This is a genomic window from Luteimonas sp. MC1782 (genome assembly GCF_014164605.1).
GTDB lineage: Bacteria > Pseudomonadota > Gammaproteobacteria > Xanthomonadales > Xanthomonadaceae > Luteimonas.
In genome coordinates this window covers 1081468-1137128 of record NZ_JACJFT010000001.1, presented here as the reverse complement: position 1 = coordinate 1137128, position 55661 = coordinate 1081468, and the positions used below count along the sequence as shown (strand labels likewise).

At 71.2% G+C, this 55661-nt stretch carries 53 protein-coding genes and 2 pseudogenes (2 of these 55 only partly in view); 24 read left to right on the top strand and 31 right to left on the bottom strand.

Features of this window, described 5'->3' with window-relative positions:
- Nucleotides 1-367, bottom strand: partial view of a septum site-determining protein MinC gene (gene minC, locus H5368_RS05370; protein ID WP_223878025.1) — the beginning only. The gene continues 440 nt to the left of window position 1, outside the view; only the first 367 of its 807 coding nucleotides appear in the window; it begins with the start codon at nucleotides 365-367; its stop codon lies off the left edge, out of view.
- Entirely contained in the window at nucleotides 367-960 is a 594-nt protein-coding gene (locus H5368_RS05365; protein ID WP_182822079.1) for a GNAT family N-acetyltransferase, read from the bottom strand. The genes minC and H5368_RS05365 overlap by 1 nt, the downstream gene beginning before the upstream one ends.
- 187 nt (nucleotides 961-1147) lie before the next feature.
- Between H5368_RS05365 and H5368_RS05360 the strand changes: the two genes are divergently transcribed.
- The 6 genes from H5368_RS05360 (at nucleotide 1148) to H5368_RS05335 (ending at nucleotide 5692) form a co-directional block, all read left to right on the top strand.
- A complete protein-coding gene (locus H5368_RS05360) occupies nucleotides 1148-2389 on the top strand; it encodes a sensor histidine kinase (RefSeq protein ID WP_182822077.1) in 1242 nt (413 codons plus the stop codon).
- Entirely contained in the window at nucleotides 2386-3057 is a 672-nt protein-coding gene (locus H5368_RS05355; RefSeq protein WP_182822075.1) for a response regulator transcription factor, read from the top strand. Before H5368_RS05360 ends, H5368_RS05355 begins: the two co-directional genes overlap by 4 nt.
- Nucleotides 3058-3156: 99 nt before the next feature.
- Entirely contained in the window at nucleotides 3157-4305 is a 1149-nt protein-coding gene (locus H5368_RS05350) for an SRPBCC family protein (protein ID WP_182822073.1), read from the top strand.
- A 43-nt stretch (nucleotides 4306-4348) separates the two neighbouring features.
- The gene (locus H5368_RS05345) at nucleotides 4349-4714 is read left to right on the top strand and encodes a DUF423 domain-containing protein (RefSeq protein ID WP_182823778.1); all 366 of its coding nucleotides are present in this window, start codon (nucleotides 4349-4351) and stop codon (nucleotides 4712-4714) included.
- A 4-nt stretch (nucleotides 4715-4718) separates the two neighbouring features.
- Nucleotides 4719-5393, top strand: a complete 675-nt coding sequence (locus H5368_RS05340; protein WP_182822071.1) for a DNA-3-methyladenine glycosylase 2 family protein — start codon at nucleotides 4719-4721, stop codon at nucleotides 5391-5393.
- Nucleotides 5390-5692 carry a hypothetical protein gene (locus tag H5368_RS05335; RefSeq protein WP_182822069.1) on the top strand — a complete coding sequence of 101 codons (303 nt, stop codon included), beginning with the start codon at nucleotides 5390-5392 and terminating at the stop codon, nucleotides 5690-5692. Before H5368_RS05340 ends, H5368_RS05335 begins: the two co-directional genes overlap by 4 nt.
- A gap of 53 nt (nucleotides 5693-5745) precedes the next feature.
- On the opposite strand, the gene H5368_RS05330 is transcribed toward H5368_RS05335, so the two are convergent.
- From H5368_RS05330 to rlmJ, 4 genes and pseudogenes are all read right to left on the bottom strand, one after another.
- Nucleotides 5746-6303 carry an outer membrane beta-barrel protein gene (locus H5368_RS05330; RefSeq protein WP_182822067.1) on the bottom strand — a complete coding sequence of 186 codons (558 nt, stop codon included), beginning with the start codon at nucleotides 6301-6303 and terminating at the stop codon, nucleotides 5746-5748.
- A 94-nt stretch (nucleotides 6304-6397) separates the two neighbouring features.
- On the bottom strand, nucleotides 6398-9910 hold the full coding sequence (mfd, locus tag H5368_RS05325) for a transcription-repair coupling factor (protein ID WP_182822065.1): 3513 nt from the start codon (nucleotides 9908-9910) through the stop codon (nucleotides 6398-6400).
- Between the two features lie 144 nt (nucleotides 9911-10054).
- Nucleotides 10055-10585 (bottom strand): annotated as a pseudogene (locus tag H5368_RS05320) (GNAT family N-acetyltransferase); the annotation flags it as partial.
- Nucleotides 10586-10649: 64 nt separating this feature from the next.
- Complete coding sequence (gene rlmJ, locus H5368_RS05315) at nucleotides 10650-11507, bottom strand: 23S rRNA (adenine(2030)-N(6))-methyltransferase RlmJ (RefSeq protein WP_182822062.1); 858 nt, start codon at nucleotides 11505-11507, stop codon at nucleotides 10650-10652.
- Between the two features lie 51 nt (nucleotides 11508-11558).
- On the opposite strand from rlmJ, the gene creB reads away from it, so the two are divergent.
- The 3 genes from creB (at nucleotide 11559) to creD (ending at nucleotide 15167) form a co-directional block, all read left to right on the top strand.
- Nucleotides 11559-12263, top strand: coding sequence for a two-component system response regulator CreB (creB, locus tag H5368_RS05310; protein WP_182822060.1), 705 nt, complete (start codon nucleotides 11559-11561; stop codon nucleotides 12261-12263).
- Between the two features lie 6 nt (nucleotides 12264-12269).
- Complete coding sequence (gene creC / locus H5368_RS05305; RefSeq protein ID WP_182822058.1) at nucleotides 12270-13706, top strand: two-component system sensor histidine kinase CreC; 1437 nt, start codon at nucleotides 12270-12272, stop codon at nucleotides 13704-13706.
- Between the two features lie 138 nt (nucleotides 13707-13844).
- Entirely contained in the window at nucleotides 13845-15167 is a 1323-nt protein-coding gene (gene creD, locus H5368_RS05300; RefSeq protein ID WP_182822056.1) for a cell envelope integrity protein CreD, read from the top strand.
- Between the two features lie 11 nt (nucleotides 15168-15178).
- Here creD and H5368_RS05295 read toward each other — a convergent pair whose 3' ends face one another.
- From H5368_RS05295 to H5368_RS05215, 17 genes are all read right to left on the bottom strand, one after another.
- Complete coding sequence (locus H5368_RS05295) at nucleotides 15179-15742, bottom strand: phosphatase PAP2 family protein (protein WP_182822054.1); 564 nt, start codon at nucleotides 15740-15742, stop codon at nucleotides 15179-15181.
- The gene (locus H5368_RS05290) at nucleotides 15708-16871 is read right to left on the bottom strand and encodes a glycosyltransferase family 1 protein (protein ID WP_182822052.1); all 1164 of its coding nucleotides are present in this window, start codon (nucleotides 16869-16871) and stop codon (nucleotides 15708-15710) included. The genes H5368_RS05295 and H5368_RS05290 overlap by 35 nt, the downstream gene beginning before the upstream one ends.
- An 81-nt stretch (nucleotides 16872-16952) precedes the next feature.
- Complete coding sequence (locus tag H5368_RS05285) at nucleotides 16953-18107, bottom strand: porin (protein WP_182822050.1); 1155 nt, start codon at nucleotides 18105-18107, stop codon at nucleotides 16953-16955.
- 85 nt (nucleotides 18108-18192) lie between these two features.
- Nucleotides 18193-18888, bottom strand: a complete 696-nt coding sequence (gspN, locus tag H5368_RS05280; RefSeq protein ID WP_182822048.1) for a type II secretion system protein N — start codon at nucleotides 18886-18888, stop codon at nucleotides 18193-18195.
- Nucleotides 18885-19379 carry a type II secretion system protein GspM gene (gspM, locus tag H5368_RS05275; protein WP_182822045.1) on the bottom strand — a complete coding sequence of 165 codons (495 nt, stop codon included), beginning with the start codon at nucleotides 19377-19379 and terminating at the stop codon, nucleotides 18885-18887. The genes gspN and gspM overlap by 4 nt, the downstream gene beginning before the upstream one ends.
- Complete coding sequence (gene gspL / locus H5368_RS05270) at nucleotides 19376-20515, bottom strand: type II secretion system protein GspL (protein ID WP_182822043.1); 1140 nt, start codon at nucleotides 20513-20515, stop codon at nucleotides 19376-19378. Before gspL ends, gspM begins: the two co-directional genes overlap by 4 nt.
- Entirely contained in the window at nucleotides 20512-21489 is a 978-nt protein-coding gene (gene gspK / locus H5368_RS05265) for a type II secretion system minor pseudopilin GspK (protein ID WP_343203881.1), read from the bottom strand. Before gspK ends, gspL begins: the two co-directional genes overlap by 4 nt.
- Nucleotides 21486-22115, bottom strand: a complete 630-nt coding sequence (gene gspJ, locus H5368_RS05260) for a type II secretion system minor pseudopilin GspJ (protein ID WP_182822041.1) — start codon at nucleotides 22113-22115, stop codon at nucleotides 21486-21488. The genes gspK and gspJ overlap by 4 nt, the downstream gene beginning before the upstream one ends.
- The gene (gspI, locus tag H5368_RS05255; RefSeq protein ID WP_182822039.1) at nucleotides 22112-22507 is read right to left on the bottom strand and encodes a type II secretion system minor pseudopilin GspI; all 396 of its coding nucleotides are present in this window, start codon (nucleotides 22505-22507) and stop codon (nucleotides 22112-22114) included. Before gspI ends, gspJ begins: the two co-directional genes overlap by 4 nt.
- On the bottom strand, nucleotides 22491-22952 hold the full coding sequence (locus H5368_RS05250; RefSeq protein ID WP_182822037.1) for a GspH/FimT family pseudopilin: 462 nt from the start codon (nucleotides 22950-22952) through the stop codon (nucleotides 22491-22493). The genes gspI and H5368_RS05250 overlap by 17 nt, the downstream gene beginning before the upstream one ends.
- Complete coding sequence (gspG, locus tag H5368_RS05245) at nucleotides 22953-23417, bottom strand: type II secretion system major pseudopilin GspG (RefSeq protein WP_182822035.1); 465 nt, start codon at nucleotides 23415-23417, stop codon at nucleotides 22953-22955.
- A 14-nt stretch (nucleotides 23418-23431) separates the two neighbouring features.
- Nucleotides 23432-24637 (bottom strand): type II secretion system inner membrane protein GspF, encoded by a 1206-nt coding sequence (gspF, locus tag H5368_RS05240; RefSeq protein ID WP_182822033.1) that lies wholly within the window; start codon nucleotides 24635-24637, stop codon nucleotides 23432-23434.
- Complete coding sequence (gspE, locus tag H5368_RS05235; protein WP_182822031.1) at nucleotides 24624-26123, bottom strand: type II secretion system ATPase GspE; 1500 nt, start codon at nucleotides 26121-26123, stop codon at nucleotides 24624-24626. The genes gspF and gspE overlap by 14 nt, the downstream gene beginning before the upstream one ends.
- Nucleotides 26120-28219, bottom strand: coding sequence for a type II secretion system secretin GspD (gspD, locus tag H5368_RS05230; protein WP_182822029.1), 2100 nt, complete (start codon nucleotides 28217-28219; stop codon nucleotides 26120-26122). The genes gspE and gspD overlap by 4 nt, the downstream gene beginning before the upstream one ends.
- Nucleotides 28216-28983 (bottom strand): type II secretion system protein N, encoded by a 768-nt coding sequence (locus H5368_RS05225; RefSeq protein ID WP_182822027.1) that lies wholly within the window; start codon nucleotides 28981-28983, stop codon nucleotides 28216-28218. The genes gspD and H5368_RS05225 overlap by 4 nt, the downstream gene beginning before the upstream one ends.
- 232 nt (nucleotides 28984-29215) lie before the next feature.
- Entirely contained in the window at nucleotides 29216-31921 is a 2706-nt protein-coding gene (locus tag H5368_RS05220) for a TonB-dependent receptor (RefSeq protein WP_182822025.1), read from the bottom strand.
- A 102-nt stretch (nucleotides 31922-32023) separates the two neighbouring features.
- Entirely contained in the window at nucleotides 32024-33487 is a 1464-nt protein-coding gene (locus H5368_RS05215; RefSeq protein ID WP_182822022.1) for a hypothetical protein, read from the bottom strand.
- Between the two features lie 247 nt (nucleotides 33488-33734).
- On the opposite strand from H5368_RS05215, the gene H5368_RS05210 reads away from it, so the two are divergent.
- Complete coding sequence (locus H5368_RS05210) at nucleotides 33735-34586, top strand: 2OG-Fe(II) oxygenase (RefSeq protein ID WP_182822020.1); 852 nt, start codon at nucleotides 33735-33737, stop codon at nucleotides 34584-34586.
- A 141-nt stretch (nucleotides 34587-34727) separates the two neighbouring features.
- Nucleotides 34728-35411 (top strand): TonB family protein, encoded by a 684-nt coding sequence (locus H5368_RS05205; protein ID WP_182822017.1) that lies wholly within the window; start codon nucleotides 34728-34730, stop codon nucleotides 35409-35411.
- 21 nt (nucleotides 35412-35432) lie between these two features.
- On the opposite strand, the gene nth is transcribed toward H5368_RS05205, so the two are convergent.
- The 3 genes from nth to H5368_RS05190 are packed head-to-tail and all read right to left on the bottom strand — an operon-like array spanning nucleotide 35433 to nucleotide 37323.
- Complete coding sequence (gene nth, locus H5368_RS05200; RefSeq protein WP_182823772.1) at nucleotides 35433-36077, bottom strand: endonuclease III; 645 nt, start codon at nucleotides 36075-36077, stop codon at nucleotides 35433-35435.
- Nucleotides 36078-36103: 26 nt separating this feature from the next.
- The gene (locus tag H5368_RS05195; protein ID WP_182823774.1) at nucleotides 36104-36487 is read right to left on the bottom strand and encodes a hypothetical protein; all 384 of its coding nucleotides are present in this window, start codon (nucleotides 36485-36487) and stop codon (nucleotides 36104-36106) included.
- Between the two features lie 53 nt (nucleotides 36488-36540).
- Entirely contained in the window at nucleotides 36541-37323 is a 783-nt protein-coding gene (locus tag H5368_RS05190) for an enoyl-CoA hydratase-related protein (RefSeq protein ID WP_182822015.1), read from the bottom strand.
- 185 nt (nucleotides 37324-37508) lie between these two features.
- On the opposite strand from H5368_RS05190, the gene H5368_RS05185 reads away from it, so the two are divergent.
- The 3 genes and pseudogenes from H5368_RS05185 (at nucleotide 37509) to H5368_RS05175 (ending at nucleotide 40049) form a co-directional block, all read left to right on the top strand.
- A complete protein-coding gene (locus tag H5368_RS05185; protein ID WP_182822013.1) occupies nucleotides 37509-38219 on the top strand; it encodes an FKBP-type peptidyl-prolyl cis-trans isomerase N-terminal domain-containing protein in 711 nt (236 codons plus the stop codon).
- Between the two features lie 143 nt (nucleotides 38220-38362).
- Nucleotides 38363-39180 (top strand): annotated as a pseudogene (locus H5368_RS05180) (CoA pyrophosphatase).
- Nucleotides 39180-40049, top strand: coding sequence for a sulfurtransferase (locus H5368_RS05175; protein WP_182822011.1), 870 nt, complete (start codon nucleotides 39180-39182; stop codon nucleotides 40047-40049). Before H5368_RS05180 ends, H5368_RS05175 begins: the two are co-directional and overlap by 1 nt.
- Before the next feature lie 3 nt (nucleotides 40050-40052).
- Here H5368_RS05175 and H5368_RS05170 read toward each other — a convergent pair whose 3' ends face one another.
- The gene (locus tag H5368_RS05170) at nucleotides 40053-40817 is read right to left on the bottom strand and encodes an enoyl-CoA hydratase/isomerase family protein (protein WP_182822009.1); all 765 of its coding nucleotides are present in this window, start codon (nucleotides 40815-40817) and stop codon (nucleotides 40053-40055) included.
- Between the two features lie 40 nt (nucleotides 40818-40857).
- On the opposite strand from H5368_RS05170, the gene H5368_RS05165 reads away from it, so the two are divergent.
- The 7 genes from H5368_RS05165 (at nucleotide 40858) to H5368_RS05135 (ending at nucleotide 47132) form a co-directional block, all read left to right on the top strand.
- On the top strand, nucleotides 40858-41316 hold the full coding sequence (locus H5368_RS05165) for a copper chaperone PCu(A)C (RefSeq protein WP_182822007.1): 459 nt from the start codon (nucleotides 40858-40860) through the stop codon (nucleotides 41314-41316).
- 366 nt (nucleotides 41317-41682) lie between these two features.
- The gene (locus H5368_RS05160) at nucleotides 41683-42609 is read left to right on the top strand and encodes a hypothetical protein (protein ID WP_182822005.1); all 927 of its coding nucleotides are present in this window, start codon (nucleotides 41683-41685) and stop codon (nucleotides 42607-42609) included.
- Nucleotides 42610-42683: 74 nt separating this feature from the next.
- Nucleotides 42684-43028 carry a carbon storage regulator gene (locus tag H5368_RS05155; RefSeq protein ID WP_182823966.1) on the top strand — a complete coding sequence of 115 codons (345 nt, stop codon included), beginning with the start codon at nucleotides 42684-42686 and terminating at the stop codon, nucleotides 43026-43028.
- The gene (locus H5368_RS05150; RefSeq protein WP_343203880.1) at nucleotides 43025-43732 is read left to right on the top strand and encodes a C39 family peptidase; all 708 of its coding nucleotides are present in this window, start codon (nucleotides 43025-43027) and stop codon (nucleotides 43730-43732) included. The genes H5368_RS05155 and H5368_RS05150 overlap by 4 nt, the downstream gene beginning before the upstream one ends.
- Before the next feature lie 2 nt (nucleotides 43733-43734).
- Nucleotides 43735-44250 (top strand): hypothetical protein, encoded by a 516-nt coding sequence (locus H5368_RS05145; RefSeq protein WP_182822003.1) that lies wholly within the window; start codon nucleotides 43735-43737, stop codon nucleotides 44248-44250.
- A 20-nt stretch (nucleotides 44251-44270) separates the two neighbouring features.
- Complete coding sequence (locus H5368_RS05140) at nucleotides 44271-45638, top strand: acetate kinase (protein ID WP_182822001.1); 1368 nt, start codon at nucleotides 44271-44273, stop codon at nucleotides 45636-45638.
- A 105-nt stretch (nucleotides 45639-45743) separates the two neighbouring features.
- Nucleotides 45744-47132, top strand: a complete 1389-nt coding sequence (locus H5368_RS05135) for a sigma-54 dependent transcriptional regulator (RefSeq protein WP_182821999.1) — start codon at nucleotides 45744-45746, stop codon at nucleotides 47130-47132.
- 10 nt (nucleotides 47133-47142) lie between these two features.
- Here the strand turns inward: H5368_RS05135 and H5368_RS05130 are convergent, their stop codons facing one another.
- The 3 genes from H5368_RS05130 to H5368_RS05120 form a co-directional block, all read right to left on the bottom strand.
- Nucleotides 47143-47562 (bottom strand): thioesterase family protein, encoded by a 420-nt coding sequence (locus H5368_RS05130; protein WP_182821998.1) that lies wholly within the window; start codon nucleotides 47560-47562, stop codon nucleotides 47143-47145.
- Nucleotides 47559-50495 (bottom strand): excinuclease ABC subunit UvrA, encoded by a 2937-nt coding sequence (gene uvrA, locus H5368_RS05125; RefSeq protein ID WP_182821996.1) that lies wholly within the window; start codon nucleotides 50493-50495, stop codon nucleotides 47559-47561. The genes H5368_RS05130 and uvrA overlap by 4 nt, the downstream gene beginning before the upstream one ends.
- A 191-nt stretch (nucleotides 50496-50686) precedes the next feature.
- Nucleotides 50687-53137, bottom strand: a complete 2451-nt coding sequence (locus H5368_RS05120) for a S8 family peptidase (protein WP_182821994.1) — start codon at nucleotides 53135-53137, stop codon at nucleotides 50687-50689.
- 533 nt (nucleotides 53138-53670) lie between these two features.
- On the opposite strand from H5368_RS05120, the gene rplU reads away from it, so the two are divergent.
- The 3 genes from rplU (at nucleotide 53671) to cgtA (ending at nucleotide 55431) form a co-directional block, all read left to right on the top strand.
- Nucleotides 53671-53991: a 50S ribosomal protein L21 gene (gene rplU, locus H5368_RS05115; RefSeq protein WP_182821992.1), complete on the top strand. Its 321-nt coding sequence runs from the start codon at nucleotides 53671-53673 to the stop codon at nucleotides 53989-53991.
- A gap of 12 nt (nucleotides 53992-54003) precedes the next feature.
- Nucleotides 54004-54264, top strand: a complete 261-nt coding sequence (rpmA, locus tag H5368_RS05110) for a 50S ribosomal protein L27 (protein WP_182821990.1) — start codon at nucleotides 54004-54006, stop codon at nucleotides 54262-54264.
- A gap of 84 nt (nucleotides 54265-54348) precedes the next feature.
- Nucleotides 54349-55431: an Obg family GTPase CgtA gene (cgtA, locus tag H5368_RS05105; RefSeq protein ID WP_182821988.1), complete on the top strand. Its 1083-nt coding sequence runs from the start codon at nucleotides 54349-54351 to the stop codon at nucleotides 55429-55431.
- A gap of 202 nt (nucleotides 55432-55633) precedes the next feature.
- On the opposite strand, the gene rpsT is transcribed toward cgtA, so the two are convergent.
- On the bottom strand, nucleotides 55634-55661 hold the 3' end of the coding sequence (rpsT, locus tag H5368_RS05100; RefSeq protein WP_182821986.1) for a 30S ribosomal protein S20. Its footprint extends 242 nt past the window's final position; 28 of the gene's 270 nt are visible here — the last part of the coding sequence; its start codon lies beyond the right edge, outside the window; it ends in the stop codon at nucleotides 55634-55636.

Sequence of the window (55661 nt, the reverse complement as noted above, 5' to 3'; positions counted from 1 at the left end):
GCCCGGCGGATTCGTACGAGGCGCGGAAGCGCGCCAGCACCGGCAGGCCGAGTTCGAGCGCGAGCTTCTCGTTCTCGCTGCTGCCCCAGGCCAGTGCCACCGGAAGCGCGCCGGCCTGGCGCAGGGCGTCCATCAGCGCGCGCGCGGTGGCCGCGTCCGGGATGCCGGGCAGGCCGCCGAAGTCCACCACCACCGCGCCGCGCTCGAACAGCTTGGGCGCGCGCAGCACGCGCTCGCGCATCTCCGCCGCCAGGCGGTCGATGTCGAGCGTGCGCACGCGCAGGTTGGCGATCCCGACCTGGCCGATCTTGAGTTCACCCGCGGGTTCGAATCCCGCCGCCGCCGCGTCATGCGCCTGGGCCATCATCAGGTGCCCGTGGCCAGTTGCGCCTCGCTGGCCACGCGCGGCTGCAGCAGCCAGGGCTCGTCGGGCAGGGCGTCGCCGTAGTGCGAATGCACCCACGGATAGCTGCACAGGTCCTTGGTGAGCATGGAAGCGCGGATGCCGGTCTCGGGCATCACGTGCTGGCCGATCTCCCGGAAGCCGAAGCTGCCGTGGAAGATGCGCGCCGGGTCGCTGTCGTGCTCCACGAACACCTCGCAGGCCAGCACCGGGTAGCGCAGCTCGGCGTAGCTCTGGACGTCGGCGTAGAACGCGCGGCCCACGCCGCCACCGCGGCGGCGGCTGGCGACGACCACCCGATCGATATAGAAGTAGTGCGGGTACTGCGCCGCGAACCAGTGGAAATTGCTGGTGGCGTGGTCGCTGGCCGAGCCGAAGCCGACCAGGAACCCGGCCAGGGTGCCGTCGCGCTCGGCGACGCGGAAATATTCGGCGGTTTCGTAGAAGCGGCGCAGCCGTCCCGAATCGAGCGGCAGGATCGAAGGGCCGGCGGCATTGTTGAGGGCAAGGACGGAATCCAGCTCGTGCTCGCGCACGTCGCGGATGACAATCGACATTCCAGACTCCGTGGAAGAAAACATGTACTGGCAACGCGCCGCCGGGGCCAAGGGGGCCATCGACGGCGGCTGCGGAAGACGGCGGGATTATCGCATGGTGCGCCGGCGGGCGGCGACGGGGGTGCCACCGCGTCCGTCATGACTTCCGGGCGGCTCCGCCGCGGGCGATTGCCCCTACCATGGGTCCATGCTCGCGCGCTTCGACCACAATCGCCTGTTGCGCTACGCGGGCCTGTTCACCTGGGCGGTGATCGGGCTGCCGCTGCTACTGCTGACCCTGCCGCAGCCCGACCGCGGCGCGCTGGGGGCGGGCGAGGTGGTGGCGGCCACCGGCGGCGGCTTCGCGTGGCTGGCGTGGCTGGCGTTCGGCGCCTGCTACGGCTGGCTGACGCGCGCGCTCGGCCAGCGCCGGGTGACCCTGCTCGACAAGCTGCTGCTGGCCTGCCTGGCCGGCAGCGCGATCGCGATCAGCTATTACAGCCAGAGCGGCCTGGGCAGCATCCTGCTGATGGTGGTGGCCTGCGTGCTGCCGTGGCTGCTGCCGGTCTGGCAGGGCGTGGCGATGCTGGTGCTGTGCGAGTTCGTGATCGTGCCGGTCTATGTGCGCGGCTTCGATTTTTCCTGGGGCGAGGCGGTGCTGCAGGCCAGCCTGTACGTCGGCTTCACCGGTTTCGCCTTCGTGACCGGGCTGGTGGCCCGGCAACAGGCGCAGGCGCGCGACGAGCAGCGGCGGCTGAACGCCGAGCTGCGTGCCACCCGCGCGCTGCTGGCGCAGAGCGTGCGGGTCAACGAGCGCACGCGCATCTCGCGCGAGCTTCACGACCTGCTGGGGCACCACCTGACCGCGCTCAGCCTGAACCTGGAGGTGGCCAACCACCTCACCAGCGGCAAGGCGCAGGAGCACGTCAGCCAGGCGCATACCCTGGCGCGGCTGCTGCTGAGCGACGTGCGCGAGGCGGTCAGCCAGATCCGCGGCAACGAGGCCATCGACATGGCCGCCACCCTGCTGCCGCTGGCCGACAACGTGCCCGGTCTCACGGTGGACATCAGCCTGCCGCGGCCGTTCCTGCTCGACGATCCCGAGCGCGCGCACGTGCTGCTGCGCTGCACCCAGGAAATCATCACCAATACCGTGCGCCATGCGCAGGCCAGCATCCTGCGCCTGAAGTACCAGGTGGAGCGCGGCGCGGTGCGGCTGGAGGCCCGCGACGACGGGCGCGGGGCCGAGGGCTTCACCGCCGGCAACGGCCTGCGCGGGATGCGCGAGCGCCTGGCGGCGTACGGTGGCGAGGTCGCCGCCGAGACATCGCCGGGCCAGGGCTTCGTGCTGCGCCTGCGGCTGCCGCTCGATGACGCCACCGATATCGCCAGGCCAGTGCTCGACCCGTCCGGGCCGGGCCCCTCCCAGACCCTCCCGGAGTCGACATGAATACGCAAACCGAGACACGCCCGCCGCCGATCCGGGTCTGCCTGGTCGACGACCAGACCCTGGTCCGCCAGGGGATCCGCTCGCTGCTGGCGTTGGACGACGGCATCGAGGTGGTGGCCGAGGCCATCGATGGCCGCCACGCCGTCACCGTAATTCCCGAGTCGCGCCCGGACGTGGTGCTGATGGACATGCGCATGCCGATGATGTCCGGGCTGGAAGCGCTGCAGGCGCTGTCCGCGGCGGGCACGCTGCCGCCGACCATCATCCTGACGACCTTCGACGACGACCAGCTGGTGCTGGCCGGGCTCAAGGCCGGCGCCAAGGGCTACCTGCTCAAGGACGTGTCGCTGGAGCAGCTGGTGGGCGCCATCCGCACCGTGGCCGCCGGCGGCTCGCTGGTGCAGCCGGCGGTCACCCAGCGGCTGCTGTCGGGGCTGGAGCACATGCGCAACGAGTTCGTCAGCCTCGACCGCCCCGACCCGCTGACCGACCGCGAGACCGAGATCCTGCGCCTGATGGCCTCGGGCTTTTCCAACAAGGAAATCGCCAATTCGCTTGGCGTGGCGGAGGGCACCATCAAGAACCACGTGTCCAACATCCTCAGCAAACTCGGCGTCCGCGACCGCACCCGCGCCGTGCTCAAGGCCTTCGAACTCCAGCTCGTCTGACATTCGCCACTCGGATTGCTCGCAGCCGCGCGGGCAATCTTGATAGGATTGGCGGTCTGCGCCCCGGCCCCGGCCGGTCCTGGTCCCGGAGAACCCTGTATGACCCGTTTGCTCGAGCTCCTGATTTCCATCGCGATCGTCGCGGTGCTGTTCGTGATCGTCGGCGTGTTGCTGCCGTCAAGCCGCCACCTCTCCGAGAGCGTCGAGACCAATCGCAGGCTCTCGATCGTATTCGACACCATCAACAGCTTCCGTCGTTTCGACGACTGGCATCCCCTTGCGCTGGGCAACGTCCAGCTCAACCGCTCCGGCCCCGACTCGGGCGTGGGCGCGCGCATCGATTACAAGTCCGAGGTATCCAACGGCAGCTGGGAGATCGTGGAGTCCGACGAGGACCAGCGCGTGGTCTACGCGATCCAGGACGAGAAGCGCGGCAGCGACAAGCGCAGCGTGTTCACCCTCAAGCCCACCGGCCGCAACAACCGCAACGTCGAGATCACCCAGACCTACGACGTGAAGTACGGTTGGGACCTGCTGGGCCGCTACGCCGGCCTGTACGTGAGCCGCAACATCGGTGACAGCGTCAAGCTCGGCCTCGGCCGGCTGAGCAACATGCTCGCCTCGGTGCCCAACATCGACTACCGCGCCGCGGATGTCCGCCTGAGCGGCCTCGAGTTCGTGGACGTCCCGGCCGAGCACCTGCTGGTGGTCAACGCCGGCGCGGTGGAGCGCAACAACGAGAAGATCAAGACCTCGATGAAGGCCAACGCCGAGTGGATCAAGCGCACGATGGACGCCAACGGCCTGGTCGCGGCCGGTCCGCTGCGCATCGTGAGCACCGAGTTCGCGCGCGACACCTACACCTTCGACGTGGTGCAGCCCGTGCGTCGCCGCGCCGCGGGCGCGCCGGCCCCGGCCGCCGCCGATGTCAATGGCGAGGGTGCCGACGCCGCCGCCCAGCAGGCCGAGGCCGAGGCCGCGCCTGCCGTGGCCGCGACCGAAGCGCTCACCGGCCTGAACCTCATGGGTCCGGTGACCTATGCGCACAGCGAAGCCACCCGCGTCGCCACCGGCGACTACGTCGGCTACATGGCCGAGCTGGACAACGTGCGCAACGCCGTGCGCGCCTGGACCCTGACCCAGGGCGAGGAAGTCATCGGTCGCCCGTACGAGCTGTACAAGAACGGCATCGACCAGGCCTTCACCGCCGACGGCGAGTTCGAAGTGCGCTGGGTGCTCAAGCGCTGACGCACGGACGTACGTTCCAGTGAATGGTCTTGCCGCGCGCCGCATCCCAGGATGCGGCGCGCTGCGTTTGGGGCGGGCACTCGCGGCCTGCGGGGCGGTCCTTGGGGCGGGTTCCGTGGCCCTCGCCGCGTACGCGTCGCACGTGGCCGCGGCGGAGGAAGGATCGCGGCTGATGCTGGCCGCGGTGTTCGCGTTCGGCCACGGCGTGGCACTGGCCGCGCTGGCGCCACGCGCACCCGGTCGGGTGGCGTTGGCGGCGTTGTGCATGCTGCTGGCCGGCGTGCTGCTGTTCTCGGGCTCGCTGGCCGGCGCGCACTTCCACGGCCTGCCCACGCGGCTGGCACCCTTTGGTGGCGTGCTGATGATGGCCGGCTGGCTGCTGCACGCCGCCGCGGCGCTGCGGGACTGAGCCCGTGCCCCGGTATGCCCGCGGCTACGACACCGCCGAGGCCGAGGCCTGGCTGTCGCGCCGCGACCGCAAACTGGGCACCTGGATCCGTCGCCTTGGCCCGATCCAGGCGGATGTGCGCTGGCGCAAGTCATTCGATCCGGTGGATGCGCTGGCGCGCGCCATCCTCTACCAGCAGCTGAGCGGCAAGGCCGCCGCGACGATCGTCGGCCGAGTGGAAGCGGCGATCGACAGCACGCGGCTGCACTTCGACACCCTGGCGCGCGTCGATGACGCCACGCTGCGCGCCTGCGGCGTGTCCGGCAACAAGGCGCTGGCGCTGCGCGACCTGGCCGCGCGCGAATCACGCGGCGAGGTCCCCGATCTCCGGCGCATGTCCACCCTGGACGCCGACACCATCGTCGCCGCCCTGGTGCCGATCCGCGGCATCGGCCGCTGGACGGTGGAGATGATGCTGATGTTCCGCCTCGGCCGCCCCGACGTGCTGCCGGTCGACGACCTCGGCATCCGCAAGGGTGCGCAGCTCCTCGACCGTGCGGACGCGATGCCGACCCCGCGCGAGCTGGCCGCGCGCGGCGCGCACTGGGGGCCGTTCCGCACCCACGCCGGCCTGTACCTGTGGCGCATCGCGGATTCCACCGCCAAGGCCCCGGCACCGGTGAAGCGGTCCCAGGAATGATTCCGATACTGGAGTTCGACAACCCGATCTTCCATCCCGGTCGCAACACCACGATCCGCCGTGGCGACCGGTGGCATCCGGTTCCGCAAGTCCGTCTGCGGCTGCGCGACGGCAGCCTCTCGCCGCCGACGGCACTCGAGACGGCCCTGAAGACGTTCTCGGACCTGTCGCAGAGCGACATCGCGTTCGAGCACGATCCGAAGTGCCGGTCGCTCGCAGGGCTCCTGCGGGAGATGCAGCGCATCTATCCGGGCTTCGATCCCGGAGAAGACATCACCGTCTGCCATTTCAACGTCTGATGGAAACAGGACGGCCGCCCGGAGGCGGCCGTCTGTCCATCCGGACTGCAGGCTCAGAAGCGGAATTCGCCGCCGATGGCGATCGTGTCGACATCCACGTCCACGCCTTCGAAATCGGCCTGGCGGCGATCCCAGTTCAACGACACGCCCCAGCGGCGGTTGAAGTCGTAGCCGACGCTGGCACCGAAATACGCCTTGGTGGAATGCGCGTCGTCCACCACGTCCCAGTCGTCCTCGCGCACCTGCGCGGTCAGCCGCGCCACGCCGGTGCGACCGCCGACGAAGAAGCCGTGCCCGTCGGCACCGAAGTTGCGCTTCACGGCCACGCCGACGCCCATCGACACCAGGTCGAGGTCGGTGTCGTAGCCGAGGTATTCGGTGTACAGGGTGCCGATGTGGCCTTCGACCGCGAAATACCGGTTGAACCAGTAGCCGCCGCCGAAGGTGGCCGACGTGTCGGTTTCGCTTTCCGAAAAGCCCGCGTAGTCGAGCTGGACATCGCTCTGGCCCACTTCGGCGCGGACGAAACCGGCGCCGCCGTCGACCGCCATGGCGGCAGGAGAAATGACAGCCAGCGCCAGCGCGGACGCGAGGATGAGGTGCTTCTTCATGTTGATCCGTGTTCCCTGAAAGTAGGTCGCCCGTTCGTGGGCGCGCGCATCATGCGCATGCGCGCCCGGCGCGTCAATCGGAATGAACGCGCGATCAACCGCCCGGGGCAAGCACCGCCAGCAATCCCCGCGCCGCCTTGATGCGCTCTTCCGCCGTCGGCAATTCCAGGGTGATGCGCAGCTTGTCCGGGCCGTCCATCCGGTAGGCCTTGGGCTGGCCCTGCACCATGCGGATCACCGCCATCGGATCGACCGACGGCTTTTCGGTGAACTGCACGCGGCCGCCGCTCGCGCCGAGGTCGATCTTGCGGATGCCGAGCGCGGTCGCTGCCAGCTTCAGCTCCGCGACCGCGAACAGGTGCTTGGCCGGATCGGGCAGCAGCCCGAAGCGGTCGATCATCTCCACCTGCAGTTCGCGCAGGTCGTCGACCGAACGCGCCGAACTGACGCGCTTGTAGAGCGTCAGCCGCGTATGCACGTCGGGCAGGTAGTCGTCGGGGATCAGCGACGGCAGGTGCAGCTCCACCTCGGAACCGCGCGCCGCCGTGCCGTCGACATCGGGCAGCTCGCCGCGCTTGATCGAGCGCACCGCGCGCTCCAGCAGCTCGGTGTACAGGCTGAAGCCGACCTCGGCCATCTGGCCGCTCTGGTCCTCGCCGAGCAGCTCGCCGGCGCCGCGGATCTCCAGGTCGTGCGTGGCCAGGGTGAAGCCCGCGCCCAGCTCGTCCATCGATGCGATGGCTTCCAGGCGCTTCTTCGCGTCCGCACTGATCGAGCGCTTGTCCGGCACCACCAGGTAGGCGTAGGACCGGTGGTGCGAGCGGCCGACGCGGCCACGCAGCTGGTGCAGCTGGGCGAGGCCGAAGCGGTCGGCGCGGTTGATGATGATGGTGTTGGCGTTGGGGATGTCGATGCCGGACTCGATGATGGTCGAGCACAGCAGCACGTTGGTGCGCTGCTTGTGGAAATCGAGCATCACCCGCTCCAGCTCGCGCTCCGGCATCTGTCCGTGGGCGATGCCGATGCGCGCATCCGGCACCAGCTCCTGCAGCTCGCGCTCCATGCGCCCGATCGATTCCACGTCGTTGTGCAGGAAGTACAGCTGGCCGCCGCGGGCCAGCTCACGCTGGAACGCCTCGCGCAGCTGCTGGTCGTCCCAGGGCACCACGAAGGTCTGCACCGCCATGCGGTGCGCGGGCGGGGTGGCGATGATCGACAGGTCGCGCAGCCCGGCCATGGCCATGTTGAGCGTGCGCGGGATGGGCGTGGCGGTGAGCGTGAGCAGGTGCACGTTGGCGCGCAGCGCCTTCAACGCCTCCTTCTGGCGCACGCCGAAGCGCTGCTCCTCGTCGACGATCACAAGCCCCAGGTCCTTGAAGGCGACGTCCTTCTGCAGCAGGCGGTGCGTGCCGATGATGACGTCGATGCCGCCCTCGGCAACCTTCTCCAGCTCGACCTTGATCTCCTTGGCGGTCTTGAAGCGCGAGAGCACTTCCACGCGCAGCGGCCAGTCGGCGAAGCGGTCGCGGAAGTTGCGGTAGTGCTGCTCGGCCAGCAGCGTGGTCGGCACCAGCACCGCGACCTGCTTGCCGCCGGCGGCGGCGGCGAATGCCGCGCGCACCGCGACCTCGGTCTTGCCGAAGCCGACGTCGCCGCAGACCACGCGGTCCATCGGCTGCGCCGACTGCAGGTCGCGCAGCACGGCCTCGATCGACGCATGCTGGTCGGGCGTTTCCTCGAACGGGAAGCTCGCCGCGAACGGCTCGTACATCGCGCGGTCAAGGTCGATCGCCAGCCCCACGCGCGCCTGGCGCCTGGCCTGGATCTCGAGCAGTTCGGCGGCGACGTCGCGCACCTTCTCGGCGGCCTTGCGCTTGGCCTTGGTCCACTGCTCGCCGCCCAGCGAATGCAGCGGCGCGGTGTCCGGCGAGGCGCCCGAGTAGCGGCTGATCAGGTGCAGCTGCGCAACCGGCACGTACAGGCGGTCGCCCTTGGCGTATTCGATCTCGACGTATTCGGCGGCGATGCCGCCGGCGTCCAGGGTCACCAGGCCGCGGTAGCGGCCGACGCCGTGGTCCTCGTGGACGATCGGTGCGCCTTCGGTGAGTTCGCCGAGGTCGCGGATGATCGCTTCCGGCTCGCGCCCGGCGCGCTTGCGGCGCCGTGGCTGCGCCGCGCGCTCGGGGAACAGCTGGCGCTCGGTGAGGATCGTGACCGGCGTGCCGCCAGCCACCGGGCCGTCGAGTGCGAAGCCGTCGTCGAACGGCGCCACCGCGATCGCGAACGCCGGGCCGCCCGCCGCCAGGAACTCGCCGAAGCCGGCCACCACCTTCGGCTTCAGGTCGGCGGCGTCGAGCACTTCCAGCAGCGCCTCGCGGCGGCCGGCGGTATCGGCGGCGACCAGCACGCGGCCGGGATAGCTGCCAAGGAACGCCTTCAGCTCCGAGGCCGGCTGCTCGTGGCGGCCGGACAGCGGCAGCTCCGGCGCGGGCTGGTCGCCGAGCGGCGCGGCCTCGGCCAGGCGCGCGTGGCCGGCACCGGCCACGTCGATGCGCTCGCGTGCATTGAAGCGCGCGCGCAGGTCATCGGGCGGCAGCCACAGCGTGTCGGGCGACAGCACCGGGTGCTCGATGTCGTGGCGGCGCTGCTCGTAGCGCTCGCCCACCTGCGCCCAGAAATGATCCGCCGCCGCCGATGCGCCGTCGTCGACCACCGGCAGCGCCTTGTCGCCGATGTAGTCGAACAGCGTGGCGGTGGCGGCATCGTCGAAGAACAGCGGCAGGTAGTACTCGATGCCGGCGGGCGCGAGTCCGGCCTTCAGGTCCTGGAACAGCGCGCTGCGCCGGGTGTCGATGTCGAAGCGTTCGCGCAGTGCGGCCATCGCGCGCGTGGTCGCGGCCTCGTCCAGCGGCACCTCGCGTCCGGGCATCAGCTGCACCGCGTCCACCTTGTCCAGCGAACGCTGGCTCTCGGGGTCGAAGGCGCGGATGGTGTCGATGTCCTCGTCGAACAGCTCGACGCGGAACGGGGCGTCGGCGCCCATCGGATACACGTCGAGCAGGCCGCCGCGCACCGCGAAGTCGCCGGGGTCGAACACCTGCGGCACGTTGCGGTAGCCGGCCGACTGCAGGCGGTGTTTTTCGGCGTCGAGGTCCAGGCGCTGGCCGACGCGCAGGTCGAAGCTGTTGCCGACCACGTACGACAGCGGCGGCAGGCGCTGCATCAGGGTCTGCACCGGCACCACCACGATCCCGCGCGCCAGCGTCGGCAGCCGGCGCATGGTCGCCAGGCGCTGGGAAATGATGTCCGGGTGCGGGCTGAAGCGGTCGTAGGGCAGGGTTTCCCAGTCCGGGAACGCCAGCACCGGCAACGCCGCGTCGCCGGCCAGCAGGGTGTGCAGGTCGGTCTCGAGCTGGGTGGCCGCGTGGTTGTCGCGGGCCACGGCGAGCAGCACACCGCCGTGTGCACGCGCGGCACCGGCCACGAACCAGGCCAGTGCCGAGCGCGACGCCGGCGCGCGCCACCAGGCGCGCGGGCGGCCGGGGCCGGGCAGCGGCGGGACGGGAAGCAGTGGGAGAAGGGAGCTGGGCTGGGGCTTGTCGGTCATCGGCACTTCAAAACAACGGCAGCGCCGGAGCGGTCGATCCGCTCCAGCGCAAGGCCGACCAGTTTACCCGCGCTCGGCGGCTTCGCCCTCGCCGGGCCCAGCCCCGACATCCGGGCCGGACGTGCCGTTGGCGCCGGCCGGGGCGAGGTCGAGCACCGCGTGCACCAGCCCCGGTGTCCCGCCGGGGGCGCGGCTGAAGCCCATGGAGTCGAGCAGGGCGAGCATGGGCGCATTGTCCTCGCGCACGTCGCCGTGCACGCGGTCCAGCTTCTTGCCGCGCGACCAGCGCACCACGCGGCGCATCAGGTGCCGGCCCAGGCCCATGCCGGCCACGTAACTGCTGACCAGCACGGTGAACGCCGCGTCGCGCGTGCCCGGCACCACCGCGACCCGGGCCACGCCACCGATCAGCGCTTCGCCCGGCGGCAAGGGTTCGGACACCACCAGCGCGAACTCGCTGCGGCTGTCGGGGTGGGTCATGCGGTGAGCGAGTTCCGGGGTCATTTCCGGCACGTCGTCAAGGAAGCGCTGGCGGACTTCTTCGGGCTGCAGCAGCTCGAAGCCGGCGCGCAGCGCAGGCGCGTCATCGGGCCGGATGGGGCGGATGACGATGTTGCGGCCGTTGGCGAGGCGGACTTCCTCGTGCCAGGGCGGGAGACGGTTGCGAGCGACCATGGGCGGATGCTCGCACGGTCGAAGTGAAGCCCTTTTTTACATCGCCGGCGCGGCCGGCCCGCCCTCACTCCGGACCGCGCAGCCACTGCACGCGCGACGATGCACCCTTGCCGCCGATCGCGCCGGCCAGCGCGGCCAGCGCCGGCGTCAGCGCGGCGTCGAACTTCCACGGTGCATTGACCACCACCAGGCCGCTGCCGTTCATGCGCAACGGCGAGTCATCGGGGCGCACCAGCAGTTCGGTCACCAGCACCGACTTGGCCGGGAGGTCCGCGGCGCGGCGCTGGAACGGCCCCAGGGTGCGGCGCAGCTTGATCGGGTACCACAGCGCGAAGACCCCCTGCGGGAACCGCCGCAGGCCTTCGCGGATCGCAGCCAGCGCGTCGTCGAATTCGGCGAGCTGGGTTTCGTAGGGCGGGTCGATCAGCACCAGCCCGCGGCCGATGCGCGCGTCGCCGTCGCGCGGCGGCAGCAGCGAGCGCATCGCGGCATAGCCGTCGGTGGGCAGCACGCGTACGCGGCGGTCGTGTTCGAAGCCTTCCGCCAGCACCGCGTACTCGGCTGGCTGGATCTCGCAACAGGCGATGCGGTCCTGCTCGCGCAGCGCATGCGCCAGCAGCCACGGAGAGCCCGGGTAGGTATCGTTGCCGTGCGACTTGCGGCAGGCGCGCACCGCGGCCAGGTAGCGCGTGATCGCGGGCACGCGCGGGTCCTCGGCCAGCAGGCGCTCGATGCCTTCCTCGGCCTCGCCGGTGCGCAGCGCCGCGTCGGCGCGCAGCCGGTAGCGGCCACGGCCGGCGTGGGTGTCGAGCGCGAACAGGGGCGCGGGCTTGGCGGTCAGGGCATCGCACAGCGCCAGCAGGACGACGTGCTTGAGCACGTCCGCGTGGTTGCCGGCATGGAAGGCGTGGCGGTAGTTCATCGCGCCAAGGATACGCGGGCGGGCCCCCGGCCGCGGGTATGCTCTTCCGCCATGACCGCCGATGCCGCCACCCGCTCCACCGTGCTGCTGGTCGAGGACGACCTGGCGATCGCGGAGACCATCCTCTATCCGCTGCGCGCGGAGGGCTTTGCCGTGGAGCACCACCTGCTGGGCGGCGGCGTGGCCGAGCGCGTGCGCGCCGGCGGCATCGACCTGGTGCTGCTGGATGTCGGATTGCCGGACGTCGGCGGATTCGAGGTGTGCCGGCGGCTGCGGGCGTTCAGCGCGCTGCCGGTGGTGTTCCTCACCGCGCGCAGCGACGAGTTCGACCGCGTGCTGGGCCTGGAGCTTGGCGCCGACGACTACATCGCCAAGCCGTTCTCGCCGCGCGAGCTGGTGGCGCGGGTGCGCGCGCGGCTGCGCCGCCATCCGGTCGCGGACACCGACGGCGGCGGCGTGCGGCGCAACGGCCGTTTCGAGCACGATCCGGACGCGCGGCGGATCGCGTTCGCCGGCACCCAGCTCGAGCTCACCCGCTACGAGTACGCGCTGCTCGCGGAGCTGCTGCGGCGGCCCGGCGCCATCCTCAGCCGCGCGCAACTGCTCGACCGCGCCTGGCACGACGCCGGCGACAGCGGCGAACGCACCATCGATACCCACGTCAAGACGCTGCGCGGCAAGCTGCGCGCGGCGGATGCCGCGGCCGACCCGCTGCGCACCCATCGCGGCGTCGGCTACTCGCTCGACGTCGGCTGAAGCACGGTGCGCATCGGCCTGCGGATCCTGCTCGGCTACTTCGTGATCGTCGCGCTGGCGGCGCTGCTGCTCGGACGCGTGTTCGTGCAGCAGGTGAAGCCCGGCGTGCGCCAGGCGATGGAGGACACCCTGGCCGACACCGCCAACGTGCTGGCGGAGCTGGCCACCGACGACCTGCTGGCCGGGCGCATGGACGTCGGCCGCTTCGCCACGCGCGTGCGCGCACTGGCCGCGCGCGACCCGGGCGCGCGCATCTGGGGCTTCGACAAGCACGCGGTGAGCTACCGCGTCACGGTCACCGATGCGCAGGGCATCGTGGTGTTCGACTCCGACGGGCGCGACCTGGGCCGCGACTATTCGCAGTGGAACGACGTGCATCGCACCCTGCGCGGCGAGTACGGCGCGCGCTCCACGCGCAGCGACCCGGCCGACGACGCCAGCTCGGTGATGCATGTGGCGGCGCCGATCCTGGACGGCGCGCGCATCGCCGGCGTGCTCACCGTGTCCAAGCCCAACCAGGCGATGGCGCCGTTCATCGCGCAGAGCCAGGCGGTGGTGATGCGCTGGGGCTGGGTGCTGCTGGGCACGTCGCTGCTGGTCGGCCTGCTGGCCGCGTGGTGGCTGGCGCGCCAGCTCGGTGGCCTGCGCCGCTATGCCGATGCCGCCGCCGCCGGCGAACGCGCGGTGCTGCCGGACTCCGCCGGCGAGTTCGCCGACCTGGGCCGCGCGATCGAGTCGATGCGCCTGCGGCTGGAAGACCGCCAGTACGTCGAGCGCTACGTGCACACGCTCACCCACGAACTGAAGGCGCCGCTGGCCGCGATCCGCGGCGCGGCGGAGCTGCTGGAATCGCCGCTGCCCGATCCCGACCGCGTGCGCTTCGCCGGCCACATCGGCGCGCAAAGCACGCGCATGGCGACGATGATCGACATGCTGCTGGCGCTGGCCGCGGTGGAGCACAGGCAGCAGCTCGACGCGCCGGTTGCGGTGGACGTCGCAGCCCTGGTCGCCGAGGTCTGCGAGGACACCGCGCCGCGCCTCGCCGCGGCCGGCCTGGCGCTGCAGGTCAACGCTTCGCCGCTGCCCGCGGTGGTGGCCGGCGACGCGTTCCTGCTGCGCCATGCGCTGGCCAACCTCGTCGACAACGCGATCGGCTTCTCCCCCGCCGGCGGCCGTGTGCTGGTGACATTGCGACAGGTGGACGGCGACGTGGAGGTGGAAGTTGCAGATGAAGGCCCGGGTATCCCGGACTACGCCGCGGGGCGCGTCTTCGAGCGCTTCTACTCGCTGCCGCGACCGGGCGACCGCGGCCGCAGCAGTGGCCTCGGCCTGACCTTCGTCGCCGAGGTCGCGGCACTGCATGGCGGGCGCGCGGCCCTTCGCAACCGCGAAGGCGGCGGTGCCGTCGCCAGCCTGGTGTTGCCGCTGCAGCCGGCCAGGTAACGCCTGTGCCTCGTGCAGCGCGTGGCGCGGCGTCGCATCGCCGGGCCGCGGGCTTCACCCTCGCTTCATCGGGGCGCCGTCGTGCCGCCATCCGCCGCGTCCAGCCTGTCCGCTCTCTTCTCCATGGGTGAGGGCGACATGCGTCTCTGGTTCAAGGTGGTGATGGTCGCGGCGATGACGCTGGCGATCCTGGCGGCGCTGGCCATGGTCCGCGGCGTGATCGACGAGCGCCAGGCGCGACGCGCGGAAGCGGTGGCCAGCGTGGTGGCGGGCTTCGGCGGGGCGCAGGTGCTGGCGGGACCGGTGCTGGTGGTGCCGTACGTGGAGGAGGTCGAAGAGGACGTGCGCGATGCGGCCGGCATCCTGCACAAGGTGACGCGCACGCGCGAGCGGCAGTGGACGTTCTTCCCGGAGACCCTGCTGGTCGATGGCGCGCTGGCGCCGGACACGCGCCGCCGCGGCCTGCACCAGGTGCGGGTGTACCAGTGGTCCGGCTCGCTGCGGGCGCGTTTCGACGCGCGCATCCCCGACGAAGTCGGCCGCGTGCGGCGCATCGGCCGGCCGTGGCTGGCGCACGGCATCGCCGACGTGCGCGGACTGCGCGAGCTGCCGGTGTTCACGCTCGACGGCAAGGCGCTGCCGCTGGTGCAGGGCCTGGGCCATGCCGACGGGCCGGGACTGCATGCGCGCCTGGCGGCACCGCGCGCGGGGCAGCGCCTGGCGTTCGCGACCGCGCTCGCGCTCGAGCTGCGCGGCACCGAGTCGTTCGCCATGCTGCCGGTGGCGCGCAGCAACGACCTGCGCCTGCAGTCGTCGTGGCGGCATCCGAAGTTCGAGGGCCTCTCGCCTCAGCACGACATTGGCGCCGACGGCTTCCGCGCGCGCTGGCAGGTGGCGGCGCTCGCCACCGGCGCGCAGCGCGAATACCGCCACGCCCCCGATGTCGCCCGGAACGCAGGCGGCGCGGACGGGGCGCAGACCAGCGCGGTCAGCGTGGCGCTGATCGACCCGGTAAACGCCTACCTGCAGGCCGAGCGCGCCACCAAGTACGGCGTGCTGTTCGTGGTGCTGACCTTCGTCGGCTTCTTCATGTTCGAACTGCTGCGACAGATGCCGATCCATCCAGTGCAGTACGCGCTGGTGGGGCTGGCGATCGCGCTGTTCTTCCTGCTGCTGGTCAGCCTCGGTGAACACATCGCCTTCGGATGGGCCTATCTGGTCGCAGCGTCGGCCTGCATCGGGCTGATCGGCTTCTACCTGTCCGCGGTGCTGCGCGGCGTGCTGCGTGGCGTCGGCTTCGCCGCCATGCTGGCACTGCTCTATGCCGCGCTCTACGGCCTGCTGGTGTCGGAGGACAACGCGCTGGTGCTGGGCGCCGGCCTGCTGTTCGCGATCCTGGCCGCGATCATGGTGCTGACCCGCAAGGTGGACTGGTATGCGCTGTCCGGGCGTGGTGCATGAGCGCGTCGCGCTCAGCCGATGGCCGGCAACACGCGGCCCAGGGCAAGGGACCCCGCGGCCAGCGCCGCGCCGATCGCGGTGGCCGCGAGCACGTCACTGGGGTAGTGCAGGCCCAGCACCACGCGCGACAGCGCAACCAGCGCGGTAAACGGCAGCAGCAGCCACGCCAGCTGCGGGTAGTAGGCCAGCGCGACGATGGTGAAGGCCACCGCATGCAGGGTATGCCCGGAGGGAAAGCTGAACTCGTCGAGCGGGGCGATCCAGGCGCGGACGCGCACGTCGGTGGCGAACGGCCGCGGCCGCCGCGTCCAGCGCTTGAGCGCCTTGTACAGCAGCAGCGCGACCACGCCGGTGGCCGCCAGGTGTGCCGATGCCGCCAGCCCCTGGATGCCATCCAGCACCACCAGCGCCGCCATCAGCACGTACCAGGCCACGCCGTCGCCGAGCCGGCTTACGGTGGCGAAGACGCGCAGCACGTGCGTCGTGGCGCACCAGCCGTTGGTGCGCAGGCACCAGGCAAGATCGCCGCCGCGCGCGGCGTCAGGCGAGGGCGTTGGCGCGGGTGGTCGCGGCATGTGGGGTCTCCCGGTGCCTGCCGATGCGCTGCAGGATGGCGTCGAATTCCGCGGCCACGCTAGCCGGGCGCAGTGGTGCGACGGCGGCGCGTGCGCGCCGGCCCATCTCGCGGCGCGCGTCGTCTTCAAGCGCGATCCGGCACGCCGCGCCGATGAACCCATCCTCGTCACCTGGAGTGGGCGCGGCACCGTGCAGGCCGTGGCGCAGGTGCTCGCGCGCGGCGCCGTAGTTGAACGCCACCGTGGCCACGCCGCTGGCCATCGCCTCGAGCGTCACGTTGCCGAAGGTTTCCGACAGGCTCGGGAACAGGAACAGGTCGCCGCTGGCGACGTGTCGGGCCAGGTCGTCGCCGCGGCGCATGCCGCGGAACACGAAGTCCGGGTGTTCCGCGGCAAGCGCGGCGCGCTGCGGGCCGTCGCCGATCCACACCATGCGCGCGCCTTGCCGCTCGCGCTGCAGGGCACGGAAGGCGCGGACCGCCAGTCCGAGGTTCTTCTCGCTGGCGATGCGGCCCACGTGCACCACGGCCAGCCCGTCAGCGTCGATCCCCCATTCGGCGCGCAGCGCGTTGCAGCGCCGCGAGGCGTCGAAGCGGTCCGTGTCGACCGCGCGCGACAGCAGGGTCGGGCGGGCGAATCCCGCGCCGGCCAGCGCGTCCCGCAGTTCCTGCGTGGGCACCAGGGTGGCATCGGCACCGTTGTGGAAGTGCCGCATCCAGCGCATCGCGGGGCCTGCCAGGAACGGCGCGCCATAGTCGGCGAGGTAGCGGTCGAAGCGGGTGTGGAAGCCGGTGGCCGCGGGGATGCCCAGCGCGCGCGCGGCGCGCAGCGCGGACCAGCCGAGCGGCCCCTCGGTGGCGATGTACACCGCGTCCGGACGCTGCCGGTGCCAATGCCGGCGCAGCCGCCCCGCAGCCGGCAGGCCGAAGCGCAGGCCGGGATAGCGCGGCAGTGCGGCGCCGCGCGTCAGCAGTTCATGCGCGGCCGGCGCGCGGTCGCCGGGGTTGCGTGGCCGCACCACGTCCACCGTGTGGCCGCGGGCGCGCAGGCCGCGCTCGAGGTCCTGCACGGTGAGTGCCACGCCGTTGATCTCCGGCGGGTAGGTTTCGCTGACGATCGCGTAGTGCATGCGCTGCTCCCGTTTCAGGAGCAGCCTGGACGCCTGCGGTGTCGCGCCTGTTGCAGCCGCTTGACGGCGCCGTGACAGCGCTTACCAGTGCAGCTGGACGCGCGCTTCGACGATCGACGGATCGTCGTGGATGCGCAGCCCGCTGGCGGCATCGGTGCGGCGGCTGGCCACGTCCACGTAGTTCAGCATCAACTTGGCATTCGAGCGCCAGTACCAGTTCACGCCCACGGTCCAGGCGTCCATGCGTCCGCCCTGCACGCCGCCGTCGTCGAGGTCGAGCTGGTCGTAGCGCAGGCCGAGCTGCCAAAGGCCGCCCTCGCCGACCGTGGTCCGCGGCAGGCCGCCGCGGTAGCCCCAGGACGTGCCGCCGGGATTCCACATCGCGCTCGCGTAGCCGCCGCCGGCGTCGTAGCCGCCGGTGTCGATGCGATCGGCGCGCGCCAGGAAGTACTCGCCCTGCAGCTTGACGGGGCCGGTGATCCACATTGCCTCGAGGCCCGTCGTGGCCACGCGGTCGGCGTCGGGCAGGGTGCCGCTGTCGACCAGGCGGACCGCGGACAGATCGGCATTGGGCCGCGCGCGCAGGCGCAGGCTGTCGCCAGGGGTGTCGCGGTCGACGTGGCTCATCCCCAGGTGCAGGACCTGTCCGTCCGTGCGCAGCGGCGCCCACCAGCCGCGCGCAGCGTAGCCCGAGCCATGGGCGCCGTCGCTGGTCAGTTCGCGGCCGAACCAGGCCACGGTTGTGCCGTAATCGGAGGCGTCATAGGCCCAGGAGGCACCCAGTCGGCGCCCGGGGGCGAAGGTGTTGGTGGCTGCCGCCTTGGCGATGAAGTCGTTGTTGCGGCTGGAGGACAGCTCCTCCAGGCCGCTGGGCTGCTTGGCCTGGCCCAGCAGCAGGGTGTGGCTGGGGGCGCCGTCACCGCCGAAGCGCCAGCTGATGTTGTTGTCGAGGTAGCTCTCGTTCTCGACGTCGTAACCGACCACCCAGCCGAAGCCGCCCGGGCCGCTGCCCTTGAGCACCAGTTCGAAGCGACGGATGCCGGTGGCGCGGTCACGCCCATCGGCGCGCCCGTCCAGGTCGGCCAGGTCGTTGTCGAACCAGTTGCCGTCGACCTGGAACATGCCCTCGAACGCCACGTCGGAACCGGCCACCGTGCCCAGTGGAACCTCCGCGCGCGCCGGCGGGGCGATGACGGCGGCGGACAGGAGGGCGACGGCAAGCAGGGAACGCGGCATGGCAGGGAACCTGGGTTCGGGGGTACCGGCCAGTTTACGCAAGGGCTGCACCCCCTGCCCGCAACACTGCAGCCCGCGCCTCGCCTCAGTTCAGGTGTCCCTCGGACACCCGGCTCATGCCTCCGGCCGCAGCCTGGAAGCCGGCGGCCTGCAGCGCGGCGCGGAATGCCGGATTGTCGCCGCGGGCCAGGGCCTGCAGCCGGTAGCGGCCGTCGGCTTCGATGTCCAGCGTGGCCTCCAGCCCCAGCGGAGCGCTGGCGTCCTCCGGGACGAGGACCAGGCGTCCGCCATCGCCCTCGCAGGCTGGTATGCCGGCCAGGATCATCGGCGGCAGCGTGTCCAGCGGCAGCGTCAACTCCACGCGCACGCGGCCACCGGCTTCGCGGCAGCCGCCGGCATCGAACAGCAGGCGCGCGTCTTCGAGCAGCGCACGCAGGCCGACTCCCGCGAACGGGGGCAGCGGTACCACCCCGTCGCCGTCGCCCAGCCCCGCCAGGCGTCCGCGCGACAGCACCACGCGCGCGCTGTCGTTGCGCAGGTGCAACTGCTGTCGTCCTGCCAGCAGCGGCAGCGGCGCCAGCCCGATCCGGAGGTCGCCCACGGCCTGGCCGCGCCAGTGCGCCGCGCGCAGCCGCCCGTTCCAGAGGCTTCCTCCGGCTTCCACCGCGCCAAGGCCGGGCGGCAGGCCGATCCGCGGCAGCAGCAACTGCAGGGGCACCAGCAACAGAAGAGCCAACAGGAACGCCACGCCTGCCCAGGCCAGGCCACGCCGCATGCTCATGGCGCGACTCCGGTGAAACCGACCTCGGCACGCAGCTGGCCGTCGGCGCGTTCCACGTGGAGGGTCGCGGGGGCGATGCGGTCGGTGCTGGCCAGCGTGCCCAGCCACGCGAACAGCGCGGGCGAGGCGACGCGGTCGAATTCGAGGCTGAACGTGCCATCGGCGGCGGTGCGCTGCCGGCTCGGCGCCAGGCCGGCGATGCGCGCGCTGTCCAGCACGCGCTGCTGCAAGGCTTCCAGGCCCTGCGGGTGCGGGGGTGGCGTGGTGGCATCGCCGTGGGACAGCGCGCCGACCTCCGCCTCGACCGCCTGCAGGGCTGCGGCGGCCTGGTCGTAACGGGCCTCGGCACCATCGCGCAGCGTGCGCAGCGGTCCGAGCAGCCCGTACCACCAGGCGAACGCGGCTAGCAGCGCCAGCATGGTCGCCACCATGGCGCGCTCGCGCGCCGCCAGTCCGTGCCACCAAGTGGCCAGTCTCGCGGTCGTGATCATGCCCCGGGCTCCAGCGTGATGCCGGTCAGCAGCCCGCCGGGGGCGTCGCTGCCGGTGCCCTCCACCAGCTGCCAGCCATCGACGGCGAGCGCGCCGCGGATGGCGTCCAGGTCGTCGGGCGTGGCATGGAACAGGGATGCGCGCAGCCGGTCTCCGCGCTGGTAGTCGAGCGCCGTGAGATACGTGCCGGGGCGCGACGCGACCGCCGCGAACAGGGCGCCCGTCGCGGCGGAAAATGCCAGCGGCGCACGCGCTGCGTCAAGGTGCGCGCGCAGCGTTGCCGGATCGGTCCGCGCAGCGGCGCTGCCGTCGCCGTTGCGCGGCAGCACCCGCTGCACCGTTGCCGCCGCGCGCTGCTGCAGGTCGCGCGCGGCCAGCTCCAGCCGCAACGCCTGCGCCGCCACCAGCAGCAGCGGTGAGGCGAGCAGCGCGGCCACCAGCCAGGCCATCCGCCTGCGGTTGGCCGGCCGCGCCCGGGTCGCGGGCGGTGCGAACGCGCCCTGCAGCAGGTCGATGTCCGGCTGCAGCGCCCGCGCGGCGAGGGTGGCGATGTCATCCGCCGGCAGCACCTGGTGCGCGCGGCCGGCGAGCACGCGTGCGGCGAGCGCCGGCTCGGCGCTGAAGGCGAGGGCGGCGCCGCGCACCAGCCAGCGGTCGCCGGCGTCGAACACGCAGGCGCCATGGTCGTCGCTGTCGCAGGCGCCGCCCGGTGCAGCGGGCAACAGCAGCTGCTCGGGAACCACGGCGTCCGCGCGCATGCCGAATGCCATGGCACGGGCCAGCCAGTCGAGCAGGTGGCGCGGGTCCACGGCCGCCACCATGCGCGTGGCCTGTCCGTCATCCGGCGCCAGTGCCACGTGCAGGTCGGCGGGGTGCGCAAGACGCGTGGCGAGCAGGGCGCGTGCGGCGCCCAGGGCCTGCGCGGCGCTGCGCGCGGGCAGCTCCAGCCAGTCGACACGCACGTCCGCGCCGGGCACCACCAGTACCGTGCGCGGCGCAGCGGAGAATGCCGGCGGGTCGGGCGGCGCGTCGGGCGCAAGCGTTGCACGCGCCAGTACGCGGCCGGCGTCGTCGAGATGGAAACAGGTGGCGTGCGCCAGCGGGTCCGCGGGCAGCCACAGGATGCGCGTACTCATTCGTCGTGGGTCCATCGTCGTGCCAGCAGCCGTACCGGGCCACCGGGATCGTGTTGCAAGAGGGCGCTCAGCACGACTTCGGCGCCGCCGTATTCGACCTCCGAGTGCAGCGTGAAATAGCGCGTGCGCAGCCGCACCTGCTGGAGTTCCGGGTCAAGGGCGACCGCCGCGGCCAGCGCGGGCTGCGCCCACCACGCGGCGATGTCGCGCCAGCCGTCGGGCGGGCGCGAGGCGATCAGCCGCTTCGCCGCCGCGATATCGAGCGCGTTGCCGGTGAGCATGGCGAGGATCACGGCGTCGCCGTCCTCGAGCGTATTGATGTTGACCGGCGCCAGCGCGGCGTCGGGCAGGGCGCAGACGTGCGGGCGCAGGCGCAGGTACGCGTCGTGGTCGTGGCCGACGACCGCGCGCAGTTCGCTGACCTCGGTCAGCAGGGTGCCTGCGGTGCGGTACGCGGGCACGCGTGCGGCGTAGGCGGCATCCTCGGCACCGGCCGCGCGCGGCAGGCTGTCACTGTCGATCCAGTCGACCAGCGCGTCGACCATGGCGCCCGCCTGCGCCGCGTTGAATCCGAGTGCAGTCAGCAGGGCGAGGTACTGGCGCACGCCGGCTTCGCGCACCGTCCATTGGCCGACGGCGCCTTCGACCACGCTGTTGAGGTTGAAGCAGGCGGTGGCGTCGTCGACGCGCACGCGCATCGCGCCGTCGTCGATCGGGAACACGAACGGCCGGCCGTTCCAGCCGCCTTCAAGCGTCGTGCGGCCATCGGGCCGGCCCAGCTGCAGGATGCGGCCGCGAGCCAGCTCCTCGGTGCCGAGCGCGAACCACTGCGCCTGTGCCAGCGCCTGCGCGTTGCCGGTACGGCGCAGGCCGAATCGGATGTCGTCCATCACCGCCACCAGCAGCACCGTCATCACCGCCACCAGCAGCAGCACGGTGAGCAGCGCGGCGCCGCGTTCGCGCGCGGCGCTCACGGCGTGGTCCCCGGCAGCAGGAAGCGCTGGCGGACCTCGCCGATATCGTCCAGCGCCAGCTCCAGCTCCACCGCGCGCGGCAGGCTGGCGGCGCCGCCATGCCAGCCGTCGTTCCAGGCCTCGCCGTCGAAATAGGCCACGCGCGCCCGGGTGATGCCGTCCAGCAGCACGCGTGCCCGCGCCGCGGCCGTGCCGTCCAGCGCGGGCCGCGCGCTGCGCTCCAGGCGCCCGGCGACGATCCGGTACTCGACGTGCTGCAGCGACGCGCGCGGCGCGCCGTCCGGGTTCTCGTGGCCGCGGCGCACGAAGGCGAACAGCGGCCCGGATTCATCCGGACGGCCGCCGATGAAGGCGTCGCGCGCGGGCGAGCCGTCGCTGCGCCGCGCCAGCCGCGTCGCCGCCTGCGACAGGTCGGTGCGCAGCAGGGCGCGCGCGCGCTGGAACTCGCCCAGTCGCGCCATGCGTTCGCGCAGCGCCTGCTGGCTGTCGGCGGCATAGGCCATCACCGCGACGCCGGCGGCGGCGATCAGGCCGAAGATCGCCAGCGACACCATCACTTCGAGCAGGGTGAAACCGCGCTGCCGCGCGTCGCGGCGGGCGCGGACAGCGGCGCGCGACCCGGTCATTCCGGCACGCCCCGGAACAGCGCGAGCTCGGCGGCCACGCGTGCTTCGCCCGGCGCCATGACCGTGACGTCGATGCGCAGCAACGATGCATCGGCGGTGGGCGCCACCGTGCGCGTCCAGCGCCAGTCGCGGCCGCCGGCGGTCTCGGTCCCGTGCGCGTCATCGCCGAGCAGGCGCGCGTCGATCGTCGCTGCCTCGACCGCGACGTTGTCCGCCACGACCGCCGCCAGCACGCGTTCCTCGATCGCCACCGCGGTGCGCGTGCTCTCGCCCGCGAGGTTCAGCAGGCCGAGCACGGCGAGGGCGAACACCGCCAGCGCGACCAGCATCTCGATCAGCGAGAAGCCGGAGGCGCGGGGTGAGCGCGCGCCGTGCTCAGCGTGCGCCGGCATCGACGTCGATCCCGCCGCCGCCATCGACCATGATCCGCGCGCTGCGGCCCTCGCGTTGCAGCACCAGCGTCACCGGTTCGCTGGCACCGGTGGGATCGAAGCGCACGCTCGTGCGCGCGTGCCCCTGCGGCAGGACGGCCTGCGTGCCCGGCTGCCAGGCGACCGTCGCGAACGCCTTGCCGTCGAGCGGCTGCCAGCCGTCGAAGCGCCGGCGCCGGAATTCGTATCCGCGCGCGGTGGCGCTCACCTCGATGGTGCGCATGCCGAGGATCGCTTCGTCGCGCGCGTGAGCGAGGCGAGCGCCGAACGCGTCGGCCTCTTCGACCAGCACGTCGTCACCCGGCGGCAGCGTCAGCGCCACGGCGGCGCCGGCGAGGCCGATGACGGCCAGGGCGACCATCAGCTCGACCAGGGTGAAGCCCTGCATGCGCACGAGGACGTCCACTCAGCCCCAGTTGCCGATGTCGGCACCGTCGCCCTCGCCGCCCTCGACGCCGTCGGCGCCGAACGAGAACACGTCGAAGCTGCCGTCGCGGCCGGGCTGGCGGTACTGGTAGGCGTTGCCCCAGGGGTCGGCGGGCAGGCGGCGGATGTAGCCGCCCTTGCGGTAGCGCTCCGGGCGCGCGAGCCCCGCCGGCGCCTTGAGCAGCGCGTCGAGGCCCTGCGCCGTGGACGGATAGGCGAGGTTGTCGAGGCGGTAGGTCTCCATCGCCTGCTCGAGCACGGAGATGTCGGCGCGTGCCTTCTCCGCCATCGCGCGATCCTGGCTGGGCATGACGTTGATCATCACCACCGTGGACAGCAGGCCGATGATGACGATCGCGACCATCAGTTCGACCAGGGTGAAGCCGGCCGCACGCGCGGGCCGCGCACGATGGACACGGGGGAAGGTGCTGCGGGGGCGATGCATGTCGGGGTCTCCGGTCAGCCGGCCACGAGGGCGTTGAATTGCAGGATGGGCAGCATGATCGCGAGCACGATCACCGCCACCACCGCGCCCAGCACGATGATGATCAGCGGTTCGAGCAGGCTCATCGCCACGCTGGTGAAGGTGTTGAACTCGCGTTCCAGGTAGTCCGCGGCGCGGTCGAGCATCGGTGCCAGGCGGCCGCTGTCCTCGCCACTGGTGGCCATGTACAGCAGCGTCGGCGGGAACACGCCGGCGCGTTTCATCGCGCTGGACAGGCTGCCGCCCTCGCGGATGACGTCGACCATGGCGCCCGTGGCCTCGCGCAGCACGCTGTTGCCCACGGTGCGCGCGGTGATCGCCAGGCCTTCGATCAGCGGCAGGCCGCTGTCGGCCATGGTGGCGAGGGTGCGCGCCATGCGTGCGGCGTGCAGGTCGCGCAACAGGCGGCCCAGCCCGGGCGACTTCAGCAGCGCGGCATCGAACGTGCGCCGCGGGCCGGGCCGGCGCAGCAGGCGCGCAGTCGCCACGCCCAGCACCGCCAACAGCGCGAGCACCGGCAGGCCCCATGTGGCCATGGCGTCGGACACGCCGATCACGATCCGGGTCAGCAGCGGCAGCTCGCGGCCCATCGATTCGAATTGTTCGACCACCCGCGGCACCACGAACGCCATCAGCGCGATCACCACCAGCACCGCGGTCAGCGCCAGCGCCGCGGGGTAGACCAGCGCCGAGACCAGCTTGCCGCGCACCTGCTGCTCGTGTTCCTGCAGGTCGGCCAGGCGCTCGAGGATCGCCGGCAGGGCGCCGGTGCCTTCGCCGGCGGCGACCATCGCGCGGTACAGCGGCGGGAACGCCTTGCCTTGGCGCGCCATCGCGTCGGACAGGCGGAAGCCTTCCAGCACATGGGCGTGGGTGGCCATCACCACCCGGCGCACGGCGGGGCGCTCGGCCTGGCTGCCGATGGTGCGCAGCGCCTCTTCGAGCGGTGCCACCGCGACCAGGGTCGCGAGCTGGCGGGTCAGCAGGGTCAGGTCCTTGGCGCTGAAGCGGCCACGGCCCGGCGCGGTCGTCGCCGCCGTGGTGGTGGCCGGCTCCACGCGCACCGGGAGCAGACGCCGCCGTTCCAAGACGCGCCGCGCATCGGCCACGCTGCCGGCCTGCACCACGCCTTCGCGGCTGCGGCCCTCGACGTCGTAGGCGGCGTAGTCAAACGCCGGCATGGTCGGACTCCTGGCGGGTGACGCGCATGGCTTCCTCGAGCGTGGTCTCGCCGCGCAGCACCGCGGCGCGCGCGGCGTCTCCAAGGCGGCCGGTGCTGGCGAACGCGGCCGCGGCCAGCGCGTCCTCGTCGGCCTCGGCGCCGATCAGCTGGCGCATGCGCTCGTCGACGGTGAGTGCTTCGTGGATGCCGATGCGTCCGGTATAGCCGGCGTGGCTGCACTGCGCGCAGCCGACCGCGCGGTATACCACCGCGCCGGTCGCGTCAGGCTGGCCGTCGGCGGCGAGCAGGCGCGCGGTCGCGGCATCGGCCACCACGGGTTCGCGGCAGCGCCGGCACAGCCGGCGCAGCAGCCGCTGGGCCAGCACCAGGCGCAGGGTGGAGGCGAGCAGGAACGGCTCGATGCCCATGTCGCGCAGGCGGGTGACGGCACCAGGCGCGTCGTTGGTGTGCACCGTGGACAGCACCAGATGCCCGGTGAGGCTGGCCTGCACCGCGATCTGCGCGGTCTCCGGGTCGCGCACTTCGCCGACCATCACCACGTCCGGGTCCTGGCGCAGGATCGCGCGCAGGCCAGCGGCGAACGTCATGCCGACGCGGGCGTTGACCTGGGTCTGGCCGACGCCGTCGATGGCGTACTCGATCGGATCCTCGACGGTGAGGATGTTGCGCCGCCCGTCATTGAGCGTGGCCAGCGCCGCGTACAGCGTGGTGGTCTTGCCGGCGCCGGTGGGGCCGGTGACCAGGATGATGCCGTTGGGCACGCGCAGCGCGCGCTGCAGCGCGTCCAGCACGTCCGGCTGCATGCCCAGCTCGGCGAGCGGCAGGCCGCCCTGGTCCTTGTCGAGGATGCGCATCACCACGCGTTCGCCGCCGCGCGCGGGCAGTGTGGACACGCGCACGTCCAGCGCCTTGCTGCCCATGGTCAGGCCGATGCGGCCGTCCTGCGGCACGCGCTTTTCGGCGATGTCCAGGCGCGCCATCACCTTGACCCGCGACACCAGCAGCGGCGCGATGCGCGCCGGCAGGCGCAGCGCCTCGCGCATCACGCCGTCGACGCGCATGCGCACCACCAGCGCGGACTCGAACGGTTCGACGTGCACGTCGGACGCGCCGCTGCGCGCGGCTTCGGCGATCAGGCCGTTGATCAGGCGGATCACCGGGGCGTCGTCCTGCGCTTCCAGCAGGTCGGCGCTCGCGGGGATGTCGTCGGCCAGCGCGTCGAGGTTGCCGGGCAGGTCGAGATCCCCGGCGCCCGCGGCCAGCGCGGCGTCGGCGTACAGCTCCGACAGCCGGCGGTCGAAGGCGGAGCGTGGCAGCAGCTCGACCTCGAGCGCGCGCCCGAGACTGCGGCGTGCTTCGAGCAGTGCAGCGGGATCGGCGTCGTCGCACAGGCCCACGCGCGCAGTCGCCTCGCCGATGCCGAGCAGCAGCACGCCGTGGCGCTTGGCGAAGGCATAGGTGAAGGCGGGCAGGGGCTCGCTCATCGCGCGGTGTCGGTCCCGGCGGGCAGTGGCGCGGCGTCCGTGGTCGGTGCCGGAGGCAGGGGCATCGCGCCAGGCGTGGCGGCGGGCGCCGGCATGGTCGGCGGCGTGGTGCGCAGGTAGTCGCGCACCAGCGCTTCCAGCGCCGCCTCGCGCTCGCCGGCCACCGGCCCCTGGCTGCGCACCATGTAGTCGTAGCGTGGCGCGGTCATCGCCTGCGCCTCGCGCGCGCTGCGCACGATGGTCGGGCGGATGAAGATCATCAGGTTGGTCTTGTCGCTGGCGCGCGACTTGTGCCGGAACAGGTTGCCGATGATCGGTATGTCGCCCAGCAGCGGCACCTTGTCGACGGTGTTGCGGTCGCTCTGGTCGAGCAGGCCGCCGAGCGCGACGATCGCGCCGTCGTCCACCAGCACCCGCGTCTCCAGCTCGCGCTTGTTGAGCACCAGCTCCGAGAAGTCCTCGCTCACCGGCCCGGCGATCGAGGAGACCTCCTGGCGCAGGGTGAGGGTGATGCCGCCGCCGGCGTTGATCTGCGGGCGCACTTCCAGCTGGATGCCGACGTCCTGGCGCTGGATGGTGCGGAACGGGTTGCTGTTGCTGTCGCCCAGCACCTCGCCGGTGGTGGTGGGCACTTCCTGGCCAACCAGGATCCGCGCCTCCTCGTTGTCGAGGGTGAGGATGGACGGGGTCGACAGCAGGTTGGACGCCGTGTCGCTCTTCACCGCGTCGATGATCAGGCCGAAGGTGGCGTTGTCGTTGCCGCCGGCGATGCCGCCGAGGGCGCCGTTGAGGCCGAGCAGCGACTGCACCGCGACGTTGCGCGCGAGGTCGAGCACGGAGTCCTCGTCGTCGCCGCCATTGTTGGCGTTGCGCGCGCGCTGCGCGGCCACGCCACCGGCGATCGGCATGATGCCCGGGTTCGCGCCGGGGAACTGGGTGGCGAGGAACGGGATGTTGCTGCCTTCCTTGCCGGCGATCAGCAGCTGCGCGCCGAGCCTGCGCGCGGCGTTGTCGGAGATCTCCACCACGATCGCCTCCACCAGCACCTGTTCGCGGCGGGTGTCGAGCTGGGTGATGACCTCGGCCAGCAGGCGTTGGGTCTCGGGGTCGGCGTTGATGATCAGCGAGTTCGAGCCCGGGTAGCGCACGATCGTCGGGCGCTTGCCCTGGCTGCCGGTGATCACCGTGGCCGTCGCGGTGTCACCCGCCTGCGCGGGCGCCGCGACGGCGGTGCCGTCGCCACCGTCGGTGGCCTGGCCGACGAGCTGCTGCAGCACTGGCAGCAGTTGTTCGGCGCTGGCGTGCTGCAGTTTGACCACGCGCACGTTGCCGGTGCGCTCGGCGCGGCGGTCGAGCTCGAGGATGGTCTGCACCACGCGCTGCACCACGCGTGGATCGCCGCGCACCACGATCGAGTTGCTGCCCTCCACCGGCAGGATCGACAGCTGGCCGTTGCGCGCTTCACCGCCGCTGGCGAACAGGCCGCCGACGGTGGCGGCGACCTCGCGCGCGGAGCTGTTGCGCAGGGTGATGGTGTCGATGCTGGCGGTGTCGCTGTCGATCTGTGCCACCAGGCCGCGGATCCGGCGCACGTTGTCGGCGTAGTCGGCGACCAGCAGCGCGTTGCCCTGCGGCGTGGGCACCACCACGCCGCCGCGGCCGACCAGTGGTTTCAGCGTCTCCGCGGCGATGCGCGCATCCACCATCGCCAGCGGCAGGACCTGGGTGGTGAACGCGGAGCCACCCGAGCCCCCGCCGGGCTGCTGCGCGGCGATGTCGTCGGGCACCACGCGGTAGGCGCCGCTGCCCGCCGGCACCGCCAGCAGGCCGTTGGCGCGGAGCACCGCCAGCAGCACGCCGAGCAGTTCGGCCTCGTCCATGGCGCGGTCGCGCGTGACGCTGACGCTGCCCTGCACGCGCGGGTCGATGATGAAGGTGGTACCGGTGGCGCGTGCCACGTCCTGGATGAAGGCGCGGATGTCGGCGTCCTGCGCGGTCACGGCGGTGCCGGCGGCGGGCGCCTGCGCAAGTGCGACGGTCGGCGACGGCAGCGCGAGCGCGATGACGAGGGCGGTGGCGAGGAGTCGCTGTTTCAAGGGGTGTCTGCCTGCAGGGTCGTGGTGTGCGTCGTTCCGTCGCGCGCGTAGGTGAGGGTGATCGTGCGGCTGCCCGCCAGCTCCGCGGGCAGCGCGGCGTACCGCTCGGGGGTGAGCGCCTGGCCGTTGACCGACAACAGCACGTCGCCGGCCTGGAGGCCGGCCTGGCGCAGCACCGCACCGTCGCCGCGCGGGATCACGCTGTAGCCGGCGGGCTGGCCGTCGTTGGCCTGGACGGGGCGAAGTCCCGCCTGCGCGAGCAGTTGCGCGGGATCGACGTTGGCCGCGCCGCCGGTGGGGGCGGGTGCGCGCGCTGCCGGCAAGGCCGCCGGCGCCTGGCGTGACGCGGCCGAAGGCGTGCCGCCTGCCGGCGCGGCGAAGCGCAATTCGCTTCGGGTGCCGGACGCCGCCAACGTCACATGGCCATGTGCGACCGCGACGAGCACGACGCCGGGCGCGACTTCGTCACCGACCACGAAGGCCTGCTGCCGCCCGTCCTTGCCGGCGATGATCGCCGCGCCCGCACCGGCACCAGCCGCTGGACGCGCGGCGTGGAGACGGAGCCCGGAGCTGTCGGCCGTGACATGTGCGGTGGCCTGCGCCGGGTGGAACGCGTCGATGGCAAGGCGTTCGGGGCGCGCTGCGGCGATCGAGGCGCGCGGCAACGTCGGCGCCGCGCCAACGGGTGCCGGTGGCACCAGCAGCAGCCAGGCCAGGCGGGCGGCCTGCACGGCCAGCAACGCGATGACGGCGGCCGTGGCCACGCGGCGCAGGAGCCCCGCATCGCGGGCGCGGGCGGGCAGTGCGTGCGGGGCTTGGAGGGCGAACGACGTGGCCAATGACGGACTCGGCGGCGCGGCGGATCCGCGCGGTGGTCAGATCATGCGAACGTTTGGTGACAATCCGGTGTCAATTGACATGAAACCGTCGCAAGACTCCAGGGAACGCAAAAGGGCGGGACCTCGCGGCCCCGCCCCCTGTCGGACGGTGGCGTGCTCAGAATTCCGCGGACAGGCTCAGCGAATACGTCACGCCCGGGTCGTAGCGCAGCACGTGCACCTTCTGCCCGCCGCGCTCCTGGTACTCGTCGAACTCGGTGTCGAGGATGTTGCGCGCGGCAAAACCCAGGGTCATCGCGGTGTCCCCGAGGTTGAAGCCCTTGCGCAGCACGAAGTCGAGCGTGGTGCCCGGCTCCTGCATGTAATCGGGCTGGCCGGGGCGGCCGCGTGCGGAGACGCGCTCGCTGACATGGTTCGCGATCAGCGTCGCCTGCAGGCCGGTGGACTCGTCCTCCACGCCGAACTGCAGGTTGGCGATGTGCTCGGACTGGCCCTGCATGTCGCTGCCGTCGCGCACGAACAGCCGCGCGTCCACCGGCGCGGGGTAGCCGAAGGGCTGCACCGTGTCGCCTTCGTCGGCATTCACCTCGGACTGCGACCAGGTGTAGTTGGTCGCCAGGTACAGCCGGTTTGCGCCCCACCAATCGGCGGCGAACACATCGTCGAAGTACTTCTTGAACTCCACTTCGGCACCATAGACCGTGGCTTCCGGTGCGTTGAGGAAGCTCTGGAAGATGGTGCCGCCGCCGCCGACGTTGATGTTGGTCTCGATCGGCTTGTCGATGGTCTTGTGGAACGCGCCGACCGTGAAGTATTCGCCCGAGCCGAAGAACCACTCGTGGCGGACGTCGAAGTTGGTGAGCTCGCTGTCCACCAGGTACGGGTTGCCGTAGAACTGGCGGAAGCTGTCGGGATCGCTGTACTGCTGCGGTGCCATCTCGCGGAACTGCGGGCGGGCGATGGTGCGCGAGGCACCGAAGCGCAGCTGGCGGTTGTCGGCGATGTTCCAGGTCAGGGTCAGCGCCGGCAGGAAGTAATCGTTCTCCAGCGGCGCCGGGGCGGCCTGGGCGATGCCGGTGATGACGTCGTACGGGGTCACCGACTGGGTCGCGTCCTCGTAGCGCACGCCCACGGTGGCGCGCAGGTTGGCGGTGATCTCGCCTTCCGCCTGCAGGTACAGCGCCTTGACCTCGAGCGCGGCGTCATAGGCCGAGGCACCGAACCCGCCGGTGGTCTCGCGCAGCCGCAGCAGGTCCTGGCTGAGGTTGTAGTCCGAGAACAGGTAGTCCGGCCGCTGGTAGCGGTTGTGGAAGGGCAGGGCGCCGTCGAGCGCGAGGAACTTGAACTCGCGGGCCCACGCATTGCGCTCGTTGTCCATGTACGCGCCGCCGAAACCGAGCGTCAGGTCGCGCTCGACCGGCAGGCGCCAGGTGACATCGAGGCCGGCGCTGTCCACGGTGTCCTCGACCGCGCTGAAGCGGGTGTAGTTCTGCACGCGCGAGGCGTCGTGGCTCCAGTAGCCGTCGACGTTCTCGTAACGGATGCCCTTTTCGTAGGGCACGTCGCGGGTGGCGCGCGCGGTGGCGGCGCGCCATTCGATCTTCAGGTCGTCGTATTCGCCGAAGGCGTGGCTGCCGGTGAGCTGGTGGTTGATCAGCTCGCGCTCGAACCACGCGGTGTAGTCGTCGCGCGCCTCGAAGCCGGCGAGGTTGTCCATGCCGGAGCGGCTGCGCGCCTCCTTGATGGTGTCGTGCACGTACAGGGTGGTCAGGCCGAGCTTGTTGCTGCCCCACTCGTAGCCGGCACCGAGCAGCACGTTGGTGCGTGCGTTGTTCTGGGTGGAGAGGAAATCGTAGTCGGAGTCGTATTCGACGACATCGTTGACGAACACGCCCTGCTGCTGGTCGCCGAAGCGGGTGCGCCAGGTGTTCTCGAATCCGGCCACGGCGATGAAGCCGATGCGCGCGTCCTCCCCCATCTCGGCCGTGTAGCCGGCGCTGGCGCCGACGTTGCCGTCCGGGTTGATGCTGTCGTTTTCCTGCAGCAGGTTCAGGTTGGCGTTCTGGAAGCTGCGGCCGATGCGGCGGATGTCTTCGCGGCTGAAGTCGCCGCCCAGGTCGACGCGCTGGCCGGTGGCGATCGCGTCCTGGAGCGCGCGCGGCATCTTGCGGGTGCCGTCGTCGTAGCCCGACCAGTCATCCTCGGAGCCGTAATAGGTCAGGCCCTTCTCGCCGGTGGTGACGCTGTTGCCGCCGCCGCCGACGCTCAGTTTGAAGAACGGCGCGTCGGGAATGGTCAGCGACTGCAGGTCGATGATGCCGCCGCCGAACTCGCCGGGGTACCTTGCCGAGTAGGTCTTCTGCACGGTCATGCCCTGCAGCACCTCGGCCGGGAACAGGTCCAGCGGCACCACGCGCTGCATCGGCTCGGGGCTGGGCAGGGGCGAGCCGTTCAGCAGCGCAGACGAGTAGCGTTCGCCGAGTCCACGCACGTAGACGAACTTGTCGTCGACGATGCTCACGCCCGAAACCCGCGACAGTGCCGCGGCGGCGTCGCCGTCACCGGTGCGCTCGAAGTCCTCGCGGGTGATGAACGAGGCGACTTCGGCGGTCTGCAGCATCGGTTCGGGAATGTATTCGCCACGCACCTCGACCGCGTCGAGCTGGGCTGGCGTGGAGGCCGCCTGCGCGGCGGCGTCCTGCGTGCCGGCCGCCTGCGCGAGCGTGGCCTGCACGATGGTGGCCTGCGCCGGAATGGCGGCGTCACCGCGTGGCGAGGCGGGCTGCTGGGCCCACGCGACCTGGCAGGCGAGCAGGGTGGTGATCGCGACGGACAGGCCGCTGCGTGACGGAGTGCGTTTCATGTAGTGACCTTCGCTGTGCGTTGCCGGTTGCGGCCTGGATGGAACGCGGGGCGGCCGTCATGGCCGCCCCGCGCCGAAGTGATGCCGTGTCGCATCAGTCCGTCAGCAGGACGTGTCGGCCGTCAGGCCGCAGGTCCAGCCCTGCCACCAGGTGTCGCCGGCGTTGCGCACGCCGCCGATGTAGTCCACCTGCTGGAAATGGCTGTCGACCGAAGTCAGGCCCTGGAATGCCGCGACCGCGCTTTCGTTGGCGCCGTTGACGAACACGTTGGCCAGGGTCGAGGTGCCGACCGAGTTGCCGGTGCCGGAGGTGAACGCCGCCTCGGCGCGCGCGTCGGCGAACGGGGTGGGGCAGGAGAAGAACACCGAGCCGAACGTGCCGGTGGTGTTTTCGTCGGAGATGCTCAGGCACTGCAGGGCGGCGCCGGTGCCGCCGGCGGGGCGGGTGACCACGGTGTTGTAGAACGCAGCCTGGGTGCCCTGGTTGAGGGTGATCGCGGCACCGCCGCCGGCGCGGCCGACGTAGGTGAAGTTGGCCACCTTCGGGTTCGAGTAGGGCTCGCGACGGATGCTCGACCACTCGTTCATGCGGTCGCCGCCGGTGGCGCGCTGGATGACGATGCCGTACTGCAGCGCGCCATTCCAGCCGGTGTCGGTGTCGAGGCTGTCGTCGTCGGCGCCGGTGACCACGATGTAGCGGCCGTTGACCGTGCCGCCGAACCATTCGATGCCGTCATCGGAGCTGTTGTGCACCTGCACGTACTCGAACACCGTGCCGTCGCCGACGCCACCGAGGGTAATGCCGTTGAGCTCGTTGTTGGGCGTGACCTCGAAGCCGGAATGCTTGACGCGCAGGTACTTGACGATGCCGCTGTTGTCGCGCGGCGCGTTGCCGCCGTAGAAGCCGTCGGTGCCCTCGATGGTCGCCTGGCATTCGGGCGTGCCGGAGACCGTGGTGCCCGGGCAGGCGTTGATCGGCGCGCGGCCGAGCAGCACCAGGCCGCCCCACAGGCCGATCGAGTTGGCGTTGGTCTGGCCCTCGATGTCGGCGCGTGCAGTGAGGGTGATCGGCTTGGTGGCCGTGCCCTGGGCGTAGATCTGCGAGCCGCGGTTGACGACCAGCAGGTCGGCGCCGGCGGAGCCGTACAGGGTCACGCCAGGCTCGATGGTCAGCACGCCTTCCTGGGCGCCGGCGGCTTCGTTGTTGATGTCGCCGCCCTGGTCGTCGCCGACCGCGACGCGGCCGCTGATGGCGTAGACGGTACCGTCGCGCTCCGGGACCAGCAGGTTGCCGACGATGCGCTCGGGCAGGCGGCAGGCGCGCAGCGAGCCCTCGGCGACGGTGCCGATGTTGGTGAAGCCGGTCGGGCAGTCCGCGGCGGGGCCACCGGTGGGCGGCGGCGGCGGAGGCGTGGTCGGCGGCGGCGGCGGGGCAGTCGGCGGCGGCGGCGGGAATGCGCCCTCACCCGGTGACGCGACGCGGTCGGCACCGCCTCCGCAGGCGCTGAGCGCGAGCACTGCGCCGAAAGTCGTGAGTAGGGCCTTGGACGTGTGGCGCATGGACATCGGTTCTCTCCGGAAGGGTGGTGACTGCTGGCGAAGACAGGCAGGTGTGGCGGCGTGCCTTGTCTCGCGGTTCGCCGCGCCGCTGCGGGGCGGACGTATCGGAGGCCACGATAGGTAGCGTCGATGACAGCTTTCTTGCAGTGGTGCGACATGTGCACGCCGGCGGCGTGTCATCGGTGTCATCGCACCGTCACACTGGCGCGGCCTGCTTGCAGCCCATCGCCACGAACCCCTGCAGGAACCGCTCATGGACACACCCGTCGTCGACGCCGCCCTCGTGCAGTGGCTGCTGGATCGCGTGCGTTCCGGCGCTTCGCCGGACGAGGTGCTCGGCGACATGGTCGGGCGCGGCTGGGACGGCGACGCGGCCGCGGTGGCGATCGAGGACGCGATGCGCCGCCATCTCGACGCGCACGCGCTCGATCACGGGCTGCCGCTGCCGCAGAAGGTGCCGTCGCCGATCGTCTTGAACGGACCGTCGCTCATCGATGCCGGCGACCGCGAGGTCGCGGTGCTGGCCCACCTGCTGCATCCGCGCGTGGTGGTGTTCGGCGGCGTGCTTTCGGGTGACGAATGCGATGCGCTGGTGGCGCTTGGCCGCGAACGGCTTGCGCCCTCGCCGGTGTTCGATCCGGAGACCGGCGCGGACCAGGCGCACCCGGCGCGTACCAGCGAAGGCATGTTCTTCCGGCGCGGCGAGAACGCGCTGTGTGCGCGCATCGAGCAGCGCCTGGCGGCACTGGTCGACTGGCCGCTCGAACATGGCGAAGGGCTGCAGCTGCTGCGCTACGGCCCGGGGGCCGAGTACCGCCCGCATTACGACTATTTCGATCCCGCCACCCCGGGCGCGCACGTGGCGCTGGCGCGCGGTGGCCAGCGCGTGGCGTCGATCGTGATGTACCTCAACACCCCGGCACGCGGCGGCGCGACCACGTTTCCCGACGCGCGCTTCGAAGTCGCCGCGGTGAAGGGCAACGCGGTGTTTTTCGCCTACGATCGGCCGCACCCGATGACAGGGACGCTGCATGGCGGCGCGCCGGTGGTCGAAGGCGAGAAGTGGGTGGCGACCAAATGGTTGCGGATCGGCCACCACGCGTGAGGTCGCTTGACCGCCTGTCGGCGGAACAATGCCGTCCATCGGCGCAAGCGGGGGTTGTCATAAGGGTGTAACCCACTGCGGACGCGGACATAGTGTCATCGGGTGCATTCATCCGATGCGCTGCGGCGCGGGAGCACCATCATGCAACGCACTGCGATTCCACTCTTCCTCGCGCTGGCCCTGCCGTTCGCCTCCGCCCACGCCGCGCAGCAGGTCCACACCTTCGTGCTCGACCTCGATGCCGACGGCCACATCACCCGGCTCGCGCCGCATGGCGCCGTGCCCGGTGCGGTGACCGACGCGCTCGCCGACGAGATCCGCGCCTGGGTGTTCCATCCGGGGCCGGTCGACCAGGCGGGCGCGGCCGCCCGTACCTATCTGCGCGTGGTCGTGGATGACGCGCATGGCGAACCCGGCGGCTACAGCGTGGTGTCGGCGACCACCGGCCCGGCGCTCGCCGCGACCACCGCGCCGGAGTATCCGATGCGCGACCAGCTCGCCGGCCACGAGGGCATGGTGGTGCTGAAGCTCGAGGTCGATGCCGGCGGCAACGTGCGCGCGGCCGACGTGCACGCGGCCACCGGCTCGGTGTCGCGGGCGATGGCCACCGCTGCGGTGAATGCATCACGCCAGTGGCGCTTTGCCACCGAAGAGGTGGGCGGCGCGTCCGTGGCGGCAACGCTGCTGTGGCCTGTGTGTTACCTCGGCGCCCATTCGACGCCGGAGGCCTGCAGCTGGACCGGGCCGGACGACCAGCGCTTTTCCAGCAAGACGGTGCTGCCGCTTGATCCGCGGGTCACCCTGGTGTCGCAGGCCGCGCGCTGAGCGCGCGCTGGCGGTAGCTCTTCATCCGGCGATCCCGGGCGTCTTGTCCGGATACGTGCACAGGTCGCGCAGCACGCAGGCCGGGCATTCCGGCCGGCGTGCCTTGCACACGTAGCGGCCGTGCAGGATCAGCCAGTGGTGGGCGTCGTGCAGGTAGTCGCTTGGCACGCGGCGCAGCAACCGGTCTTCGACCGCGCGCACGTCCTTGCCCTGCGCGAGCCCGGTGCGGTTGGACACGCGGAAGATGTGCGTGTCGACCGCCATCGTCGGCTCGCCGAATGCGGTGTTGAGCACCACGTTGGCGGTCTTGCGGCCGACGCCGGGCAGCGCTTCGAGTTCTTCGCGCGTGCGCGGCACCTCGCCGCCATGGCGCTCCAGCAGCAGCCGCGCCATCGCCGCGACGTTCGCGGCCTTGGCGTTGAACAGGCCGATGGTGTTGATGAACGGCTTCAGGCCGTCCTCGCCGAGCGCGGCGATCGCGGCAGGCGTTTTGGCCACCGGGAACAGCCGCCGCGTGGCCTTGTTGACGCCGACGTCGGTGGCCTGCGCCGACAGCGTCACCGCGACCAGCAGTTCGTAGGGCGTGGTGAACTCGAGCTCGGTGGCCGGCGTCGGGTTGAGTTCCTTCAGCCGCGCAAACATCTCGCCGACCGCCGCGTTGGGCATGACGCGGCCGCGACGCTCCGGAGGGCTCACGGCTTGCCCGCCATGCGGGCACGGGCGCGCGCCAGTGCCGCGGCCGCGGCGGCGGGAAGTGCGGGCGGCGACGCCGGCAGCGTGCCGGCGCCCGTCGTTGTCGAGGACGCGGCAGGCAGGTCCGCCGATGGCGCGCCGGTCGCGGGTGGCGCGGCGCGCGCGGCCTTGCGCGCGGCGGCGCGGCGCGCGAGCCGGGCGACACGCGCCAGGTAACGCTCGCGCGCGGCCCAGGCGACGAGCAGGCGGTCGCGCGCCGCGGCGAGTTCGGCGTTTTCGTCGTTGGACAGCGCGGCGCACGGGGTGAACCGGGCCAGGCCGGCTTCGATGGCGGCATCCAGATCGTCGCCACGCACCAGCCGCAACAGCGCGCGCGCAGCCACCGCGGGGCCGCGCGGATCGCTCTCGTCGCCTGCGCCCGCCGCCACGCCGTGCCTCAGCGGTTTTCGAACGCCGGCTTGCGGCGCTCGAGGAAGGCGGTCATGCCCTCGCGGGCGTCGCCGGTGGAGAACACCAGGCCGAACTGCGCGCTCTCGTATTCCAGGCCGTCATCGATCGCGCACTCGCCGCCGACATGGATGGCATCGAGGATGGCGCGCATCGCCAGCGGTGCGCCGGTGGCGAGCCTTGTTGCGAATTGCATGGTCTCGGCCTCCAGTTCGGCCGCCGGTACCACGCGGTTCACCAGGCCCAGCGCCAGCGCGCGTGCGGCATCGACCGGCGCGCCGCCGAGGGTGAGTTCGAGCGCGGCGGCGCGGCCGGACAGGCGCAACAGGCGCTGGGTACCGCCGAAACCGGGCAGCAGGCCCAGCGTGACCTCGGGCAGGCCGAGCTTGGCCGTGTCGGCGGCGATGCGCAGGTGGCAGCACATCGCCAGTTCCAGGCCGCCGCCCAGCGCAAAGCCGTTGACCATGGCCACGACGGGCTTGGGCATGCGCTCGATGCGCCGCATCAGGCGCTGGCCGACCAGCGAGAACTCGCGCGCCTCGACCGCGCTCAGCGCCGCCATCTCGGCGATGTCGGCGCCGGCGACGAACGCCTTGGCGCCGCTGCCGGTCAGGACCACGGCGCGCACGCCGGGATCGGCGGCCGCGCTGTCGAAGGCGCCATGCAACGCCTCCATGGTGGCGCGGTTCAGCGCATTCAGTTTTTCCGGGCGGTTCACGGAAACCATGCGCACGGCGCCGTGGTCGGAGGTCAGCAGCAGGGAATCGGTCATGCGGGGTCTCTGGCAGCGGCGCGGTGGCCGTGGGAACTCGGCGCCGCAGGCGTGGTCGGATCGGAAGGTCGTCAGTGGCGGTTAAGCACTGTGGCCAGTATCCTACCGTGTCCAACCGGGGCGGCCAGACCGCCCTGGCTTGTTTCGGACCCCACCCAGTTTCGCAATCCCGGAGAGTCCCCAGAATGAAGTTGCGCTTGCTTGCTGCCGCCATCGCGGCCTTTACCCTGGTCGCGGGCACCGCCGCCGCGCAGGACACCACCTCCGAGAAGGGGAAGCTGAGCTACGCGATCGGCTACAACACCGGCGCCGAGCTTGCCGACCTCACCGCGCGTGGCGAAGCGGTCGACGTCAACACCGTCATCAAGGCGCTGCAGGACGGCTACGCGAAGAAGGAGCCGACCGTCGGCGTCGACCAGCTGCGCGTGGCCGTGGAAAACATGCAGAAGCGCCAGCAGGCCAAGATGGAGGCGGAATTCGCCAAGCTGAGCTCCGCCAACAAGACCGCGAGCGACGCGTTCCTGGCCCAGAACAAGTCCAAGGCAGGCGTGAAGGAACTCCCGGGCGGCGTGCAGTACCGCGTCATCGAGGCCGGCAACGGCGCCAAGCCCACCCAGGCGAGCGACGTGCAGCTGACCTACAAGGGCTCGCTGCCCGACGGCACCGTGCTGGTCGACACCAGCCAGGTGGCGGCCGGCCAGACGCCGGGCCCGGTGGCCCTCAAGGTGAGCCAGGTGCCGCTGGACGGCCTGCGCGAGGCGCTGCTGCAGATGCCTTCGGGCGCGCGCTGGGAAGTCGTGATCCCGGGCAACAAGGCCTACGGCAGCGACATGCGTGCCGGCCGCATGGCCAACCAGGCGGTCGTGTTCGACGTCAAGCTGGTCAGCGTCAAGTAAGCGCCACGGGGCGGCGACGCCCCGGCGGCAACAGGCGCGGCCCAGCAGGCTGCGCGGTGAACCTGGACGCGCCGGCCTTCGAGCCGGCGCGTCCGCATGTGGGCTGCGCGGATCCGCGCAGCCCGCGCCTCCCGGAACCCCCGATGACCACCGCCTTCCGTGCCGTCCTCAGTCCCTGCACCGGCGTCTGCACGATGGCCGACGACGGCTATTGCGACGGCTGCCACCGCAGCGGCCACGAGATTGCCGCGTGGCTGGCGATGGGCGACGACGAACGCCTCCGCATGATGGAAGACGTGCTGCCCGCGCGCGAGGCGCGCCGCGGCTGATGGAGGCCGCCTTCGCCGATGCCCTGCTGCAGGCGGCGCTCAATCCGCCTGGCGTGGTGCCGGCGGGGCCCGCCTGGAACCTCCACGACCTGCATGACCTGCTGCCCGCCGACGCGCGCCTGGTCGATGCCGCCGTGCTGGTGCCGCTGATCGGCGATGCCGATACCGGCGTCATCCTCACCCGTCGCCACGACGGGCTGCGCCATCACGCGGGCCAGGTCAGTTTCCCGGGTGGTCGGGTGGACCCTGGCGACGATGGGCCGGTGGCGGCCGCGCTGCGCGAGGCGGAGGAGGAGATCGGCCTGGCACCGGCACAGGCGCGCGTGCTCGGCTATCTCGATCCCCTGGCCACCGTGACCGGCTTCCGCGTGCTGCCGGTAGTGGCGCGCATCCCGGCAGGCTTCGAACCACGACCCCGGCCGGGCGAGGTGGCCGATGTGTTCGAGGTACCGCTGGACTGGCTGATGGCGCCGGAGAACCTCGACAGCATCGCCATCGAGTTCGCGGGCCGCGCCCGCGAGGTGTTTGAATACCGCCGCCACCAGCGGGCGCCCGAGCAGCGCATCTGGGGCGCGACAGCGTCCATCCTGTACAACCTGCGGCAACGCCTGCAGGCCGCCGGAGGCCGGTGATGAATCCGCATGAGACCTGGACCACCCTGGTATCGCCGACGCAACTGGCCGCCCGCCTGGGCACGCCCGGACTCGTCGTCCTCGATGCGCGCTTTGCGCTCGCCACGGCCTCCGGTGCCGGCTCGGGCGAGGCGGACTGGCGCGTGGCGCATGTCCCGGGTGCGCACTACGCGCATCTCGAACGCGATCTGTCGGGCGCGCATGCGCCGGGCGCGGGCCGGCATCCGTGGCCGGGCGAGGCGGCATTTGCGCGCACGTTGGCCGGGTGGGGTATTGCCGGAGACAGCCAGGTGGTCGTTTACGACGCCGCCGACGGGGCGTTCGCCGCGCGCGCGTGGTGCCTGCTGCGCCTGGCCGGGCATGCGGCGGTGGCGGTGCTTGATGGCGGCCTGGCCGCGTGGCGCGCGCAGGGCCTGCCGCTCGATGCCGCTTCCCCCCTCGTTCCGCAGTCGCTGGCCCAGCCGCTGGCCTTCGACCGCAGCCGACTGTTCGATGCCGCGCGCGTGCAGGCGCATCTTGCGGAGGGCGGCCTGTTGCTCGATGCCCGCGCCGGCGAACGCTACCGCGGCGAAGTGGAGCCGATCGACCGCGTGGCCGGCCACGTGCCGGGCGCACGCTCGCGGCCCTACGCGGCCAACCTCGGGGACGGGCGCTTCAAGTCGTCCACGCGACTGGCCAGCGAGTTCTCCACGCTGCTCGACGGACGCCCGCCGGGCGACGTGGTGGCGATGTGCGGGTCCGGCGTGACGGCCTGCCACCATCTCGTGGCCATGGCGCATGCCGGGCTTGATGGAGCCGGGCTCTACACCGGCTCATGGAGCGGCTGGATCGAGGATCCCGCGCGGCCGGTGGCCACCGGTGCCGGTTGAGCGTCACTTCTTGCCGAGGCGCTCCACCAGCGCACGCAACCCTGCCTGGGTGTCGGGCGCGTACCAGTCTTCGATGAAGCGATCGAGACCGATGTGTTCCGGTTCCAGCGCCGCGAGCAGGTCGGCGCGGGCGATCGCGCGCGTGCGCAGCACCGGATCGCGCGGCAGCTGCAGCAGCGCTTCGAGCCACGCGCGGGCGCGCACCACGACCTCGTCGATCTCCGCCAGTTCGTCGACGAGGCCGATCGCCAGCGCGCGCTCCGATTCCACCAGTTCGCCGCCCACCAGCAGCCGCTCGGCGCGGTTGACGCCGACCGCGCGGCGCAGCAGGCGCTGGATGCCCTCCGGCGCCACCAGCCCCACCTGGGTCTCGTTGAGGCCGATGCGGTACCCACCGCTCGCCATCACCCGGTAGTCGCAGCACAGCGCGAGCACGCAGCCGCCGGCGGGCGCGTGCCCGGCCAGCGCCGCGGCGACCGGCACCGGCGACAGCGCGAGCGCGCGGGCCGCGGCGAAGAACTCCGTCCACGCGGCGCCAACTTCGTCCGGCGACTGCAGCGACATCAGGTACGGCACGTCGAGGCCGGCGGAGAACACCTTCGGTCCACCCGACAGCACGATGCCGGCCGCGCCCGCGGCCACGGCCGCCGGCACCGCGTCCGCGATCGCCCGGCAGAGCTCGGGGTTCAGCGCATTGACCGGCGCGCGCGCAAGCCGCAGTTCGATGATGGCGCCGTCGTGGCGGATGGTGTCGATGATGGCCGGCATGCGGATGCTCGTAAGCGGATCGGGCCGATATCATAGGCACATGGACAAGATGCTTCGCTCCCTGCCGCTTGCGCTCGCGCTGCTCGCACTGGCCCCCTCGGCGGCCGCGCAGGACGCCGCCGCCGGCTGCCTGCCGCGCGTGGTCGACGGCTGGCTGCGGCCGCCACCGGTGCCGATGCCGATGCTGGCCGGCTTCGCGCGCATCGTGAATCCCTGTGCGACCGCGGTGCAGGTCGTTGCGGCCTCGGGCGCCGGATTCGGCCGTGTCGAGATCCACGAGACCACGCTGGCCGACGGCGTGAGCCGCATGCGCGCGGTGCCGTCGCTTGCGATCGCCGCGGGTGGCGAGGCCGTGCTGGAGCCCGGGGGCCTGCACCTCATGCTGATGCGTCCGGTCGCCACGCCGGTTGCCGGCCAACGCGCGGTGCTGCGGTTCGTGCTCGCCGACGGCCGCACCATCGAGGGCGCATTCGAGGTCAGGTCTCCCCGCGCACGCTGAACAGGCCGGTGGCGGGCAGCGCGAAGGGCCGCAGTACCGGTCGCTGCATGCGTCTGTGCGGATGTGGAACACGTCGCCGGGCGCAGCCGGGCCGCCGTTGCCCGCGCCATGGCGCGCTCCGGGCAGCCTGCGCCCCCGGCTTCTGCGCGCCGCCTGCCAGCGCGTGCTGCAGGAATGAAACGTATTGCCTGCGCTGGCTCGCCCGTGGCCATGCCTGCGGTCCAGGCGCCGAGTAAAAAATCACTGGAATCAGTTGCTTGCATCTCCTTTCCGGAGTTGGCATCGATCCTGCAAAGGATGATCCGTGGCGCCATCCACGCGGACCTCCCCACGCGAGACGGCGCGACATCCCCCAAGGAGAACGAGATGCGCATCCGTAAGAGCATGATGGCCGTGGCGGTGTTGTTGGGTATCGGCATGACGGCGCCGGGTTGGGCCCAGGACCAGACCGAAACCGGCCGCGGCGACAACAACGCGACGAACGAAGAAGACAACAGCAGCGGCGACAACCGCGACCACGCCGATGCAGCGATGGGCCTGGGCGACTCGAATGCATCGGCGGTCAACGCCAGCAGTGCGAGCACCGAGATCAACAGTTCGTTCAACAGCAACCGCGCGATCGCCAGGACCTACCTCGAAGGCACGGTGACCGGCAACCTCATCTTCGGCATCGGCAATAGTGCCAGCAACAGCGGCGACGCCAGTGGCGCGCGTGGCGGCGATGGCGGCGAAGGACGCGGCGGGCGCGGCAGCGGCGGCGACGGTGACGGCGGCAATGGCGGCGACAGCGGTGACGGGTATGCCCTCAGCGGACGCGACGGCGATTCCGGCGCCATCGGCATGAACGGTGCGGGCAGCGATGCGGACTCGGATTCCACGGCCGATTCGCGCGCGCGCGCGCGTGAGCGCGGCGCGGGTGATGCGAGTTCCGACTCGTCCGCCACGTCCGACAGCAGCGCGACCGCGGATGCGACCGCCACCGGCGGCGCGACCACGGCCAGCAACGACGGCAGCAGTGGCAACGCGAGCACCACGTCCGGCACTGGCGGCAACGGCGGGTCCGGCACCGGCGGCGCGGGCAATGGCGGTGACGGCACCGGCGGCAGCGGCGGCGACGGCGGCAGTGGCGGCAGTGCCTGGGCCGACGCGGGCTCGTTCGACATGTCCAACTCGATGGATGGCACGGCCAATGCCGCTGCGGGGCTGATGGTGATGGCGCAGAACAGCGGCGCCTCCTCGTTGATCCAGCAGGGCGTGACGGTGCAGGCCAACCTCAGCGTGGGCGGTCCGTGACCTGAGCGTCTGACCGGATGTGTGCGCCGCGGCATGTCCGCGGCGCACCCGCGCTGCGCCCAGGAGCAACCGCCATGCCTGCTATCGCGATCTTGATCATGGCCGGCGCCGTTGCGCTGGCGTCACCGGCGCCGGATACGGCTGCCGTGGCCGGCCTCGGGCCGGTTGTCAGTGGGGACGCGCTGCAGATGCAATCGGGCAACGTCGGCCTGGATCCGGGCATCCTGGTCGAAGTCGACAACGCCGGCACCGTGACCGGCAACGTCGCACACGACAACGTGACCGGCCAGAACGTGGTCGGTGGCGGCGCGTTCGGCAATGCCGCGGGCATCAGCACCGTGATCCAGAACAGCGGCAACAACGTGCTCATCCAGAACGGCACCGCGGTGAACGTGCAGTTCGGCGGACCGGCCCCGTGACGCCGCGCCTGGCCGCGCCGTGCCTCGTGCTGGCCGTCGCCGGCCTGCTGCAGGCGGCCGCACCGTGCGCCGCCAGCGGTTCACCTGCCGAGATCCGCGTACCCAACGGCGGCAGTTACGCAGTTCGCGTCACCAGCCTCAAGGAGGCGCGCTACCGCACCACCATCCGCCAGCAATACGACTTCAGCTGCGGCTCCGCGGCGGTGGCCACGCTGCTCACCTACCAGTACGGCCAGCCGGTTGGCGAGGCCGACGTGTTCAAGGCGATGTACGCGCGCGGCGACCAGGCGCGCATCCGTCGCGAGGGTTTTTCACTGCTGGACATGCGCGAGTACCTGCAGGCGCGCGGCTACGAGGCGGACGGCTTCGAACTGCCGCTCGACAAGCTGCTGGAAGAGGGCCTGCCGGCGATCATCCTGATCAACGACCGCGGCTACCGCCACTTCGTGGTGGTCAAGGGCATGCGCGACGGGCGCGTGCTGCTCGGCGACCCGGCGCGCGGCACGCGGTTGCTCAAGCGTGGCGACCTCGAGCGGCTGTGGGACAACCGGGTGTTGTTCGTCGTGCACAACCGCCGCGAGTTTGCGGCATTCAACGCTTCACGCGACTGGCGCGCCGCGCCATTGGCGCCCATCGCCCTGGCCGTGCAGCGGCAGGGACTTCAGGACGTGGTGCTGAGCCGCCGCGGACCGGGGGATATCTGACCATGAAGACGTTCTCGACGAAACGCTGGATGTGGCATCTGCTGGTCACCGGGCTGCTTGCGGCCGGGGCGGTCGGCTGGTCGGCGCCCGCGGCATCGGCCGATGGCCTGCCGGCGGGCTGGACGCCGGTTGATGCGGACCGCCTGGCCACCCTGCGCGGAGGCTACGTGCTGCCGGGCGGGATGCTGGTGTCCTTCGGGTTCGAGCGCCAGGCGTGGGTCAACGGCGAGCTGGTGTCGTCGCTGCGCATCGAGGTCCCGGACGTGGCCAACATCACCGCGGCGCAGACGGATGAACTCGCGCGGCTGCGCGATACCCAGCTGGTGCAGGTGGGCGCGGGCAACGTGTTCGAGCCCGGCGTCGGCGCGGGGCTCGTGCTGCAGAACACGCTGGACGGCGCCGACATCCGCGTCATGACCACGATCGAGGCGGGCACGACCGCGCTGGGAATGTTGCAGGCGGCCAATTTCGCCGACGCCATGGGCATGGCCGGCATCGGCGCCATCGGTACACCGTGAGCCAACGGGGAGCGCAAGGCATGGAGATGCGGATCGGGAGCGGGGCGCTGCCGCGCCGCCGCGGTGTTGTCCTGAGTTGGGCGATTTCACTGGCGCTGGTGCCGGTGCTGTCCGCGCGCGCAGGCGAGCCACTGCCTGTTGGCCAAGACGATGCCCGGCTGTCGGCACTCGAAGCGCGCGTCGAGGCCCAGGCGCGCGAAATCGAGGCCTTGCGCACGCAGGTGATGCACCAGCAGGCGGCCTGGGACGCGGCGACATGGGGCGTGGATGCGCTGGCCCTGGATGACTTCCGTGCCCGCGGCCCGGCCGGCCAGGCGGCGCCGGCGGGTGCGGCCGGGGACGCGATGGCAGCGCGCGGCGACGCACCGGGCGACACGCGCGTGGGCCAGGCGCCGGAAACCTACGACCGGCCCCCCGAGGTGGCGCAGATCTTCGACCAGCCCGGCGTGCTGACGCCGAAGGGCAAGCTGATCCTCGAGCCCTCGCTGCAGACCGGCTATTACGCCAACGACCGCGTGGCGTTGATCGGGTACACGATCATCCCGGCGATCCTCATCGGCCTGATCGACGTGCGCCAGGTGAAGACCACCAGCGTGACCGCCACCCTCGGTGCGCGCTACGGCCTGGGCAAGCGCTTCGAGGTGGAAGCGCGGGTGCCGTATGTCTACATCAAGGGCGACACCGTCAGCCGCGAGATCTTCACCGGCACCGCGCAGGACAGCGTGTTCACCTCCGACGGCCGCGGCGTGGGCGACATCGAGCTGAGCGCGCGCTACCAGCTGGCCAACCGCGGCCCCGAGCACCCGTACTACGTGCTGTGGCTGCGCTACAAGACGCGCACCGGCAAGGACCTGTTCGACGTGGTCACCGACTGCGTGACGCGCTGCGTGTCCAACGCCACCGGCACCGGCCTGCCGCTGGAACTGCCGACCGGCAGCGGTTTCGCCGCCGTGCAGCCCGGCGTGACCTGGGTGTTCGCCTCCGACCCGGTGGTGTTCTTCGGCAGCCTGAGCTACCTGCACAACTTCGCGCGCGACGACCTCTCGCGGACCGTGCTGAGTGGCGCGCCGGAGGGATTCCCGCAGACCACCACGGAGTTCATCGGCGAGATCGATCCCGGCGACGTCCTCGGCTTCAACATCGGCATGGGCCTGGCGCTCAACGAGAAGGCCGCGATCAGCATCGGCTACGACCACAACATCATCGGCCGCGCGCGCCAGAACGGCAGCGACATGCCGGGCTCGGTGCGCATCGTGCTGGGCACGTTGCTGCTCGGCGCGACCTACCGCCTCAATGACCGCACCAGCCTGAACTTCGCGCTGGGCGCCGGCCTCACCCGTGATACGCCCGACCTGTCGCTCGTGGTGCGCGTACCCGTCGCGTTCTAGGCCCGTGACGTTTCCCCGGCCATGTCCGGTCGCGCGCGGGGCGTGCGTTGACTGCTGTGGACCGGAACGAGGCGTGACCCGGGGGGGCGGGAACGGAGCGACTGCATGCCGAAAAGCGCGGAGGTGCGCGAGATTCTCCATTGGGTGGTCGCAGGGCGCGATGGCGACCATGCCTTCCCGGCGGGCGTGGTGGAGCGGGGATGGCAACCGCGACTGGTGACCGAGGCCGACCAGGTGCTCGGACTCCTGGCCGGCGCGAGCCCGCGCTGCCAGGTCGGGCTGATCGACCTGCGCGACTGCGACCGCCTCGGCGAGCGCGGGTTCGGCCACATCCTGCCGGCGCTTGCCTGCGGCGGGGTGGGCTGGGTGGCGGGGATCTCCTCGGGCCAGCTACGCGTGGATCGCATCCGGCGGCTGGTGCTCGACCACTGCCACGACTACGTGGTACTGCCCTGCCACGACGACCTGCTGGCCATGGTGCTTGGCCATGCCTATGGCATGGCGGGGCTGGGCGACTGCGGCGGGGTCGGCCAGCCGGTGGCACCGCGCCCGGAAGGCATGATCGGCGACAGCCCGGCGATGCAGGCGCTGTACCGGCGCCTGCAGCGTGCGGCGATGACCGACGCGCCGGTGTTCATCAGCGGCGAGACCGGTACCGGCAAGGAACTGGCCGCCTCGGCCATCCATCGCCATTCATCGCGCCACGCCGGCCCGCTGGTCGTCATCAACTGCGGAGCGATTCCCGAGAGCCTGGTGCAGTCGGAGCTGTTCGGCTTCGAGCGCGGCGCGTTCACCGGTGCCAACCAGCGCAAGCTGGGACGCATCGAGCTCGCCCATGGCGGCACGCTGTTCCTGGACGAGATCGGCGACCTGCCATTGGAGTCCCAGGCGTCGCTGCTGCGTTTCCTCGAGCAGGGCACGCTGCAGCGCCTCGGGGGCCACGACGACATCCCCACCGATGCGCGGATCATCTGCGCGACACACGTCGACCTGGTAGCGGCGGTCGCCGCCGGGCGCTTCCGCGAGGACCTCTACCACCGCCTGCGCGTGATCGAGCTGGACATGCCGCCACTGCGTGAACGCGGCGCCGACATCGCGCTGCTCGCCGGCTGGGCGCTGGTGCGCCACGGCCGCGAAGGCGGCGGCCGCACCCGCGGTTTCAGCCGCGATGCACTGCGCGCGCTGCACGACCATGCCTGGCCGGGCAACGTGCGCGAACTCGTCAACCGCGTGCGCCAGGCCGTGGTGATGGCCGAGGGTCCCAGGATCAGCGCCCGCGACCTGCGCCTGGACAGCAGGGCATACGAACCGACGACCCTGTCGGAGGCGCGCTCGGAGGGCGAGCGCATGGCGATCGAGCGCGCGCTGTTGCGCAATGGCCACCACCTGCAGGCCGCGGCGCGCGACTTGGCGATTTCCCGGGTCACGCTGTATCGGCTGATGATCCGCCATGGCCTGCGCGGCAGCAGGCTCGACGCCGCCGGAACCGGCTGACGCAGGCGCGTCAGCCGCCGGCGACGCTGCGCACGCCTTCGGGGAGCGCCGTGGGCCGGCCGCTTGCGCGCAGCACCCACACCATCACCACGTGCCCGTCGGCGTGCAGCACGCGGCCGTCGGCACTGGTGATGCGGTGGCCCAGGGTGACGCTGCTGCTGCCCACGCGGTCCGCCGTCAACTCGACCACGATCGACGACGGATAGGGAATCGGCTGGCGGTAGTTCATCTGCACCGCCGCGAGCAGCGGCGCGACCGCGTCGGTCACCCATTCCTCGCCCAAGGTCTCGAACCAGCGGATCCGCGCCTCTTCGAGATAGGTCATGAAGTTGGAGTTGTTGACGTGGTTGAAGGCGTCCAGGTCGCGCCAGCGCAGTTCGATGGGCATGCGGTGGAGCAGCTTGCCGTGTTCTCCGGGAGCGTGGGTCATGTCATCTTCCTGGTCTTGCGGCCGCGCGTCGGCGTGCCGGTGCGGCCCCTGGATCGGGGTGGAGCGGGCTTGTCGCCGGGGGCGGCCGCGGGCATCCCGGCGTGCGCACCGAGCAGCGGCGCGAGGAAACGCCCGGTGTGCGACTGCGGCATGGCGGCGACCTCTTCCGGGGTGCCCTGCGCGATGATCTGCCCGCCGCGGTGACCGCCATCCGGGCCGAGGTCGATCACCCAGTCGGCGGTCTTGATCACGTCGAGGTTGTGCTCGATCACGACCACCGTGTTGCCGTCGTCGCGCAGCTTGTGCAGCACGCCCAGCAGGTGCTCGATGTCGTGGAAGTGCAGGCCGGTGGTCGGCTCGTCGAGGATGTACAGGGTGCGCCCGGTGTCGCGGCGCGACAGTTCCTTGGACAGCTTGACGCGCTGCGCCTCGCCGCCCGACAGCGTGGTCGCCGACTGGCCGAGCTTGATGTAGTTCAGGCCGACGTCGGACAGCGTTTCCAGCTTGCGCGCGATCGACGGCACCGCCTGGAACAGGTCCAGCGCGGCCTCGACGGTCATTTCCAGCACGTCGTGGATGTTGTGGCCCTTGTACAGCACGTCCAGCGTCTCGCGGTTGTAGCGCTTGCCGCCACAGACGTCGCAGGGCACGTAGACATCCGGCAGGAAGTGCATCTCGACCTTGATCAGGCCGTCGCCCTGGCAGGCCTCGCAGCGACCGCCGCGCACGTTGAAGCTGAAACGCCCGGGGCCGTAGCCGCGTGCGCGCGATTCCGGCACCTGCGCGAACAGCTCGCGCAGCGGCGTGAACAGGCCGGTGTAGGTCGCCGGGTTGGAGCGCGGCGTGCGCCCGATCGGCGACTGGTCGATGTCGACCACCTTGTCGAACAGGTCCAGGCCGTGCACTTCGCGCACCGGCGACGGCGTGTGCGACGCGCCGTTGATCTCGTTGGCGGCCAGCGCGTACAGGGTGTCGTTGATGAGCGTGGACTTGCCGGAGCCGGACACGCCGGTGATCGCGGTGAACAGCCCCGAGGGGATGGTCAGGTCGACGTCCTTCAGGTTGTTGCCCGACGCGCCGCGCAGGGTCAGCAGCATCTTCGGGTTCGCTTTGTGGCGCACGGCAGGGATCTCGATCCGGCGCTTACCGGACAGGAACTGCCCGGTCAGCGAACGCGGCGCCTTGAGGATGTCGTCGTAGCTGCCTTCGGCGACCACTTCGCCGCCGTGCACGCCGGCGCCGGGGCCGATGTCGACGATGTGGTCCGCCAGGCGGATCGCCTCCTCGTCATGCTCGACCACGATGACGGTGTTGCCCAGGTCGCGCAGGCGCACCAGGGTGCCCAGCAGGCGCTCGTTGTCCCGCTGGTGCAGGCCGATCGACGGCTCGTCGAGCACATACATCACGCCCACCAGGCCAGCGCCGATCTGGCTGGCCAGGCGGATGCGCTGGGCCTCGCCGCCGGACAGCGAGTCCGCCTTGCGTTCGAGGGTCAGGTAGTCGAGGCCGACATCGACCAGGAAGCCCAGGCGCTCGCGGATCTCCTTGACGATGCGGCTGGCCACTTCGCCGCGCCAGCCGGGCAGCTCCAGGGCGGTGAAGAAGCGCAGCGCCTCGTCGATCGGCAACACCACCAGCGACGACAGCGGCCGCTCCGCCACGAACACGTTGCGCGCCGACCGGTTCAGGCGCGCGCCGCCGCAGTCCGGGCAGGCGCGCTCGCTGACGTACTTCGACAGTTCCTCGCGCACCGCGGCCGATTCGGTCTCGCGGTAGCGACGCTCGAGGTTGGGCACCACGCCTTCGAAGCGGTGGCGCCGCTGGCTGCGCGCACCACCCTCGGTGACGTAGGTGAAGCCGATGAGATCCTTGCCGCTGCCGAACAGTACCGCCTCGCGCACGTCCTCGGGGAGTTCCTGCCAGCGCGTGTCGACGTTGAAGCCGTAGTGCTTGGCCAACGATGCGATCAGCTGGAAATAGTAGTGGTTGCGGCGGTCCCAGCCGCGCACCGCGCCGGCGGCGAGGCTGAGCTCCGGATGCACCACCACGCGCACGGGGTCGAAAAACTCGCTTACGCCGAGGCCGTCGCAGGTCGGGCAGGCGCCGGCCGGCGCGTTGAACGAGAACAGGCGCGGCTCCAGCTCCGGCAGCGCGTAGTCGCACACCGGACAGCTGTAGCGCGACGAGAACAGCAGCGGCGGCACGTCTTCGCCGTCGATCGCGCGCACCTCCGCCATGCCGTCGCCGAGCTTGAGCGCGGTCTCGAACGATTCCGCCAGCCGCTGGCCGATGTCGTCGCGCACCTTGAAGCGGTCGATCACCGCTTCGATGGTGTGCTTCTGGCGCAACGCCAGCGGTGGCACGGCGTCGAGCTCGTACAGCGCGCCGTCCACGCGCACGCGCACGTAGCCCTGCGCGCGCAGCTGCTCGAAGACCTGGGCGTGCTCGCCCTTGCGCTCGCGCACCACCGGCGCCAGCAGCATCCAGCGTCGCTCGGGGTCGAGCGCCAGCACCTGGTCGACCATCTGGCTGACGATCTGCGCTTCCAGCGGGTAGTGGTGGTCCGGGCAGCGCGGCTGGCCGACGCGCGCATACAGCAGGCGCAGGTAGTCGTAGATCTCGGTGATGGTGCCGACGGTGGAGCGCGGATTGTGCGAGGTCGACTTCTGCTCGATCGCGATCGCCGGCGACAGCCCCTCGATGTGGTCGATGTCGGGCTTTTCCATCACGCTCAGGAACTGCCGCGCGTACGCGGACAGCGACTCGACGTAGCGGCGCTGGCCTTCGGCATAGATGGTGTCGAACGCGAGCGACGACTTGCCGGAGCCGGAGAGGCCGGTGACCACGATCAGCTTGTCGCGCGGCAGGTCGAGGTCGATGTTCTTGAGGTTGTGGGTACGCGCGCCGCGGATGCGGATGTAGTCCATCGCCATCGGGTGGGGGTCCGGGTGGGGCAGGGGGAGTGGGCCAGGCCGGCAAAGGCAATCAAGCAGCCTACCGAGCCGGGTATTTGGGGGCAAATCGGCGGATTGCCAGCGCCGGGTGCCGTGGCGGCGCGGCCCGGCCGGCAACAGAAAGGGGCCCGGCGAACCGGGCCCCTCGCTTGCTGCGTGTTACCGGGTGATCAGCGGCGCGCGGTGTAGTTCACCGTGGCCGAATTGCACTCGGTGGTGCCGGCGTTGCAGACCTGGTACGTGACCGTGCCGGCGCCTGGCGCGCTGGCGGTGAACGTATCCATGACATAGCCCGTGTTGGCCACCGTCGCCACGGTCACGCCGTTGCGCTTGATGTCCACCTGCGCGCCATCGCCGCCGTCCCAGTACAGCGGCACGCGGATGCGCAGCGCCTTGAGGGCGAAGGCGTAGGCGCCGCGCACGTTGGTGGGTGCCTCGCCCACCGGGCCGCCCACGTAGCTGCCGGTCAGGCTCACGTCGGTCGCCGCCGACCAGCCGTCCAGGCGGACGAACCACTGGCCCGCCTCCGGTGCCGCGATGGTGCAGGTCTCGTTTGTCCCACCCAGGTACGGGCGGCAATCGTAGGCCGTGTCGGTCGGCAGGCTGCCGCGACGGACGTACAGGTCGGCATCACCATTGCTGCCCGCCATCTGGAACTTCAGGTCGGTCGCGCCTGCAGGCACGTCGAGCACGAAGAACAGTTCCTGGCCGGCCGCGATGCTGAGGCCGGACACCGTGACGCCGTTCTGGAGCACGGTCGTCGTCGGCGGCTCCGGGCCGTCCTCGTCGTAGGTGCCGGTCAGCGTGTACCCGGCGGATGCCGTGTACGCGTTCACCCGCACGTGCCACTCGCCGGCCGTGGGAGCCGTGAACGAGCAGAGCTCGGACACCGTTCCACCGGTCCACGGGCGGCACTGCCAGACGGAGTTGGACGGGCGCTGGTTGTACTGGACGTAGATGTCCGAGTCACCCGAGGTGCCGGCACCGAGGTTGAACTCCAGCAGGCCCTGGTCGGCGGGCACGTCGAGCACGAAGTACAGGCTTTCGTTCGCGGTCATGTCCGGCAGGTTGACCGTCACGCCGTTCTCGAGCGGGGTCGGCGGCGGCGGCTCCGGCGGAGCCGGCGGAGCCGGGGGCAGCGGTTCGTCACCTGCGGCGACCGATACTGCAAGGCCGGCGTCGATCATGCTGGCGCACCAGCGCTCCGCGTTGTCACAACCCGGGATCAGGCGGTTGGCGGCGTAGGCGGTGTTCTCGAGGATCTCCTCGATTTCCGGAGTGTCCAGGTCGCCACCGGCCGCTTCCAGCATCAGGGCGATGGTGCCCGCGACGTGGGGCGAGGCCATCGAGGTGCCGGCGTACCAGGCATAGGAATCGTCAGCCTGGCCTTCGAGCCCCGTGTTCAGGGTGGACAGCACCTGGTTGGTGGCCGGCTGCGCACCGCTGCCGGCAGGCGCGGCCACGTTGATGCGCGGACCGAAGTTGGTGGCCGCGTACGGGGTGTTGTTGGGCCCCGTGCCGGCGACCGCGATCACCCCCGCGCAACTCGCCGGCGAGAAGCCGGCTACGTCACCGCTGGAGTTGCCCGCCGCCGCGACCACCGTGGTGCCGTTGGCGATGGCGATGTTGACCGCATCCTGCATGGCCGTCGGGCACACCGTGGAGCCACCGAGGCTCAGGTTGATGACGTCGGCCGGGGTGGCGTTGTCCGGCACGCCGGGCACCGTGCCACCGGACGCCCAGACGATGGCGTCGTTGATGTCGGCGAACGTGCCACCGGCATTGCCGAGCACGCGCACGTGCTGCACCTTGGCACCGTGCGCCACGCCGGCGACACCGAGGGTGTTGTTGGTGAGTGCGGCGACAGTGCCGGCCACGTGGGTGCCGTGCCAGGAGCTGTCGTACTTGTCGTCCCAGTCGCCTTCGTCGTTGGGATTGGCGTCGCGGCCGTCGTTGTCGCGCGCGTTGGCGGGGTCGGTGATGAAGTCGTAGCCGGCGATGAACTGCCCGGCCAGGTCGGCGTGGTCCACCTGTCCCGTGTCCAGCACGGCGATGATGTAGCCGCTGCCGTCCACCGAGTCCCAGGCTTCGACGGCATTCATGCCCTCTCCGCCGCCCTTGTAATGCCACTGCTGCGGGAACAGCTCGTCATTGGGCGTCATCGCCCGATACATGCGGCCGTTCGGGTCGACCGCACGGACCATCGGGCTCTTCATCAGCTCGATGGTCAGCTGCTTGAGGCCGTCACGGTCGAGTGCGCGGCTGGTGCGGACCAGCTTGGCGCCGGTCGCCGTGTCGCGGTCGACCGCGATCTGGATGCCAAGGATCTTGCCCACGGCCTGGAGGTGGTTGCGGAGCGCGGCCGCGCTGGGCGCGGCACCCTTCTGGAAGCTGATGATGAAGCTGTCATGGGCCTCGTTGGTCGGAGCCTTCAGGTTGGTTCCATAGGCCTGTGCGGGCTTGGAAAACACCGGCCCCTTGGCGGCTTTGGAGACCTTGGCGCCGCCGCCGAGTGCGGGCTGCCGGCCAGCCGAGTAAGCCGCGGGTGCTGCGACCAGGGCGGCTGCAATGGCCACCGCGAGCGCGGTCGTTGTCGTGGTGCTGCGAGTGCGTCGTGTCATTTCGATCCTCTCTCCCTTTAATCGATCCGAGCGCTTTTCACGGCGCCGGCCCTATCCACAGAGTTGCTGTTGCGACCGCAGTGGAACCTGCAGGCCTGCCCGCGGCGCGACGGCTGGCGTCGGCGGCACGTGAGGGGAGGCCGGAATGGCGGGAGGCGGCGGAACGGGGCCGCAGGGTGGCGTGCGGCATCGCCGCGGCGGCGCTGGTAGGGGTGGGCGCCATCGTGGGCGCACGGCCATGTCCGGCCGCGTTGGCGTTGCTCTCGCTGTTCACGAACAGAGGCCCCCCGGTTGTCACACCCCATGCGCAAACCGCCTGAACGGATCCGCGCACGCTCCACTTGGCACTTGCCAGTAGCGATGACCCCCTGTAGCCACCGCCACCCGACGCTACTTGATGCGGTACCCCGCACGCAACCGTATTTCCTGCATTCAGGTGGATTTGACCCTAACTCCATGAATCCCCTACAATTCCGCTCCTGTCTGCCGCAAAAGGCAACAGAGACCACAATAACTACATAGGAAGCTTGGTCATGTACGCAGTCCTGGTAACAGGCGGAAAGCAATACCGCGTGATGCAAGGCGAGACGCTCCGCGTCGAGCTGCTTGACGTCGAGGCGGGCAAGGAGATCACGTTCGACAACGTGCTCATGCTCGGCGACGGCGAAGGCATCAAGATCGGCGACGCCCTCTCCGGCGCCACCGTCACCGCCACCGTCAAGGCCCACGGCCGCGCCGACAAGGTGCGCATCGTGAAGTTCCGCCGCCGCAAGCACCATCGCAAGCAGATGGGCCACCGGCAGCACTACACCGAAATCGAGATCACCGGCATCGCCGGTGGCGACAAGAAGTAAGGAGCAGCAGCCATGGCACATAAAAAGGGCGTAGGTTCCAGCCGCAACGGCCGCGACTCCAACCCGAAATACCTCGGCGTGAAGATCTATGGTGGCCAGGCGATCGATGCCGGCAACATCATCATCCGCCAGCGCGGTACACAGTTCCATCCGGGCATGGGCGTCGGCCTCGGCCGCGACCACACCCTGTTCGCGTTGATCGACGGCAAGGTCGAGTTCGCGGTCAAGGGCCCGAAGAAGCGTCGCACCGTGAGCGTGGTCGCCGAGGCCTGAGCCCGGGCGCCACGATCCAGCAAGGGCCCCGCTCCGGCGGGGCTTTTTGTTGTAATCCCCCCTAATCCAGCAGCGGATCCAGACATGAAACTCGTCGACGAAGCCGAAATCACCGTGACCGCCGGCAATGGCGGCAATGGCTGCGTCGGTTTCCGGCGCGAGAAGTACATCCCCCTCGGTGGCCCCGATGGTGGCGATGGCGGAGACGGCGGCAACGTCTGGATCCAGGCCACGCGCAACCTCAACACCCTGGTCGATTTCCGCCACCAGAAGGCCTTCCGCGCCCAGCGCGGCGAGGACGGCATGGGCCAGCAGCGCTACGGCAAGGGTGGCATCGACACGGTGATCACCGTGCCGGTGGGCACCCAGGTGCTCAACATCGACACCGACGAGGTGATCGGCGACCTGGTCAACGACGGCGACCGGCTGCTGGTGGCGCGCGGCGGGCAGGGCGGGCTGGGCAACATGCATTTCAAGAGTTCGATCACCCGCGCCCCGCGCCGCGCCACGCCGGGCGGCGAGGGCGAGCAGCGCGCGCTGCGCCTGGAGTTGAAGCTGCTGGCCGATGTCGGCCTGCTGGGCTTCCCGAACGCCGGCAAGTCGACCCTGATCCGCGCGGTCTCGGCGGCGACGCCGAAGGTCGCGGACTATCCGTTCACCACCCTTTACCCGAACCTCGGGGTGGTCAGCGTGGAGCCGGCACGCAGCTTCGTGATCGCCGACATTCCCGGCCTGATCGAGGGCGCGGCGGACGGCGCGGGCCTCGGCGCACTGTTCCTGCGCCACATCCAGCGCACCAGCCTGCTGCTGCACCTGGTCGAGGTGGAACCGCTCGACGGCTCGGACGCGGCGGCGCAGGTGCGGGCGATCGAACACGAGCTGGCGAAGTTCGATGCCGGCCTGATGGACAAGCCGCGCTGGCTGCTGCTCAACAAGGCCGACCTGCTGCCGGCCGACGACGCACGCGAACTGGCGGAGCGCATCGTGTCCGAGCTCGGCTGGACCCAGCCCTGGTTCGTGGTCTCGGGCCTCGCGCACACGGGCACCCGCGACGTGATGCTCAAGGTCCAGGCGTTCCTCGATGAACAGGCCCTGCTGGCCGCCGAAGCCGCGGATGCAGCCGACGCAGCCGACGCAGCCGCTCCGGCTGACCCGGCCGGGGGCTGAGGTGGGCGGGGTGGGAACGGCAGGAGGGCAAGAGCCAGACCATACGCGGCTGCCAGCGCGTGACGCATTTGCCCGCCTCGGACAGATCCGGGTAAGTCCGCGCAAATCCGTAGCCAAGAACGCCCTTGCTCTGACCTTCCGCCCAGCCCACGCAAAAAACCCGGCCGGGGCCGGGTTTTCAGGGAGCGCCGGTGCAACGGCCTCAGGCGGCGGCAAGCGCCTTGATGCGG

Excerpts from the sequence above, each read along its gene's own strand:
- H5368_RS05365 (WP_182822079.1), bottom strand. The coding sequence starts at position 960 with ATGTCGATTGTCATCCGCGACGTGCGCGAGCACGAGCTGGATTCCGTC.
- H5368_RS05360 (WP_182822077.1), top strand. The coding sequence starts at position 1,148 with ATGCTCGCGCGCTTCGACCACAATCGCCTGTTGCGCTACGCGGGCCTG.
- H5368_RS05355 (WP_182822075.1), top strand. The coding sequence starts at position 2,386 with ATGAATACGCAAACCGAGACACGCCCGCCGCCGATCCGGGTCTGCCTG.
- H5368_RS05350 (WP_182822073.1), top strand. The coding sequence starts at position 3,157 with ATGACCCGTTTGCTCGAGCTCCTGATTTCCATCGCGATCGTCGCGGTG.
- H5368_RS05335 (WP_182822069.1), top strand. The coding sequence starts at position 5,390 with ATGATTCCGATACTGGAGTTCGACAACCCGATCTTCCATCCCGGTCGC.
- H5368_RS05330 (WP_182822067.1), bottom strand. The coding sequence starts at position 6,303 with ATGAAGAAGCACCTCATCCTCGCGTCCGCGCTGGCGCTGGCTGTCATT.
- mfd (WP_182822065.1), bottom strand. The coding sequence starts at position 9,910 with ATGACCGACAAGCCCCAGCCCAGCTCCCTTCTCCCACTGCTTCCCGTC.
- rlmJ (WP_182822062.1), bottom strand. The coding sequence starts at position 11,507 with ATGAACTACCGCCACGCCTTCCATGCCGGCAACCACGCGGACGTGCTC.
- creB (WP_182822060.1), top strand. The coding sequence starts at position 11,559 with ATGACCGCCGATGCCGCCACCCGCTCCACCGTGCTGCTGGTCGAGGAC.
- creD (WP_182822056.1), top strand. The coding sequence starts at position 13,845 with ATGCGTCTCTGGTTCAAGGTGGTGATGGTCGCGGCGATGACGCTGGCG.
- H5368_RS05295 (WP_182822054.1), bottom strand. The coding sequence starts at position 15,742 with ATGCCGCGACCACCCGCGCCAACGCCCTCGCCTGACGCCGCGCGCGGC.
- H5368_RS05290 (WP_182822052.1), bottom strand. The coding sequence starts at position 16,871 with ATGCACTACGCGATCGTCAGCGAAACCTACCCGCCGGAGATCAACGGC.
- H5368_RS05285 (WP_182822050.1), bottom strand. The coding sequence starts at position 18,107 with ATGCCGCGTTCCCTGCTTGCCGTCGCCCTCCTGTCCGCCGCCGTCATC.
- gspN (WP_182822048.1), bottom strand. The coding sequence starts at position 18,888 with ATGAGCATGCGGCGTGGCCTGGCCTGGGCAGGCGTGGCGTTCCTGTTG.
- gspM (WP_182822045.1), bottom strand. The coding sequence starts at position 19,379 with ATGATCACGACCGCGAGACTGGCCACTTGGTGGCACGGACTGGCGGCG.
- gspL (WP_182822043.1), bottom strand. The coding sequence starts at position 20,515 with ATGAGTACGCGCATCCTGTGGCTGCCCGCGGACCCGCTGGCGCACGCC.
- gspJ (WP_182822041.1), bottom strand. The coding sequence starts at position 22,115 with ATGACCGGGTCGCGCGCCGCTGTCCGCGCCCGCCGCGACGCGCGGCAG.
- gspI (WP_182822039.1), bottom strand. The coding sequence starts at position 22,507 with ATGCCGGCGCACGCTGAGCACGGCGCGCGCTCACCCCGCGCCTCCGGC.
- gspG (WP_182822035.1), bottom strand. The coding sequence starts at position 23,417 with ATGCATCGCCCCCGCAGCACCTTCCCCCGTGTCCATCGTGCGCGGCCC.
- gspF (WP_182822033.1), bottom strand. The coding sequence starts at position 24,637 with ATGCCGGCGTTTGACTACGCCGCCTACGACGTCGAGGGCCGCAGCCGC.
- gspE (WP_182822031.1), bottom strand. The coding sequence starts at position 26,123 with ATGAGCGAGCCCCTGCCCGCCTTCACCTATGCCTTCGCCAAGCGCCAC.
- H5368_RS05220 (WP_182822025.1), bottom strand. The coding sequence starts at position 31,921 with ATGAAACGCACTCCGTCACGCAGCGGCCTGTCCGTCGCGATCACCACC.
- H5368_RS05215 (WP_182822022.1), bottom strand. The coding sequence starts at position 33,487 with ATGTCCATGCGCCACACGTCCAAGGCCCTACTCACGACTTTCGGCGCA.
- H5368_RS05210 (WP_182822020.1), top strand. The coding sequence starts at position 33,735 with ATGGACACACCCGTCGTCGACGCCGCCCTCGTGCAGTGGCTGCTGGAT.
- H5368_RS05205 (WP_182822017.1), top strand. The coding sequence starts at position 34,728 with ATGCAACGCACTGCGATTCCACTCTTCCTCGCGCTGGCCCTGCCGTTC.
- nth (WP_182823772.1), bottom strand. The coding sequence starts at position 36,077 with ATGCCCAACGCGGCGGTCGGCGAGATGTTTGCGCGGCTGAAGGAACTC.
- H5368_RS05190 (WP_182822015.1), bottom strand. The coding sequence starts at position 37,323 with ATGACCGATTCCCTGCTGCTGACCTCCGACCACGGCGCCGTGCGCATG.
- H5368_RS05185 (WP_182822013.1), top strand. The coding sequence starts at position 37,509 with ATGAAGTTGCGCTTGCTTGCTGCCGCCATCGCGGCCTTTACCCTGGTC.
- H5368_RS05175 (WP_182822011.1), top strand. The coding sequence starts at position 39,180 with ATGAATCCGCATGAGACCTGGACCACCCTGGTATCGCCGACGCAACTG.
- H5368_RS05170 (WP_182822009.1), bottom strand. The coding sequence starts at position 40,817 with ATGCCGGCCATCATCGACACCATCCGCCACGACGGCGCCATCATCGAA.
- H5368_RS05165 (WP_182822007.1), top strand. The coding sequence starts at position 40,858 with ATGGACAAGATGCTTCGCTCCCTGCCGCTTGCGCTCGCGCTGCTCGCA.
- H5368_RS05160 (WP_182822005.1), top strand. The coding sequence starts at position 41,683 with ATGCGCATCCGTAAGAGCATGATGGCCGTGGCGGTGTTGTTGGGTATC.
- H5368_RS05155 (WP_182823966.1), top strand. The coding sequence starts at position 42,684 with ATGCCTGCTATCGCGATCTTGATCATGGCCGGCGCCGTTGCGCTGGCG.
- H5368_RS05145 (WP_182822003.1), top strand. The coding sequence starts at position 43,735 with ATGAAGACGTTCTCGACGAAACGCTGGATGTGGCATCTGCTGGTCACC.
- H5368_RS05140 (WP_182822001.1), top strand. The coding sequence starts at position 44,271 with ATGGAGATGCGGATCGGGAGCGGGGCGCTGCCGCGCCGCCGCGGTGTT.
- H5368_RS05135 (WP_182821999.1), top strand. The coding sequence starts at position 45,744 with ATGCCGAAAAGCGCGGAGGTGCGCGAGATTCTCCATTGGGTGGTCGCA.
- H5368_RS05130 (WP_182821998.1), bottom strand. The coding sequence starts at position 47,562 with ATGACCCACGCTCCCGGAGAACACGGCAAGCTGCTCCACCGCATGCCC.
- uvrA (WP_182821996.1), bottom strand. The coding sequence starts at position 50,495 with ATGGCGATGGACTACATCCGCATCCGCGGCGCGCGTACCCACAACCTC.
- H5368_RS05120 (WP_182821994.1), bottom strand. The coding sequence starts at position 53,137 with ATGACACGACGCACTCGCAGCACCACGACAACGACCGCGCTCGCGGTG.
- rplU (WP_182821992.1), top strand. The coding sequence starts at position 53,671 with ATGTACGCAGTCCTGGTAACAGGCGGAAAGCAATACCGCGTGATGCAA.
- rpmA (WP_182821990.1), top strand. The coding sequence starts at position 54,004 with ATGGCACATAAAAAGGGCGTAGGTTCCAGCCGCAACGGCCGCGACTCC.
- cgtA (WP_182821988.1), top strand. The coding sequence starts at position 54,349 with ATGAAACTCGTCGACGAAGCCGAAATCACCGTGACCGCCGGCAATGGC.